The following is a 56,688-nucleotide window of genomic DNA, read 5'->3' as shown; positions in this document are numbered from 1 at the left end:
TGTCAGGTGCGGAGGCTATACAATCCGTCACCTGCCGGCCGATGGCCGGCCCAACGGGAAAAGGCAATGTCGAAGATTCTGCTGGCCGAAGACGACAACGACATGCGGCGTTTCCTCGCCAAGGCGCTGGAGAAGGCCGGGTACGAGGTAACGTCTTACGACAACGGCGCCAGCGCCTACGAGCGTCTGCGGGAAGAGCCGTTCTCCCTGCTACTGACCGACATCGTCATGCCGGAGATGGACGGGATCGAGCTGGCCCGCCGGGCCACGGAGCTGGATCCGGACCTGAAGGTGATGTTCATCACAGGCTTTGCAGCGGTGGCGTTGAACCCCGATTCCAAGGCTCCCAAGGACGCCAAGATCCTGTCCAAGCCGTTCCATCTTCGCGAGCTGGTTGAAGAGGTCGGCAAGCTGCTGCAGGACGCCGCATGATTTTTTATCCGGGGCCGAAAAGTGGCCTCGGAATCACTTGACCGGACGGCGGCCCTATGGTCTATGCCGCTCCATCGAATGGGCGTGTAGCTCAGCGGGAGAGCACTACGTTGACATCGTAGGGGTCACAGGTTCAATCCCTGTCACGCCCACCATTCGATCTCCTTCTTTATAAGCGCTTCCTTGTCATAGAATCATGTGATCGCCAGGTTCATCGAACCTGAAGCCTCTCAGGCGTTGCCTCAGGGGCTGTTTCTGCGTTGCTGCGCGTGGCAGCGCATTGCGTTTCGCATCGTCGGCAACAGCGGACGCACCTTTTCCTGCCGTGCGATCGTGGAAGACATCCTCGCCGCGATTGCGACAGCGCGCTGCAAGGGTGGCCTCCGATCGCCGTGCGCCTCTCCGCTAAAGTGTAACCGCTTGTAACGGGTGCCCGAAGTTTCACGGCGTTGCAGGACTGCCGGGTGCATTTGCGTACAATTCAAGACATGCGCGGCACAGAGGCGCGACAGTGGCCGTTTAGTTCATTCCCTCGAAACAAAGGCAAGTGTCCTTCCCGCCTGCAAAAGGAGGCCGGACACCTCTTCTTCGAGGCGACCCATGACATCGGCAGCCAGACGCCTGCGCGTCTTTCGATCCATCTTCAATGTTCGCCGCAGCGAGATTGGGCCGGTGCTCGTGGCAGCGCTGTTCTTCTTCTGCGTTCTGACGGCGCTGATGGTGCTGCGTCCGGCGCGCGACGCGCTGGGCATGGAACGCGGAATCGAAAGCATCCGCTGGCTTTTCCTCGGCACGGCACTCGTTACGCTTGCGGTCAACCCGATGTTCGGCTGGCTGGTTAGCCGTTTCAAACCCTTGCAGTTCATCGGGGCGACCTATGGCTTCTTCGTAGCGAGCCTGGTCGGCTTCTGGGCCCTGCTTACCTTTGCGCCCAGCGCCATTGGCCAGGGCAGCGGCCAGGTCTTCTATGTCTGGTTCAGCGTCTTCAACCTGTTCGCCACGATGGTGTTCTGGGCTCTGTTGGCCGACCGTTTCACGACCGATCAGGGCAAGCGCTTTTTCTCGGTGATTTCAGTCGGCGGTACCTTCGGCGCCATCTTCGGACCCTGGCTCACCTCGCAACTGGCCGCGCCGCTGGGCACGCCGAACCTGCTTCTGGTTGCCGGCGGCTTTCTGTTGATTGCCCTCGTGGCGGCCCGACAGCTTCTGCGCATGGCGCCGGACAGGAAAGACGTGCTCGCCAGCGGTGCCGCCCCGCGCATCGAGCGGAACGAGCATGTGGGCGGCAGTGCCTTCGCCGGCCTGTCGGCGGTGTTTCGGTCGCCGTATCTCAGCGGCATCGCCGTCTACATCATGCTGATGACGGTGATCACCAGCATCATCTACTTCACCCGCCTGCAAATGGTTGCCGCGGTTGCAGACGGTACCGATGCGCGCGCCGCCCTCTTCGGCAGTATCGACATGTGGACGCAGGTGGCGGTTCTGGGTCTGCAACTGACGCTGACCGGAAAGATCATCCAGCGCTTCGGACTGGGCGTGGCGCTGGCCATACTGCCCGTGGCAACCGCGCTCGGCTTCGTCGGACTGGCGATCTACGGCTCGTTCTCGGTGCTCATCCTGCTCGAGGCGACAAGCCGCGCAATCCAGCGGGGCATCACCCGCCCGGCGCGTGAAGCCCTGTTCACGGCGGTCAGCCGCGAAGACAAGTACAAGGCCAAGGCTTTCGTGGACACGTTCGTCTACCGCGCCGGCGACGTCGTCGGTGCGCAGACCGAAGGCGCCCTCGGCCGGATGGGGCTGGCCCTCGGCAGCCTTGTCGGCGTGGTCGTGCCCATGGCGATTGCCTGGGCGGCCCTTGGCCTGTGGCTGGGCCGCGCCCAGACGCGGCAGCCCGATGCCGAACCTTCCGCACTCCCCTTGCCGGTGCGCTGACCGCGCTGCGGCACCTTCCCCAACCCAGATCCAGAACCCAAGAGAAGGATGCATGAATGACACTGTTGAATCACAGGCATGACGCCGGCACCCCGACCCCCGGAAGCAAATGGCGCGTCGGCCTTGCGGCGCTCGGCATTCTGCTCGGCTCCGTATTGACCACCGGCAGCTCGCTTGCCGAGAACCGGCCCGATCCCGAGTGGAGCGCCGCCGACATCCCGTCGCAGGAAGGGCGCATCTTCGTCGTGACCGGCGGAACGAGCGGCATGGGGTACGAGGGCGCAAAGGCGCTGGCTGCCGCTGGCGCGCAAGTTATCATCGCGGCGCGCAACCCCCAGCGTGGGCAGGAGACGATCCAGCGCATCCAGGAAGAGGTTCCGGGTGCTCAGGTCCGGTTCGAGGCATTCGACCTTGCCGATCTCGCCTCGGTGCGGGCCCTTGGAGAGCGGCTCAATGCGACGCTGCCCCGCCTCGACGGATTGATCAACAACGCCGCGATCATGGCGCCGGCCGAACGCGGCACCTCGGCGGACGGCATGGAGATGCAGTTCGCCATCAATTACGCCGGCCACTTCGTGTTGACGGCCGAATTGCTGCCGCTGCTGCGCAATAGCGACGCCCCACGGGTCGTGACCATGTCCAGCGTGGCGGTGCACCGCGGCAGCATCAATTTCGACGATCTTCAATCGACGGCGTCCTACGACCCATATGCGGCCTATGCCCAATCCAAGATCGCCTGCCTGAAATTCGCGTTCGAATTACAGAGGCGCAGCAACGACGCCGGGTGGGGCATCCAGAGCATCGCCGCCCATCCCGGCATTGCGGTGACAGAACTGGTTGCGCGCGGTCCCGGCCTGGAAAGCCCGCAGGGACGCCAATGGGCCAGCAACCGCGCAAACTACCAGACAGCCGCACAGGGCGCCCTGCCTGCGCTGTACGCAGCCACCGCGCCCGAAGCGGAAGGCGGAGCCTATTACGGCCCGACCGGCGAAAATGAAATCAGCGGCCCGGTCGGTCTGGCGACCGTCCCCGCTGTGGCCAACGATGCCGAGGCCGCTGCTCGCCTCTGGACCATCACGGAAGCGCTCACCGGTACGCAGTTTCCCCTGTAACGCGAGAGCGTTCAGGCAAGCAGGGTCGGCCCTGCGCGTAACGCCTTAAGCTGAGCGTCGGCCCGGTGATCCCCTCACCGCGGCCGATGCTTCGCGTTCACAAGACGCAGCAAGCTGCGAATGGAAGCCGGACGGCCTTCCCCTCGAAATTCGAGTTCGACACACCATCTGCGGTGTCGAGGCCGCCGATGCCGATCGGCGACGCCAGGAAAGCGGTGCGAAACCCATGACCCGACATTTCTCGTTCGATAACAGCTATGCCCGGCTGGGCCCCAGCTTCCATCGCCGGACCCATCCGACCGTCGTCGAACAGCCGCAGCTTCTGTTGCTCAACCGCCCGCTTGCCGAAGAGCTGGGCCTCGACCCCGAAGCCCTTGCGACAGATGAAGGCGCACGCATCCTTGCCGGCAACGAGCTTCCCGAAGGCGCGGAACCACTTGCTGCAGCCTATGCGGGGCACCAGTTCGGCAATTTCGTTCCGCAACTCGGCGATGGGCGGGCCATCCTTCTTGGAGAGGTGGTCGACATCAATGGACACCGCCGCGACATCCAGTTGAAGGGCTCCGGCCCGACCCCCTTTTCGCGCAGCGGCGACGGACGCGCGGCCCTTGGCCCTGTCCTGCGCGAGTATCTCGTCAGCGAGGCAATGGCCGCCCTTCGCGTGCCGACGACCCGCGCCCTCGCGGCCGTCACCACCGGAGAGGCCGTGTACCGGGAGCAGGTCTTGCCGGGCGCGGTGCTGACGCGCGTTGCATCCAGCCATGTGCGCATCGGCACGTTCCAGTTCTTCGCGGCGCGTGGCGACCACGAGTCCGTTCGCCGCCTGGCCGACTACGTCATTGCCCGACACGACCCGGAGGCGGCAGACGCGGGGAACCCCTATCAGGCCCTTCTGCAAGGCGTCTGCAAGCGTCAGGCCCGGCTGGTGGCGCAGTGGATGCAGGTCGGTTTCGTGCATGGCGTCATGAACACCGACAACATGTCGATCTCCGGCGAGACGATCGACTACGGGCCCTGCGCATTCCTGGATGCCTACGACCCGGCCGCCGTCTTTTCATCCATCGATCGCAACGGGCGCTATGCCTTTGCCAACCAGCCGATGATCGCGAAATGGAACCTGGCGCGTCTTGCGGAATGCCTGCTGCCGCTCTTCGACACTGGCGGGGATGCGACCGTGGAAGAAGCCTACCGCATTCTGGATGGCTTCGCGGAGACGTTCAAAGCGGCCTATCTTGCAGGTTTCGGCGCAAAGCTGGGCCTGCACACGCAGCGCGAGGGCGACGCGGCCCTGATCGAGACGCTTCTGGAGCGGATGGCGCAGCAGAGGGCGGACTTCACCCTGACGTTCAGGCGGCTTGGCCGCGCCGCCGAAGACACCGACGCGATCGACGCTGTCGCCGCCCTGTTCGACGATCCCGGCGTCTTCGTCGACTGGGCGAATGGCTGGCGTGCGCGCCTTGATCAGGAGCCGACGGAGCCGGGAGCACGCCGGCGTGCGATGGACCGCGTCAATCCGGCGATCATACCGCGCAATCACCTCGTCGAAACCGTACTGGCCGCGGCCAGCGAAGGCGATCTCAAGCCGTTCGAGAAGCTGTTCAGCGTGTTGTCCGCGCCTTACGAGGCGAGCCCGGACTATGATGCTGCCCCGCCAACGCCCACACAGCCCTACCGGACTTTCTGTGGCACATAACGGCATTGGCCGCCTTGTCGAAGGCGGCCGCCGGGATAGACATTGCAGGTCAACGGTGGGCATGCCCGTGCGGGATCGGAGGGGCCAGACCGTTCATGCCGATCCGGCGCCGTGAGTTTCCTGCCGGCGGCGGCGGATACGGTAGACGGCAGCGGGTGGAATGTTGGCAAGGGTGCCGCCGATCCGTTCGGCCTCCAGGCCAAGGCGGTCCAACATGCTTTTGGGAACGGGGCAGCGCGGCCCGTAGGTGAACTGGTAAAGCGCGCCTTCGGGCTCCAGCCTCTCGAAGCATCCCTTCAGGATTGCCACCACCTGCCGCCTCGGCATGGACAGTAGCGGAAGCCCGCTGACGACCGCACCGAAGAGTCGGCCAGCGAACAGGTCGACGGTGCCAAGGTTTGCGGCGTCCATGCAACGAATCTGCGCGTGCGGAAAACGTTCGGCCAGCAACGCGCTGAACTCCGGGCCATACTCGATTAGGGCTATATCCGCCTGGCGCACGCCATTGGCGATCATCGCCCGGGTGAAAGAGCCCGTCCCGGGGCCAAGTTCGACAACCGGGCCGGTACTGCCGGAAAGCTCGGCGGTCATCAGACGCGACAAAGCGCGTCCGGATGGGGCAACTGCCGCAACCCGAAGGGGCGCCCGCAGCCAGGCGGCCAGAAAGCGCCCGGCGTCGCGCACCGGCCTCATGTCCGGCAACATGGCCAAAGCGCGACCTGCGGCATCCGTAAACAGGCCGGACGCCCTGCGAAGGGTTAGCCTCGTCGCCACCAGGCCGAAGGCGTTGAGAGCGGCTATGCCCGCGAACAGCGAGTTGATCGGCTCCATGGCTCAGGCAACCATCAGGGCGTTGTCGGCGTAGTGCGGCGCTTCGGCATAGCGCAGATCGGCAAGATCCTCCGAGATGTCCCAGAGCCTGCGCGCGACATTGGTGTCGAGCGCCTGGGGCGGGATCTTCGCCTCGGTCGGCAGGCCCCGCAGCTCGCCCATGCCGTTCGGCCCGTAATAGGCCCCCGGACGGGTATAGGCGGAGGTGGCCGCGTACAGCGTGGGAAGCGCGCCCTGCGCAACCGGCTGGAACAGGAACCACAGGTAAGAACGCGCAAGACCCTGCCAACTGGACCTGCCCGGAGCGTTCAACAGGAGATCGGTGCGCGAGACGCCGGGATGCGCGGCAACGCTGCGTATGCCCCAGCCGGCCTCGTCGCTGCGGCGCTGCAATTCGAGGGCGAACATCAGGCAGGCCAGCTTGGATTGCCCGTAGGCCTTCATCGGGCGGTAGAGCCGCTCCGACTGGAGATCCTCGAGGTCGATTTGCCCGGCGCGCGCAGCGACACTGGACAGGGTTACCACGCGCGGCGCATCGGACCTTCTGAGCAGCGGCAGGAGGCGGCAGGTCAGGGCGAAGTGGCCAAGATAATTGACGCCGAACTGCAGTTCCAGGCCATCGCCGGTCATCTGGCGCGTCGGGGGCGTCATCACACCGGCATTGTTGATCAGCACGTCGACGCGGTCGTACCGGTAGGCCATCCGCTTGCCGAAGGCTGCGATCGAGGCAAGGTCGGCAAGGTCGACCGCCTCGAAATGTACGGCTGCGCCCGGCGACACCTGGCCGATACGGGCGACGGCTGCCCTGCCCTTCGACGGATTGCGACCGGCCATGACAACCGTCGCTCCCGCCTTTGCGAAGGCAAGCGCATCTTCGAAGGCAAGCCCGCCGGTGCCTGTCACGACAATGGTGCGGCCGTGCTGCGAAGGCATGTTGCGTGTGTTCCAGTTCGCCATTTTCCTGTCCTTTCGGGTTGTTCGGCGGGACGGTCCCGCCGGTGAAGACGTTGGATAAGCACTCAGGCCGGGAGCATGCTGCGGGTGCGCTCGTCAGCGACTGCCCGCAACGCGGGCTCCCTCGGCGGGCTCAGCACCGCTGCCTCATGCGCCAGCTCGCCGTAGGAAAGGCGCTTGCCGCTGGCTTCATGGTGGACGAAGCCGTTGCGCGTCATCAGTTGCGAGGCCGGAAGGCCGAGCCGCTTCGCAGCCGCAGCCACCAGCATTTCACGTGCGGAGGCGCCGGCGACGCGCATGGGATGCCAAAGCGCCATCGCGGAGTAGGACGCCGCCGTCGATAGGAAGCCGAGCAGGCGAAGGGCGCGCCGTTCTACCCAGGCGGCCGGGCCGCCAGCTTCTGCGGGTCGGACCTGGAGGACGTTGATCCAGTTGACATAGGCGCCATGCCGCCTGGTCGGGACGACGACACTGATCCTGTCGTCGAAGGGGATGTCGAGTTCTTCGGCGACAAGCATGGCAAGGCCCGTATGGATGCCTTGCCCCGTCTCCGCCTGCGGCACCTGGATCACCACCCGGCCGTCCCGGTGAAGGGTCAGGAACGCGTTCAGCCTGGCGTTCTCGCCATCGACGAAACCGTCCAGCCCGTCGACGCCCACCGTGGCGAGGCGGCCGATGCCGCCCACGCCGGCCACCAAGGCAGCTCCGCCGATGGTCGTGCCCGTAACCAGAAAGCCGGGATGCGAAACCATGGCTATGCCTCCCCGTCGGTTCGCCGGGCTGCCGGCGCCCGGTCGATGGCACGTCGGATACGCTTGTATGTCCCCGATCGACAGATGTTGGTGGTGGCCAGGCCATTGACGGTAAGAGAAACCATGATGTCTCCGAAGCTGTCTCGAAGATCACCGTAGCGGGCCAAGGTCGCGTCGCTGTGCCGGGACTGTCCCCGCCTGTACCCGATTGTATCAGATCGGGCCGCGATGCTCTGGAGCGCCGCCCTGTCGATACAATCGGATACAGTTTAGTCCGCGCATTCGCGGCAGTGCGGTTATATAGAAGGAGCAGTTTGAAGCGCTCGAGGCCCCATATGGAGCGGGTACCCCACATCGCCGTAGTCGACGATCATCGCGACATCCGCGATCTCGTCAGCCGATACCTGCAGCAGCAGGGTTACCGGGTGTCGACGGCCGAGAACGGCGTCGCGCTGCGCCGCCTGTTCGAACGCGGAGCGCCGGACCTCGTCGTACTCGATATCATGATGCCGGGCGAGGACGGGTTGACGCTCTGCCGCGAGCTGAGGACAGGTTCGGGCTCGGGCATACCGATCATCTTCCTGACCGCCCGCGCGGACGAGACCGACCGTGTGATCGGCCTGGAGCTCGGCGCCGACGATTACCTCGTCAAGCCGTTCTCGTCTCGTGAGTTGCTTGCGCGGATCAAGGCCGTGCTGCGCCGGGCCAACAGTCTGCCGACGCAGCGCGCGGACCGCCGCTCCGGCGTCATGCGCTTCGACCGCTGGTTGCTCGACTTCCGCCGCCGCGAATTGCAGGGCGACGATGGGGTCGGCGTTCCACTGTCGACGGCAGAGTTCCGGCTGCTCAAGGTTTTCGTCGAGCATCCGGGCATGGTGCTCACGCGCGACCAGCTCATGGACATGACGGTTGGGCGCGAGGCCGAGCCTTTCGACCGCTCCATCGACAACCAGGTCAGCCGCTTGCGCCGCAAGGTAGAGACCGACCCGAAGAACCCGATCATCATCCAGACCCATAGAGGGGGCGGATACAGTTTCACGCCGGAGGTCGTCAACGCGTGAACAGGATTCGCATCTTCTGGCAGAAGAGCATGTCGGCGCAGCTTCTGGCCTCGATGCTGGTAGCGTTGTTCGTCTCCCAGTTCATCGGCCTTTGCATTTCCTGGGAAAAGTTCCGGTCCGACCTGCGCGGCTCCGCGCGCGTGGAACTTGCCAGCCGCTCGGAGGCGGTCGCGCGCCTTATCCAGACTGCCCCTGCCGGGTTGGAGGACGAGATCGCGCGCGTCAACAGCACCGATTACACCCGCTTCTGGGTCACCCCGGGCGGAACTCCGGCTCTCGGACCCTGGGTGGAAGATGCGTTCCATCTGTTCCAGACGCCCCTCCGCGACCTTCTGAACGGCTCGGTCGCCGGAAACGTGGCTGCCGACCTTCCGCAGACGACGATGATTCCGGAAGGGGCCGATCCGTCCATGTTCGCCGATGGCGCGCGCCTGACCACATTGGACAGGAACGCAACCAGCCTGCCGCCGGGCGCAGCCTCCCTGGATTTCGCCGGGGGCAGCGGCGCCGGCATCAGCGTTCCGCTGGAAAATGGCGGCGCCCTCAATGTCGCCTACTACAAGGCCATGCCGACGATCTGGGCGACGCATCTTCCTTTCTCGCTCGGGCTTACGGCGATCCTCGTGTCGATCGTCGCGCTCATGATGGCGCGCAGTATCGCCAGCCCGTTGCGGCATCTTACGAGGGCCGCGGAAACCCTTGGCCGCGGCGAGGCCGTGACGCCGCTGAGGCCATGCGGCACGGATGATATCCGCCGGACGGCGGAAGCGTTCAACCTGATGCAGGAACGCCTTCACCGCTTCGTCACGGACCGGACGAACATGCTTGGCGCCATCGGCCACGACCTGCGCACTCCCCTGACGACGCTTCGCCTGCGCGCCGAGTTGGTGGACGATCCGGACCTGCAGGAGCGCATGCTCGACACGATTGGCGAGATGGAAGCCATGACCGAGGCGGCGCTGTCACTGGCACGGCAGGAAAACACGGTGGAGGAAACCCGCACCATCGACCTGTCCGCGCTTGTCGAAAGCGTCTGTGAGGATCTGGCCGATCTCGGGCAGGACGTTCGCTTCATATCGTCCGGGCGGATCAATTACCGTTGCCGGCCGGATGGCCTGCGGCGGACGATCCGCAACCTCGTGCAGAACGCCGTTCGCTACGCCGGCCATGCGGAAGTAAGACTGACAAGCACCGGCTCGGCGGTCGAGATCGTGGTGGACGACCACGGTCCGGGCATTCCGCTCGACAAGGCTGAAGAGGTGTTTGCGCCCTTCTATCGGCTGGAGGAATCGCGCTCGCGCGAAACCGGCGGCATCGGCCTCGGCCTGTCGATCGCCAGGGCCATCGCCCGCCAGCATGGCGGCGATATTGTCTTGTCCTCGTCCAACCCCGGCTTGCGCGCCACGGTCGTCCTTCCCGTCTGACCCCTCGGTCGCGGCACGCGCACAGGATCGGACGATTTACTTGCAGGTTGCCAGCCACCTATAGTCCGGCGCGAACCTGCAGGGGCACCGTGATGCTGACAGTGGATGCGTTGGATCACCTGGTATTGAACGATCGGGACGTAGAGGCCTCGGCTGCCTGGTATCAACGCGTGCTGGGCATGCGGCGGGTCGATGCAAAGGCTGCCGACGGAAACACGCGAACCAGCATGATGTTCGGCCTCAACAAGATCAATCTACGCCCAATCGCCACCAGCCAGGAACTCTGGTTCACCGGTTTGGAGCCTTGTGCCGGAAGCGACGATCTCTGCTTCCTGACGCAGCTTCGCCCTGACGATGTCGCCTCGCATTTCAGGGACTGTGGTGTGGAGATTATCGTGGGCCCGACGACCAGAAGCGGAGCTTTCGGAGAAATCTGCTCGGTCTATGTGCGCGATCCTGACGGCAACCTCATCGAGGTGTCGTCCTACAGTTCGGAGCCTTCTGCGTAGAGGGCGCCGTCACAGCGATCACGACAAGGAAAACCCGGAGCGGCATGCATGCCGAACTCCGGGTCATAGTCCTGGTGCAGTAAGGAACAGCTCGATTGGAAGAGCACCCTGCCCTGCGCCTGCAAGATCGATCCGCAGTCTATGCGGATCATGCACCCTGCCTTAGAAGACGAAGATCATCAGAAGAATGATGATCGGAATCGGGATACCGATGAGCCAAAGAAGGCCGCCTTTTAGCATGATGCAACTCCAAGTTTGTGCGTTGCAGCTATAACCGTCACCCAGGCTGATAGTTCCAAAAATCCTTTTCTGAGCCACCCACCAATGGTTATGACGATACTGGCGGCGTCATTGGTAAGCGACTGCAGGGCCGCCAGATCGCTGACCAAGTTGTCGATCCGACCGGTCGGCGTCCGCCGTGTTCAAACCTTGTCGAAACGGGAAGTGGCATTAGCATACTTCCGGTGCGCCGGGTGCGGGATCAGTTGACGCGCGGCATCGTCCACATCCTGGCACTGCCCCAGGTGACGCAGATGATCCGGAAGGTCAGCAGCGACGTTGCGTTCTGCGGATGACGGGGCGGCTCGCAGGGTTCACCGCAAGCCACAGTAAAGAGGAAACCAAGCATGCCCAAGGGATCCGACCTGTTCGTCGCTGCACTGGAGAACGAAGGCGTCGACCGCATCTTCGGCGTACCGGGAGAGGAAAACCTCGACGTCCTGGAATCGCTGCGGAACTCGCGCATCCAACTGGTGCTGACGCGCCATGAGCAGGCCGCCGCCTTCATGGCGGCGACGCATGGGCGGCTCACGGGCAGGCCCGGCGTCTGTCTTGCAACGCTCGGCCCCGGCGCACTGAATTTCTCGACCGGCGCCGCATACGCCCATCTGGGTGCAATGCCGATGATCCTGATCACCGGCCAGAAGCCCGTGATGAGCGCCAAGCAGGCGCGGTTCCAGATCGTCGATATCGTCGGCTCGATGAAGCCGCTCACCAAGATGACCCGTCAGATCGTCAGCGCGGCGAGCATTCCCGCCATCGTGCGGGACGCGTTCCGCGTGGCCACCGAAGAGCGACCCGGCCCCGTGCATCTGGAGCTTCCGGAAGATGTGGCCGTCACGGATGTCGACAGCGTTCCGCTGATCCCGCCGCACGAGCTGGTCCTGCCTGTCGCGCGGGCCAGCGTGCTGGATGCGGCGGCCGCGACCATCCTTGCGGCGCGGCGTCCGCTGGTGATGATCGGCGCCGCAGGCAACCGGCCCTCGCTCGTCGATGCGTTGTCCGATTTCGTCGCACGCACCCGCCTGCCCTTCTTCAACACCCAGATGGGCAAGGGCGCGGTGACGGGCGGCTCGAACCTCTATATGGGCACGGCCGCGCTGTCCGAAGGCGATTATGTACACGAGGCGATCGAGCGCGCCGACCTGATCGTCGCCATCGGCCACGATACGGTGGAGAAGCCGCCCTTCCTGATGAAGAGCGCCGGCGGGCCGAAGGTCGTCCATATCGGCTATCAGTCCGCGACAGTGGAGCAGGTCTATCACCCCGATATCGAGGTGATCGGCGATATCGCGGCCACCGTGACGGCGCTCGGCGAACGCCTCGAAGGCCGGCTGCCGCCGGACGACGGCATGCTCGATCTGCGCAAGACCATTCTTGCCCGCATCAACGACCGCGCCGAGGAAGATCGTTTTCCGATCACGCCGCAGCGCATCGTCCATGACGTGCGCGCGGTGATGCCGGAAGATGGCATCGTCTGCCTCGACAACGGCATGTACAAGATCTGGTTCGCGCGGAACTACCGCACCCATGTCGCCAACACGCTGCTGCTCGACAACGCCCTCGCCACCATGGGGGCCGGCCTGCCATCCGCGATGATGGCGGCCATGCTTCATCCTGGTCGCCGCGTGATGGCGGTCTGCGGCGACGGCGGCTTCATGATGAACTCGCAGGAACTCGAGACGGCGGTGCGGCTTCGGCTCAACCTTGTGGTCGTCATTCTCAACGACAGCGCCTACGGCATGATCCGCTGGAAACAGGCGATCGACGGCTTCCCCGATTTCGGAATGAGCTTCGGCAATCCGGACTTCGTACGCTATGCCGAAGCGTACGGCGCCAAGGGGTCGCGCGTTGGTGCGGCGCAGGAACTTGTGCCGACCCTCGAAGCGGCATTTGCCGGGGGCGGCGTGCATCTTGTCGACGTGCCGATCGACTATTCCGAAAATACCCGCGTGCTGGTGGACGAATTGCGCAACCGCGTTCCGGACATCGAACTGACCTGAGGCGCGCGCGACGCCTTCAGCGCCTGGACGAATGGATGCGTCCGTTCGCCAGCGCGATCTGGAGTTCGCTGCCGCCATCCGTCACCAGATGGTCGATGTCTTCGAGCCGGCAGACCGAGACGCGGCTTTCCACGCCGACCTTGCCCGACTGGCACAGCAGCATCACCTTGCGAGCCTGTCGGATCATGCTGCGCGCCACATCGGCCTCGTGCATTTCGTAATAGGTCACGCCGCGCCCCGAATGCAGGCCCACGGGTGAAATGACGGCGAAATCCACGAGATAGCGCCCGATCTCCAGAACCGTCGTTTCGCCGTATGTCGCGGGCACCGCGATATGCGGACGGCCGCCGAGAAGCAGGATGTCGCAACCCGGCCCCCTTTCGGCAAGCCGCGCAATATCGAGCGAATTGGTGATGATGTTGACGTCGCCGCGTCGGATGATCTGCGTGGCGAAGGCCAGGGTCGTGGTACCGGCATCGACGTACAGCGTAGCACCGCGCGGGATGATCTCGCACGCGACCTCCCCGATGGCGCGCTTCTCTTCGGCGTGCGCATGCAGGCGTTCGGCAAAGACGCGCTCCGGCTCCACGGTGCGTTCCGGCGCCACGGCCCCTCCATGCACCCGCCTCAAAACCCCTTCCTGCTCCAGCTCGGCAAGGTCGCGCCGGACCGTCTCTCGCGAAACGTCCAGAACGCCGGCCAAACGCTGGGTAGAGACGCGCTTTTCTTCGCTCAGGAGTTCCAGAATCTTCGAATGGCGCTCATGCGGCCACATCAACCCGCCCTCACTCACGCAGACGCTCCCTTGCTGACGCACAAATAGACGCACGTCGCATGTGCAATTTCCACCCCCGACACCGGCACTTCTGCACATGCGTTGTTCACTGCGCTTTTTTTATCCGTATCTTATGTTTTCGTGTGGATTCACTACCGAAGGTGTGCATACTTATCCCAACCGAGAGCAGAAAACCACACATTGCCACTCGGCGACATTCTTAGGACATGCCCCGTGCCGGCACCGGGACGGGATGGACCGAGCGGCCGCGCATGCGTGCGCCGCATCGCTCGCGATCGTCGTTCGTCTTGTTGTCAGGGGACTATCAATGACCAGTTTCGTCACTCGCAGACGCATTCTTCAGGGTGGGGCCGCGCTTGCAGGAATGGCCGGCTTTGCGCAGATCGATCCCGGCTTCTTCTTTTCGTCGGCTTTCGCCCAGGAGGCGCAGCCGATGGTGTTCCTTTCGGCGGAAAACATCACCGGCAACTGGGACCCGACGGCGCACACGACGCTGTCCCAGAAGAACATCGAGGGCTTCGTCATGGGCTTCCTGACGCGCACCCCGATGACTCTGGAAGACCCGGGCGCGGTCGTCTACGAACTTGCCACCTCCATCGAGCTGCTCGATCCGCATCGCCTGCAGATCAAGCTGCGCGATGACGTGCAGTTTCATGACGGCAAGCCCTTCCTGGCAGAGGATGTAAAGGCGACGTTCGAGTACGGATCGCAGCCGGACCGCCCGGCCCAGTGGTATCCGGGCCCAACCGAAACGCTGACCATCGAAACCCCGGACGAGCACACGGTGATCGTCGATACGAGCAAGGGTGGCTATCCGGCCCACCTCTTCATGTTCCTGGCGTCCTTCCTACCGATGATGTCGGCCAAGGACATTGCCGGAGGGCCCGGCGGCCCGCTGTCGCAGCGGCTCAACGGTACCGGCCCGTTCCGCTTCGTGGAGCAGCGCGGCAACGATACCGTGCTCGAGGCCTTCGACGGCTACTTCAAGGGCAAGCCGTCCGTCCCGTCGATCAACTTCACCTTCGTCGGCGATTCAACAACGCGCATGCTGTCGCTGATGAACGGCCAGGCCAACATCGTCGAGCGGCTGGAGCCGGAGCAGGTCGACACCGTGTCCGGCAATGCGGACATCGCGATCAACGAGGTCGTATCCGTCGAGAACAAGTATCTCTGGTTCCGCTGCTCGAAGCCGCCTTTCGACGACCTGCGCATCCGCATGGCGGCATGCCACTCCATCGACCGCGAGTTGATCCTGGAGCTTCTGGGTTCGGCCGGACATGCGTCGAGCAACTTCATCTCGCCGGTCAAGTTCGGCTACATAGAGCTCGAAAACTATCCCGCCTATGACCCCGAGCGCGCCCAGGCATTGCTGGCGGAAGCCGGCTTCCCCGGTGGCGAAGGCCTGCCGCCGCTGGAATACATCACCTCTGTCGGCTTCTATCCGAAGACGGTGGAATACGGCGAGGTCATCACGGCCATGCTGAACGAGCAGGGCTTCAACGTCAGCCTGACCGTCCTGGAACCCGCCGCCTGGAACGAGCGCCTGTACCACCGCCCCGGCGGCGGCCCGGGCCACATGGTGGATTGCGGCTGGTCGACAGGTTCGCCCGAGCCGGACCTGGTGCTGCGGACACACTTCCACTCTTCTTCGCACCGCATCACCGGTATCGAGGACGCGGAGATCGACGCCAGCCTCGACAAGGAGCGCAGCGCCTCGACGCTGGAAGAGCGGCAGGCCATCCTGCAGACCGAGACGATGCCGCTGCTGGCGCAGAAGATGCCGGCGCTCTCGCTGTTCACCTCGGTCATGATCCACGCGATGCGCAAGGAGCTCACCGGCCTCTACATCTACCCGGACGGCTCCATCGACGCCACGGGCAAGGCCGCCTGACCGACGCCCCGGCAGGCCCGCCGCCAGGATCGCGGCGGGCCTCGCACCGTTCCCGAACGCAAGACCGGAGCCTGTCACCCGATGTTCGTCCTCAGCTTCCTCGCACGTCGACTGACGCAAGGCGCGCTGATCATCTTCCTGGTGTCGCTGCTGATCTTCACGCTGCTGCGCGTCGTGCCCGGCGATCCGGTGCGCCTGATGGCGGGTGGCATGGCGCCGGAAGCCCTGATCGAGCAGATCGCGACCGAAATGGGCCTCCGCGACCCGATCATCGTACAGTTCGGCCGCTACATGGGCGGCGTCGTCCAGGGTGATCTCGGGCAATCCTTCGTGCGGCCGGCCAGTGGCGCGGCAACCGGCGGCGCCAGCTTCGGCGATACGACGCGCGGCGAGCGGGCCGACGTGATGACCCTCATCCTCGACGCCCTGCCGATGACGCTGCAACTGGCGGCCCTGGCGCTGGTGTTCGCGCTGATCTTCTCGTCCATCGTCGGGATCGCGGCGGGGTTGCGGCCCGGCGGCATCGCCGACAAGCTGGCCTTCGCCATCTCGTCGGTCTTCATCTCCATTCCCAACTTCTGGCTGGGCATCGTCCTGGCGCTCTTGTTCTCGGCGCATCTCGGCTGGTTGCCCGCCATCGGCTACCGCGGCTTCGCCTACACGATCCTGCCGGCCATCGTACTGGCGGTCGAACTGTCGCCGGTGCTGATCCGCACTCTGTCCAGCGCCGTCGCGGCGCAGATGAGCGCGTCCTATGTCAGCGTCGGCCATGTCCGGGGCCTGTCGCAACCCCGGATCGTCGCCCACCATGCCTTGCGCAATGCGGCCGTGCCGCTGCTCAACCTGCTGGGGGTCCAGTTTTCCTCCCTGCTCGGCGGCGTCATCATCGTCGAATATATCTTCGACTATCCGGGCCTCGGCCTTTTGACGATCAACGCCGTCCTGCAACGCGATTTCCCGCTGATCCAGGGAATAGCCATCGTCACCGCCGCGATCTTCGTGATCATCAACATTCTCGTCGATCTCGCCGCCACCACCATCGACCCGAGGCTCGAATACTGATGAGCGCCATCGACCCCACATTGACGGCTGGCATGGTACGCGCCGCCCCCGCCGGCCGTTCGGTAGCACGGCGCATCCTCGGCCGGGCCGCGCGCTCCACCGAGTTCCGCATCGGTTTCGCCGTCTTTCTGCTGCTCGTCCTTGCCGCAGCCTTGTATCCGGCCATCAGCGGGATCGACCCTACGGCAATGAACGTGCGGGCCCGCCTTCTGCCGCCGATCTTCCTGGGTGAAAAATGGAGCTGGGCCCACCCGCTCGGCACCGACCAGATCGGCCGCGACATGCTGGTCCGCAGCCTGGTCGGCCTGCGCTACTCGCTCCTGATCGGCGTGGCGTCCGTGGCCGTCACGCTTGCCATCGGCTGCACTCTCGGCACGCTGGCCGGATATTTCGGCGGGCGCTCCGACACCGTCATCATGCGGATCACGGATGCGCAGTTGGCCATCCCCATGATCATCCTGGCCATCGCCGTGCTCGGCGTTTCGCGTCCGACCATTCCGGCGATCGTTCTGGTCCTGGGTCTATCCAACTGGCCGGTCTATGCCCGCATCATGCGCTCCGTCGTCATGGCCGAGCGCGGGCAGGAATATGTCCGTGCGGCGCAGGTTTCGGGCGCCACGCATGCGCGCATCCTGCTGACGCTGCTCGTTCCGCTGCTGATCCCGCCGATCCTGTTCACCTCCGTACTGGACGTGGCGCGCATGATGATCTTCGAATCCATCCTGGGGTTCCTGGGTCTCGGCGTGCAGCCGCCGACGCCCACCTTCGGCAACATCATCGCCGATGGTCGCAAGTATCTGCTGAACGCATGGTGGATCGCCACGATGCCCGGCATCTTCCTGTGCCTCACCCTGACCAGCATCATCCTGATGGGATCCGCCTTCGAGCGCGCCCGCAACTCCATCCATGGAGGCGCCTGATGAAAGCGACAGTCCAACCCGTCCTGTCCGTGGAGGGTTTGTGCGTGGATGTGGCCATGCCCGGCCGCGAACATGCGATCCTTGAGAATGTCACCTTCACCGTCGCCCCGCGTGAGATCGTCGGCGTCGTCGGGGCCTCGGGCTCGGGCAAGACCGTCTTGTCCAAGGCCATCGTCAACTGGATCGACAGTCCGCTGCGTATCTCGTCCGGCAAGGTCGTTTTCAAGGGCCGCGATATACTGGCGCTATCCGGGGGCGACATGCGGCGACTGCGCCGCGACATCGCCTATGTCGGCGCCAACCCGATGGGCGCGCTGGACCCGACCCTGCCCGTCGGCGCCCAGATCGTCGAAAAGCTGCGCGCGGTTGCGCCTGAAATCTCGAAGAAGGATGCGCAGGACCGGGTGATCGAGCTTTTGGAAGCGGTGCGTATCCCCTCGGCGCGCTCGCGCTTCCACGATTATCCCTCGCAGTATTCGGGCGGCATGATGCAGCGCGCGCTGATCGTGGATGCCATGGTGGCAAACCCGACCTTGCTGGTTGCCGACAACGTCACCCAGCCGCTCGACGTCACCGTAGCGGCACAGGTGATCCGCCTGATGCGCGAATTGTCGGACACGTTCGATACCGCCGTGCTGTTCGTCTCGTCCTCCCTGCCCGTCGCGCGGGAAGCCGCCAGCCGCATCCTTGTCATGGACGAGGGTCGGCTCGTGGAAGAGCAGCCGAGCGAGGCTTTGGTGGCCGCGCCGCGCCATGCCTACACCCGCGAGCTTGTCGCGCAGATACCGGTGATCTGGGGCGCCGGCGCGCCGCGCCCTCCGGCCAGCGAGGCGAACACCCGACAGCCGGTCATCCGTCTCAACGACGTGTCGCAGACCTACGACGTGCGGCGGCGCGGCTCTTTCGGCAAGACGGATGCCCTGCGGGCCGTGCGCAACGTGACGTTCGACGTGCATCGCGGAGACAGCTTTGCCGTCGTGGGTGAATCGGGCTGCGGCAAGTCGACGCTGATGCGGCTCCTGAGCCGGCTGGAAAAGCCGTCCGGAGGCGAAATCCTGTGCGAAGGCGAGGATATCGCGCGGTTGTCCGGCAGTGCGCTTCTGGGCTTCCGCCGCAAGCTGCAGTTGGTGCTGCAGGACCCGTTCGGCTCTCTTCCGCCACGCACCTCGATCGGCGCGATGATCGAGGCGCCGTTGCGCGTGCATGGCTGGCGCGAGGCCGCCCGCATCCGCGACAAGGTGCGGCAGGTCATGGACGATGTCGGCCTGCCCGTATCCCTGTACGACGAGTTGCCCACCGGGCTGTCGGCCGGGCAACGGCAGCGCGTCAACGTGGCGCGCGCCATGGTACTGGACCCGGAAATCCTGCTGATGGACGAGACCTTGTCCTCGCTGGACCAGACGGAGCAGTTTCGCCTTCTTGCCCTGTTCGACAAGCTGCAGCGCGAACATTCGCTTACCTACATCTTCATTTCCCACGATCTCGGCATGGTCCGGAAGGCCTGCAACCGGATCGCGGTGATGTATCTTGGAGAGGTGGTCGAGCTGGCCGACAACGAGCGGCTCTTCTTCGATCCCGGGCACCCCTACACAAGAGCGCTTCTGTCGGCGATGCCGACCCTGGAGACGCGGCGCTACCGACCGGAAGACTGCCTGATGGAGGGCGAGCCGCCAAGCCCGATCGATCTTCCGCAAGGGTGCTCGTTCCGGTCCCGCTGCCCGCAGGCCTTCGCCCCATGCGCAAGCCAGAGCCCCCATCTGACCACCCGCAGCGACAGCGACTTCGCGGCGTGCCACCTGATCTCCGACCTTTTCCCGCAGGAACAGCCTCGCCGCCTTTCCGCCACCGCCTGACCTGCATTCCATATCGAGAACGGATCGTCCGATGCCAGACAGCCAGACCACACATTCCGCCCCCATCGACGCAGACCGGCTGCAGGCCATGATGGACGCCGTGGAGCCCTTCGGCGGCGGCGAAGGCGGAGCGATGACCCGCCTGACCCTGTCGCGCGAGGATGGCCTGGCCCGCGACTGGCTGGCGGCATGGTTTTCCGCCAACGGATTTGCGCCGAAGGTGGATGCGATCGGCAATCAGTTCGGCCTCCTCGACCTGGCAGGTCCGGATGCGCCGCTGGTCATGGTGGGTTCGCACATCGACAGCCAACCCAATGGCGGCCGTTTCGACGGAACGCTCGGCGTCCTGTCGGCCTGCGAGGCCATCCTTGCCGTCCGCGATGCGCTGGCGCAAAGCGGAAGCACCGCCGCCTGCAATTTCGCCGTGGCCAACTGGACCAACGAGGAGGGTGCGCGCTTCCAGCCCAGCCTTCTCGGCAGCAGCGTCTTTACCGGGGCCGCCGAGCTGGACTGGGCGCTCGACCGCCGCGACGGCAGCGGCATCACCGTGCGCGACGCCCTTGCCGACATCGGCTATGCGGGCACCGACACGGTCCGCGTGCCCGACGCGCTGGTAGAGCTTCATATCGAAGGCGGCCCCTTTCTGGACCGCGCGGGAGAGCGCTTCGGCGCCTTCACGCGGTTCTGGGGCGCCACCAAGTACCGGCTGGCCTTCATCGGCCGACAGGCCCATACCGGGCCGACGCCCATGGCCGAGCGCAAGGACGCGCTGCTGGCCGCAGCGCATGTCATCACCGGCCTCAAGACGCTGGCGGGCGAGCATGGGCTGGAACTGCATACATCGGTGGGCCGGCTGGAGGTCTATCCCAACTCACCCAACACCGTACCCGGCGAGGCGGTCCTGTTCATCGAGCTGCGCTCCGGCTCGCCCGAGGTGCTGGAAGCGGCCGAAGACAGCCTGAAATCCATGATCGACGATGCGGCAGAAGCGGTCGGCATTTCCTACGAGGTCCGCTCCATCGACAGGCGCGCCGCCGGCCGCATGGATGCCGGCCTGATCAGGCTGGCCGAGCGCGCGGCGCAGGCGCGCGGGACCGGCACGCGCCACCTCGACACGATCGGCGGCCATGATGCCGTCAGCCTTTCGGCCGTCTGCCCGGCCATCGTGCTGGCCGTGCCCAGCGTCGGCGGCGTGATCCACCATCCGACGGAATATACGCGGCCCGAAGACCAGGCTTTCGGCACGCAAATCCTGGCCGACATGCTGATGATCCTGGCCACCGAAGGCATGGCTGCCATCGCCTTGGAGGAAACCCCTGCATGAAGCCGCTCGGCGCACCGAAGGACGACCAGGAACGGTTGGCCGAGGAGGCCCTGTCGTCCGTACCGTTTCTGGATACGCGCGCGCTGCGCTACGAGCCGGCCGTGTCCGGTGCCGCGTCCCCCTCTTATCAGGGGGTCGAGTCGACGCTGTATCGCGTCACGCAGGCAGAGGGCGAACAGCCATCCCTGTTCCTGAAGGTGCATCAGGCCGAGTGCGCGGACCTGTTCGACCCGGCCATCGCCTTCCAGGCCGGGAAGGCGCTTGCGCAAATGGGCCTGACGCCCGAGCCGCTGCATCTGGCGGCGGATCAGGGGGCGATCCTGTTTCGCCTGCTGGGGCCGGAATGGCGGCCGCCTACGCTGGACAGGCTCGGGACACAGGCATGCCTGTCCGCCGTGGTCGAGGCGCTCCGCACCATCGCGGATGGCGCCCCCATGGGAAAACGCTGGACGGTGTTCGATGGCATAGAGGACATGCGAGCGCGTCTCGGTCCGGAAGCGGATACGCTTCCGGACGATGCCTGGTGGCTCTTCGACGGCGTTGCCGCCATCGCCGACGCGCTGGAGGCGGCGGGCACCGATATAAAGCCCGCGCATGGCGACCCGCATGCAACGAACATCATGCTGAGCCCGGACGGCGCGGTGCGCCTCGTGGATCTCGACATGGCGTGCGACACCGACCCGCATTATCAGCTGGCCGCGCTCCTCAACGAAGCGTGCCAGTTCGACAGCGAAATGCGGGTGGGCATCGAGATGTGGAACGGAGCGTGGAGCGAGGCTCTGTACAACCGCTGCCTCGCCTACGCGGCGGCCGACGACCTCTACTGGGGTCTGAGAGCTCTTCTGCTCGATCGCTTGTCGCCGCGCACATCGCTCGAGTTCCGCAAATATGCCGCCTGGCGTCTTTTGCGCTGCCGGATGCGCATCAACCGCCCCGGTTTCGAGGAAACGCTGAGGAGGCTTGGATGATCCCTGTGGGCCATGCCGCCACGGAGGCGGAACGCATGCTGGAAAGCGCGGTGGCCGAAGTTGCCCCGTGGCGCAACCGGACGATGCGCTACGCCCCGGTTACGGGCGGCATCAGCAACGTCAACTGGCGGGTCGCGGTGGATGGCGAGCCGCACGACTACTTCGTGAAGATTCCGGGCCGCGGCACGGAAATGTTCATCGACCGGGCAGCCGCCCGCGCGGCAAGCCGCCAGGCGGAGGCGATCGGCCTCGGCCCGCGCACCTATGACTATCTCGACCGACTTGGTGTCGAGATCGCGCAATTCGTGGAAGGGCGTCGTCCCTCCACCCACCGCGACTTCGCTGCGCCGGCGATGCGCGCCGAAGCGATGCGCGTCTACAGGCAGTTCCACGCGGCGCCGCTGCTGCCGCTTACCAAGACCGTCTTCGACATGATCGACGAACACGAGCGGCAGGCCGCCGACCTCGGCGCCCGCCTGCCGTCCGATCACGCATGGCTGAGCCGGCAGTACCGCATCGCGCGGCAGGCGCTGGAAGCCTCGGGCCTCGACCTCGTGCCCTGCTTCAACGACCCCATGCCCGGCAATTTCCTGATCGGCGATGACGGATCGATCCTTTTGATCGACTTCGAATATGCCTCCAACAACGACCGGATCTACGATCTCGCCATCTGGAGCAGCGAGATGTTCTTTCCCGAAAGCATCGAGCGGTCGCTGATCGAACTGTATTTCGGGCAGTGCACCGAGGCGCTCCATGCGCGGCTGGTGGTGCACAAGGCTCTGGCCGACATCAAGTGGTCGACCTGGGCGATGGTGCAGAACCGACTGTCGACGCTGGAATTCGACTTCTACAAATACGGCATCTGGAAGCACATGCGCGCGCGCTCCATCATGAGCGACCCGCGCTGGCCCCATTACCTGAAAGCACTATGATCCGATGAGCCTGCGACCGGCCCCCGCCCTCATGCCCCAGGGCACCCTCCTCTCCTTTGCGGAAAGCCTCGCCGATGCGGCGCGGCCCATCGCAATGACGCATTTCCGCACCCGTCTCGACGTAGAGTCCAAGGCCGACGACAGCCCCGTCACCATCGCCGACCGGGCAATCGAGGCGCGCCTGCGCGCCATGATCGAGCAACGTCACCCCAGCCACGGCATCTTTGGCGAGGAGACCGGAGCGACGCCGGGCGACGGTTCGCTGTGGGTGATCGACCCGATCGACGGCACCAAGAGCTTCGTGACGGGGCTTCCGCTGTTCGGGACCCTACTTGCGCATCTGCAGCACGGCGTGCCGGTTCTGGGCGTCGTGGATATCCCCGTCCTCGGCGAACGGTGGACGGCCGAGGCCGAGGGACCGGCATTGTTGAACGGCGTTCCGGTCCGCGTCAGCGACTGCCGCGCGCTGGCGTCGGCCCGCTTCATGACGACATCCCCGGAGGGGTTCCACGGCAAGGACGAGGCCGCATATCGCCGGTTGTCGGAGGCCGTCGGGCTGCGCCGTTTCGGCGGCGACTGCTATGCCTACGCGCTCCTGGCTTCGGGCCATTGCGACCTGATAGCCGAATGCGGATTGCAGCCCTATGATTACCTTGCGCTCGTGCCCGTCATCGAAGGCGCCGGCGGCGTGGTGACCGATTGGAACGGCGCCCCGCTGGGGCTGGATTCGGACGGACGCGTCCTTGCGGCGGCAACGCCCGAACTGCACGACGCGGCGATGGCCCTCCTGCGGGGCTGACGGTCGCGGAAAAGGAGAAGCATGGGTTACGCCACGACGATCGAGGGAACGCGTTTCGCCTTCGCCGATTTGCGCGACCTGTTGGCCAAGGCCACGCCGGAACGCTCCGGTGACCAGCTCGCGGGGCTCGCCGCGCAAGGCCCCGTGGAGCGCCTCGCCGCCCAGATGTGCCTTGCCGACCTGCCGCTCGACGCGTTCCTGCGGGAGGCCCTGATCGATGATGACGAGGTTTCCGACCTCATAGCCCGGCAGCACGATCCGGCGGCCTTCGCCCCCGTCGCCAGCCTCACGGTGGGCGAGTTTCGCGAATGGCTGCTCTCGCCCGCCGCCGATGCCGACGCGCTGGAAAGACTGACATGGGGCCTGACACCGGAAATGGTCGCGGCCGTGTCGAAGCTCTGCCGCCTGCAGGACCTTGTCGCCATCGCCGCCAAGCGCCGCGTCGTCACGCGGTTCCGCAGCACGATCGGCCTGCCGGGACGGCTGTCCACCCGCAACCAGCCGAACCATCCGCGCGACGCATCCGACGGCATCCTGGTTTCGGCGCTCGACGGCCTCCTGATGGGGTCGGGCGATGCGGTGATCGGCGTTAACCCGGCCACCGACACGCTGGAAGACTACATCCGCATCGTCGAGCTTCTGGAAACGCTGCGCCTGCGGCTGGCCATTCCGACGCAGAGCTGCTGCCTGGGCCACGTAACCGTCGCCATCGAGGCCATGGCGCGCGGCGCCCCCGTCGATCTCGTCTTCCAATCCATCGCGGGTTCGCAGAAGGCCAATTCCGGATTCGGCATCGATCTCGCCATCCTGCGGGAGGCCTTCGATGCCGGGCGGTCGCTTGGACGCTGCCCTGCCGACGGACAGTTCATGTACTTCGAAACCGGCCAGGGCGCCGCCCTGTCGGCCGACGCCAATTTCGGCATCGACCAGCAGACGATGGAAGCGCGCGCCTACGCGGTCGCGCGTGAATTCTCTCCGCTGCTCGTCAATACGGTCGTCGGGTTCATCGGCCCGGAATATCTTTACAATGGCAAGCAGATCGTGCGCGCCGGGCTCGAAGACCATTTCTGCGGCAAGCTGCTCGGCCTGCCGATGGGCGTCGACGTCTGCTACACCAACCATGCCGATGCCGACGGCGAGGATATGGACGTTCTCCTGACCATGCTGTGCGCCGCCAACGTGCATTTCGTGATCACCGTGCCCGGTGCGGACGACATCATGCTCAACTACCAGTCGCTGTCGCACCATGACGCCGTCTTTGCGCGGGAATGCCTGCACCGCCGCCCCGCCCCCGAATTCGAGGCGTGGTTGCTTGAGACCGGCATCGTCGATGGGCACGGCCGGCTGGCCGCCGACCCTGCGCTGATACCGCCGGCGCTGCGCGACGCCACCCGCATGATCGGCCTTGCCGCATGACCAGCGACCCTGAAGACGCACGCGCCGTTTCGCCGACCCGGCTGGACGAACTGCGCGACCGCACCGAGGCGCGCATCTCGCTTGGCGCCGTCGGCTCCGGCATCCCCACCCGAGCGGCCCTGCGCTTCAACCTCGATCATGCCCGCGCGCGCGAAGCCGTGTGGACCGGCATGGATGCAGCGGCCCTCCGCACGGCGCTGGGTCCGGCGGGCGAAAGCGCCATCGAGGTGTATTCGGAGGCATCCGACCGGGCGGAGTATCTGCGAAGACCCGACCTTGGACGCACCTTGTCGCAAGGTAGCCGCAACGCGCTCGGCGCGGCGGTCGGCACGGGCGGCTTCGACATTGCTTTCGTTGTCGCCGACGGGCTTTCGGCCACCGCCGTCGCGCTCAACGCCGCCCCGCTCGCCAAGGTGCTGGGCGACAAGGCGTCCGCCGCCGGCTGGACGGTTGCGCCCGTGGTGATCGCCCATCAGGCGCGCGTCGCGCTGGGTGACTGGATCTGCGCCGAACTCAAGGCGCGCTGCGTCGTCGTTCTGGTGGGAGAGCGGCCCGGTCTTTCGGCGGCCGACAGCCTCGGCGCCTACGTCACCTTCGATGCCCGGCCCGGTACGCCGGACTCCGCCCGCAACTGCGTCTCCAACATACGCAGCGGCGGCTTGCCCGTAGATGCCGCCGCAGCCCAGATCACCGGGCTTATCACCCTCATGATGGCGCAGAAAATCAGCGGTGTCCGGCTCAAGCGCCAGGACCTTCTGTCCGAGGCCGGACCGGGGTAACGCTTTCCCATTTAATACATAAAATCGATAGATTTTTCTTTTCCTTGGGTTCTCCAGCCGCCTAGCCTGTCTTCATGAACGAGGACGAAGAGGGCGACATGACGAAACCAAGGCTCGTGGCATTTGCCGGCTCCTACAACCGGCCATCCCGGACGGTTTCGCTGCTGCAGGAGATCGCGGACCGGGCGTCGGCAGCCTACGGCTTTTCCAGCACTGTCCGTGACCTCGGCGATGTCGGCCCCTCGCTCGGTGCGGCGCAGTGGCCCTCGCAACTCGACAGGCAGGCCGCAGATATCGTGGCAGAGGTGACGCAGGCCGATCTGCTGCTGATCGGATCGCCGACCTTCAAGGGCTCCTACCCTGGTCTCTTCAAGCACTTCATAGACCTGATCCAGCCCGAGGCATTGCGCGGCAAGCCGGTGCTGATCGCCGCAACCGGCGGCGGCGACCGGCATGCCCTGATGGTCGAGCACCAGTTGCGGCCGCTGTTCGGCTTCTTCATGGCGCATACGCTGCCCACCTCCGTTTACGCCTCCACTGCCGATTTTCTGGAATACCGCGTATCGGCCCCGGCCCTGTCGGCTCGCATCGACGAGGCGGTCGCCGATATCGGAGCCTTCTTTCCCCGTCTGGCGACCGCAATCGCCGCCGAATGACCGGCCGACCGCCGAGCCCCACCACCAAGCAGGCCCCACCAACAAGCAGGAAAGCTAACGCGATGAACTACCGCTCCCTCTGGGCACTCCTTGCAGTCGGGATGTCCGTTCTGCCGCTCCATCCTGCGCTGGCGCAGGATCTGAAGATCGGCGTCGTGCCCGGCGCCTATGGCGACAGCGTCGCCAAGGCGGCCGAAATCGCACGGGGCGAGAACATCGAGGTGGAGGTGATCGAGTTCACCGACTGGACGACGCCCAACGTCGCGCTGCAATCGGGCGATATCGATGTCAACTATTTCCAGCACAAGCCCTTTCTGGACAATGCCATCAAGGAGCGCGGCTACGATTTCGCCATTGCCGGCGTCGGGGCGCTGTCCAATATCGGCCTTTATTCCCTGCGCCACAAAAGCTTCGACGAAATTCCGGACGGCGGAACGGTCGCCATTCCCAACGACCCGGTCAACCAGGGTCGCGGCCTGCTGCTTCTGGAGCGCGCCGGGCTGATTACCCTGAAGGAAGGGGTCGGTTTCCTCGGCAGCCTCGACGACATCGTCGATAATCCGCGCAACCTCACCTTCAGCGAAGTGGAAGGGCCGCAGCTCGTGCGGGTGACGCCCGATGTCGACCTGTCGGTCGGCTACCCGCATTTCATCGTGGCATCGGGCACGTTCGACCCGTCGGCCGGGCTGATCTATTCCGGCATCGAGGATCGCCAGTTCGCCATCCGCTTCGTGACGCGCAGCGAGGATGTGGACCGCGCCGACATCAAGCGCTTCATCGAAATCTACCAGTCCTCGCCCGAGGTAGCGGACGTGATCGACACGGCCTTTGCCAAAGACCCGCAGCTCTACGTCCTGGCCTGGAAGAATTGAGGGAGCGGCGCTTGTCCATCCTGTTCGAGCCGCTGCAGCGGCACACGCTCGAAACGCTGCCCGGCCGAAAGGCGCCGGCCCGCCCGGCGGCGGTGGCGGCAAGCCTGCCGGCCGGCCAGGCGTCGCGTGCAGCCGGCTCGGTGCAACTGGCGGGCATCAGCAAAACCTATGCGTCCAGGACAGGCGATGTCGCCGCACTCGCCAATATCGATCTGACGGTGCGTCCCGGCTCGATCTGCGGGATCATCGGCCGCAGCGGGGCCGGCAAATCCAGCCTGATCCGCCTGATCAACCGGCTGGAGATGCCCAGCAGCGGACGCGTTCTCGTCAACGGCGCGGATATTTCCGGGCTCGACACCGAGGGGCTGGTCGGGCTGCGTCGGCGCATCGGCATGATCTTCCAGCATTTCAACCTTCTGTCCGCCAAGACGGTATGGGACAATGTCGCCCTGCCCCTTTCCGTCGCCGGCGTGCCGAAAGCGGACATCGGCCCGCGCGTCACGCAGGCGCTCGACCTCGTCGGCCTGTCCGAAAAGCACCGCGTCTATCCATCGCGCCTCTCCGGCGGGCAGAAGCAGCGCGTCGGCATTGCCCGCGCCATCGTCTCCAATCCGGAAATCCTGCTGTGCGACGAGGCCACCTCGGCGCTCGATCCGGAAACGACCCTGTCGATCCTGTCGCTGCTGAAGGACATCAACCGCCGCCTTGGCCTGACGATCATCCTGATCACGCACGAGATGAGCGTCATCCGCGAAATCTGCGACGACGTCGTGGTGCTGGAAAAGGGGCGTATCGTCGAAAACGGTCCGGTCTGGCAGGTCTTTGGCGACCCGCAGGCCGATGCCACGCGCGCCTTGTTGCAGCCGCTGACGCGCGACCTGCCCGAAGACATCGCCGCCCGGCTGCATGCGACACGCGCAGGCCCGGCCGACAGCGCACTTATCGCGCTGCATTACACCGGCGCGGACGGTACGCCGGACATCTCGGCCATCGCCGCCGCCCTGTCGGCGCCGGTTGCGCTTCTGCATGCGGCACTGGAGCGGACGCAGGGTCATACCCATGGCCGGCTGCTGCTGGCTGTATCCGGCGACGACCCGGCACCGCAAACCCTTGCCCGCCTGTCTCCAACCGCAAAGGTGATCGGCTATGTCCGCAACGATGCTTGAACGCCTGTGGAACGCCTTTCTGGACACCAGCCTGATGGTGGGCGTGTCGGCCGGGCTGGCCGTCCTGTTCGGCATTCCGCTGGCCGTGCTGCTGGTGGCGACGGCGCCGGGCGGCATCCGCCCCGCGCCGCGCCTCAACGCGGTCCTCGGCGCCATCGTCAACGGGTTCCGGGCAACGCCCTTCATCGTGTTGCTGGTCGCCCTCATTCCGTTGACCCGGCTTCTTGCCGGCACCACCATCGGTGTCTGGGCCGCCATCGTACCATTGTCGATCAGCGCCACGCCGTTTTTCGCGCGCATCGCGGAAGTCAGCATCCGTGGCATCGACCGCGGCCTGATCGAGGCAGCCGAGGCCATGGGCTGCCGGCGCCGGCATATCGTGCGCCATGTCCTACTGCCGGAGGCGCTGCCCGGCATCGTGGGCGGCTTTACCATCACCGTCGTGACGATGATCGGCGCGTCGGCCATGGCGGGCGCGGTGGGCGCCGGCGGCCTCGGCGACATGGCGATCCGCTACGGATACCAGCGCTTCGATACCACGGTGATGCTGGCCGTCATCGCCGTGCTGATCGCCATGGTGATGAGCGTGCAGTTTATCGGCGACCGCGCCGTACGCGCCTTGTCCGACCGTTGAGGCGAAGGAGATCCTCATGACGCAACCTCGCCCGGAGGCTCCGGTGCGCCCGCAGCGCATCGAAAGCCATTTGGAAGCCATCGAGGCGGCCCGCCGGCTTGCGGCGGGCTTTGCCGAAGGTGCGATCGAGCGGGATCGCGACCGGCGGCTCCCCTTCGAAGAGATCGCCGCCTATACGGCCAGCGGGCTTGGCACCCTGACGGTGCCGCGTGCGCATGGCGGGCCGGAACTTGGCCTCAGGACGCTGGTGGAAGTGTTCGAGATCATCTCCGCAGCGGATGCCTCGCTGGGGCAGATTCCGCAAAACCAGTTCGGTGTCGTCGCGCTGCTGCGCGATATCGGCACCCCGCAGCAGCAAAGCCGCTTCTTTGCCGACATCCTGGCCGGGCACCGGATCGGCAATGCCGGCCCGGAAAAAGGCCGCCGCGCCCTGACATACAACCAGACGAAGCTGCAACGCCTGGATGGACGGCTGGTGCTGACCGGCGAACGCTTCTACTCCACCGGCGCTATCTTCGCCCATTGGATACCCACCCGCGCCGCCGACGAAGAGGGCCGCCCCGTGCAGGTCTGGGTGCGCCACGACGCGCCCGGCGTGCGGGTGGAAGACGACTGGCGTTCCTTCGGCCAGCGCACCACCGCAAGCGGCACGGTGGTTTTCGACCGGGTCGCGGTCGAGCCGGCCGACATCATCCCCGTCTGGCAATTCGCCGAGCGTCCCGGGCTTGCCGGCCCGATCTCGCAACTGATCCAAGCCGCCATCGACAGCGGCATCGCCAAGGCCGCGCTGGACGATGCGGCCGACTTCGTCCGTACGCGGGCAAGGCCGTGGATGGATTCCGGACTGGAAAGCGCGCAGGACGATCCCACCATCATCCACAGCTTCGGCGCCCTCATTGCCGATTATCATGCCGCCCAGGCCGTGCTGTACGAGGCAGCCGCGACGCTCGACGCCATCGCCGCCCGCCCCGTAACGGCGGACAGCAGCGCCGCGGCATCGGTGGCGGTGGCGGAAGCCAAGATACTTACCACGGAAAGCGCGCTGGCCGCCGCCGAAACGCTGTTCGACCTTGCCGGTGCTGCCTCGACGCGGGCCGGCCATGCGCTGGACAGGCATTGGCGCAACGCCCGGGTGCACACGCTGCACGACCCTGTCCGCTGGAAATACCATCTGATCGGCAATCATCAATTGAACGGGGCGTTGCCGGCACGCCACCAATGGAATTGAACCATGTCGCTGGCGCATGAACAGACAGAGGCGACGCAGGCCATCGCCATCATCGCAAGCGACGCGGAAGCCATCGATGTGGCGACGCGGCTTTCCGAAGAATTCGCCGTCGGCGCCGTAGAGCGCGACAGGGACAGGCGCCTGCCCTGGCCAGAGCTGGACCGGATGAGCGAGGCCGGCCTCTTCGGCATCACGGTGCCGCGCGAATACGGCGGGGCGGCGGTTTCACCGGCGACGCTGGCCCGCGTGATCGCCATCCTGTCGCGCGGCGACGGCTCCATCGGCCAGATACCGCAAAACCACTTCTACGCGCTGGAGGTACTGCGTGTCGGCGGCACCCCGCAGCAGCAGGAAAGCCTCTACGCCAAGGCACTGGCCGGGCACCGCTTCGGCAACGCGCTGGCCGAGATCGGCAGGCGCGATTTCAAGCGCACCACGCGCCTGCGGCGCGAGGGCAGACGCGTGATCGTTTCCGGCCGCAAATTCTACTGCACCGGGGCGCTATACGCCCAGACCATCCCCACGCTTGCCGTCGCGCAGGAAAACGGACGCGACGTATCCTACCTGGTCTTTATTCCGCGCGTGGCACAGGGTGTCGATATCGTCGACGACTGGGATGGGTTCGGCCAGCGGGTCACCGGCAGCGGCACGGTCACCTTCGACGAGGTCACGGTGGACGAAGCGGCGGTTGTGCCCTTCCAGGCGTCGTTCGAGCGGGCGACGACCATCGGCCCCTTCGCGCAGTTGATGCACGCCGCGATAGACCTTGGCATCGGCGAAGCCGCCTATCGCGACATGCTGGACTTCATACGCAACCGGGCCCGCCCATGGTTGGACGCAAAGGTGGAGACGGCGGCCGACGACCCGCTGACGATCCACCGGGTGGGCGCGGTTCGCGTGGGGCTGAGGGCGGCAGAGGCGATGCTGGCGCGTGCCGGGCGCATCGTGGCCGAGGCACAGTCCGCCCCCGACGATGATTCCGTCGCCCGCGCGTCCATTGCGGTAGCCGAAGCGCGCATCCACTCGACGCGCGCCGGGCTGGACGCGGCAAACCGCCTGCTGGAGCTGGGTGGAACCTCGGCCAGCATGGAGGCCGACGACTTCGACCGCCACTGGCGAAACGTCCGCACCCATACGCTGCACGACCCGGTCCGCTGGAAATACCAGGCCGTCGGCCAATTCCACCTCAACAATCGGCGTCCACCCCGCCACGGCGCGCTCTGAAAGGCCATCATGCCCGGCACCAAGGAAATAAGGCTGAACGCCTTCGCGATGAACTGCGTCGGCCATATCAACCATGGGCTCTGGACGCATCCGCGCGACCGCTCCACGGATTATACCTCGCTGCAATACTGGACGGATCTGGCACAGACGCTGGAGCGGGGCCTGTTCGACGGCATTTTCCTGGCCGACATCGTCGGCGTCTATGACGTGTATGGCGGCAATGTCGACGTGACGTTGCGGGAATCGATCCAGCTCCCCGTCAACGACCCTCTCCTGCTGGTTCCGGCCATGGCGGCCGTAACCCGAAACCTCGGTTTCGGCGTCACGGTCAACGTCAATGTCGAGCATCCCTATACGTTCGCCCGCCGCCTTTCCACGCTGGACCATTTGACCGACGGCCGCATCGGCTGGAACATCGTGACCGGCTATCTCGACAGTGCGGCGCGCGCCGTCGGGCAGGATGCGCTGGCCGAGCACGACAGCCGCTACGACCGGGCCGAAGACTATCTGGCGCTGGCCCGCAAGCTATGGGAAACGAGCTGGGAAGACGGCGCCGTACGCCGCGATCGCGCCGGCCGCATCTATGCCGACCCGGCAAAGCTGCATCGCGTGCATCATGACGGGCCGTTCTATCGCTCGGAGGGATATCACCTGTCCGAGCCCTCGCCGCAGCGCACCCCGGTCATCTACCAGGCGGGTTCCTCGGGCCGCGGCCTTCGCTTTGCTGCGGCGGAGGCGGAGTGCGTCTTCATCGCCGCGTCCGACAAGGCGCGGGCGCGATCCCTGTCGCGGCAGCTCCGCGCCGCAGTAGCGGACGCCGGCCGGCATCCGGACGACGTCAAGATATTCGTCGGGATCAGCGTCGTTGCCGACGAAACGGAGGCGCTCGCGCGTGAGCGGCACGCGGACTACCTCGCCTATGCCAGCCCCGAGGCGGGACTGGCGCATTTTTCGGCCAGCACCGGGATCGACTTTTCCGGATACGAGCTCGACGAGCCCATCGCCTATGGCGGCTCGAACGCCATCCAATCGGCCACCAGCCTTGCCCGCGACAGGCAACTGACCAAGCGACAGCTTTTGTCCGAGCTTGCACTCGGCGGTCGCTACGCGACCATCGTAGGCGATGGCGGACAGGTGGCGGACGAGCTGGCCTCGTGGATCGACGAGGGCGAGATCGACGGCTTCAACCTGACCAGAACGGTGGTGCCCGAGAGTTTCGAAACCTTCGTGCAGCATGTGGTGCCGCAATTGCAGGAGCGTGGCCGCTACAAGACCGCCTATACGCCCGGCACGCTGCGCAACAAGCTGTTCGGCAAGGGTGACAGGCGGTCGGCCGCACTGTCCGCCACGGCCTTCGCATAGCGCGACACTTCGGGAAGCCCCATCAGCTCGCCGAAGGTTCCGCGCGCCAGCGGACCGCCGATCAGAAGATCCGGCTGGACGCGTCCGTCCGCCGCAATGGCCCGGCCCGACCGGTCGGTTTCGATACCGAGGCGCGTCGGATCCGGCCGCAGCAATCCGGCTGCCGCCAGGCGTGCGGGCAGCCCTTCGCCGGACAGGATGTCGCCATGCGACGGGCCGGTCGTATTGATGACGGCATCGAAGAGACCTGTCCGCATTTGGCTTTCGCCGCGCTGGCGGTAGCGCACCTCGAGCCCGTCGTCTGTCGCGGCGCTGGCAACCAGCCGCGCGGCGACATGGCGAAACGTCCCTGCCCGTTCGCGTTTGTCCAGCACGGCCTCCACCTGCGGCGCGATGCGAAAGCGATGCACATCCCAGAAGGCGCGCAGCCGCCGCACAAGCCGGATCCGCTCGGCGGGGGCCAGCGCTGTCCATAAATCCGGCCCGCTGTCGCGCACATGATCCATCACCCATTGCCAGGGCGCGCCGGCCTTGGCCGCACGGGAAATCTCCTGCCGGATGGCCGCAACCAGCGGCCCCGCACCCTGTGCCGCCGCCGCGCGGAAATCGGCCGTCCACGTGCCGGTTTGCACGCAATGCCCCCGGGAGCGCAGCCCGTTGCGCGACAGGCACAGGATCTCTCCGCGATGACCGCGCCCGTCCAGGGTTGCCACCATGTCGGCGGCCGTCAGACCCGATCCGACGATCAGGATGCGCGCATCGTCTGCAATGGAATCGAGCGCGCCCTCCGCATAGGGGTCTGCGACATAGGCCGGCGCGCCGGCAATGGCCGCCAGCGGCGTGGGCGTGCCGGGGCGCGGATGCGTTGCGGCAAGGATCAGCAGCTCCGCCCTGGCCGACGATCCGTCCGACAGCTTCACATCCCAGCCGTCGCGATCGCGGCTTGCCTGCACCGCCCATTGCCGCAGGTGCCGCACACGCCCGTCCGCCACGAAGGGGGCGAGCTGTTCCGCCACGTAGCGGCCGAAAATCCCGCGCTGCGGAAAGAGCGCGCCGGTTGCCGGCCAGCATGCGGCCGGGTCGTCCCGGCAGGCGGCGCCGGCATCCAGCCAATCCTGGAAATGGCCGGGCTCGTCGGGAAGCAGGCTCATCCGCGCGGCCGGCACGTTGATGCGGTGGGCGGGATCGGTGGCCGAGTAGGCCAACCCGCAACCCAGCCAAGCCCTCGGCTCCACGATCCGGATCGGCAGTCCTGCCAGATGGGGCATGCGGCACAGATGATAGGCGATGGCGGCTCCGCTGAAACCGCCGCCGACGATGATGACGCCGCGATGGCCGCCGCCCACGGTCAGGAGGCGCTCGCGCTGCGGGCGGCCGGCCGTTCGGAGCCGGCGATGGTCTCGCCGAAGGGCCCGGTGTTCACCGACTGGTCGCGCCCCGGTATGGCGTGGTCGAGCGGCAGCCTGGGCAAGACCAGTTCTCCGAATGTGTAGGCTTCTTCCAGATGAGGATAGCCGGACATGATGAACGTGTCGATGCCAAGCCGCCGGTAGGCGTCCATCCGCTCGGCTACCGTATCCGGGTCGCCCACCAGCGCCGTGCCCGCACCACCGCGCACCAGGCCCACCCCCGCCCAGAGATTCGGGCTCACTTCCAGCCGCGAGCGGTCACCCTTGTGCAGGGCGCTCATGCGGCTCTGACCGACCGAGTCCATCCGCGCAAAGATCTGCTGCGCCGAGGCGATGGTCGCATCGTCCAGCCGACTGATCAGCTCATCGGCGGCGGCCCAGGCCTTTTGCGTCGTATCGCGCACGATGACATGCAAGCGGATGCCGAAGGTCACCTCACGGCCGGCCTTCGCCGCCGCCTCGCGGACGGTGTCCACCTTGCGCTCCACCGCCTCCGGCGGCTCGCCCCAGGTCAGGTATTTATCGATCGTGCGGGAGGCCACGTCGATACCCGCGTCGGACGAGCCGCCGAAGTAGAGCGGAGGATGCGGTGTCTGGTGCGGCGGAAACAGAAGCCGCCCATCGGAAATGCGGAAATGCTTGCCCTCGTGCTCGACGGTCTCGCCGGACAGGACCGCCTTGTAGATATGCAGGAACTCTTCGGTGATCTCGTAGCGCTCGGCATGCGACTGGAAGATGCCGTCGCCGCCATTCTCGACCGGATCGCCACCGGTGACGACGTTGATCAGCAATCGCCCGCCGGAGAACCGGTCCAGCGTGGCCGTCATGCGGGCGGCCAAAGTGGGCGACTGCAGGCCCGGCCGCACGGCAACCAGAAAGCGCAGGCGCTCAGTCAGGGGCACCAGGGCCGACGCCGTCACCCAGCTATCCTCGCAGGAGCGGCCGGTGGGCAGGAGCACGCCGTAATAGCCCAGTTGGTCCGCCGCACGCGCAACCTGCGAAAGATAAGGAAGGTCGACCGCACGCCCGCCTTCCGACGTGCCGAGGTAGCGGCTGTCACCATGCGTCGGCAGGAACCATAGAACCTTGATGCGCTGGGGCTCGGCAGTCGACATGAACTCTCTTCCGAAAAATGGACGGTGCCGCCAGCCTAGCGGCTGGAACCCGGAGAGGACGAGGCAAGAATTACCGTTATTGTACATGAAAATAATAGACTATTTCTCGCCTTCACGTCGATGCGTGCCCCTTTCGACGCGCCTTTCCCCCATCGCCGTTCAAGGTAGCCTTGGCTTTTGACAAGCGCCGGCAATTGCGCCATGCCCTGCCACGCCGGCAGATATCAAAGGTGCGATGCCATGCGGCCCCAGAGTTCTGCGACGGAGGTCGCCAACCGCAGCAACCTCTTGCTGCTGATCCAGCTTCGCTGGATCGCCGTCGTCGGCCAGGTGTTCACCATCCTGTTCGTCCACTTCCGGCTCGGCATCGGCCTGCCCATGCAGGAGATGGGCTCGGTGCTGGCGCTCCTGGCGGCGGTCAACATCGCCAGCTTCCTGCGCTACCAGCGCAGCCCCGCCGTATCCAACCGCGAGTTGTTCTCGCAACTGTTGCTGGACGTGACGGCGCTCAGCGCCCAGCTCTATCTCAGCGGCGGGGCCCTCAACCCGTTCATCTCGCTGTTCCTGCTGCAGGTCATCATCGGCGCGGTGCTGCTGGCCGGCTCATACGCGTGGGCGCTCGTGGTGGTCGCCACCGGGTGCTTCGTCGCGCTGTCGGTCTTCTACCGGCCGATCGACATTCCCCATGACGGCGAGCTTGCCATCGCGAGCCTGCACGTGCAGGGGCTGTTCATCTGCTTCCTGCTGGTTGCGGTTTTGCTGACCTACCTGATCATCCGGATCAACGGCAACCTTGCGGCCCGCGATGCCCGCGTTGCAGAGCTGCGTCGGCAGGCTGTGGAGGAAGACCATATCGTGCGCATCGGCCTTCTGGCGTCCGGCGCCGCCCACGAGCTCGGCACACCGCTGGCGACGCTGTCGGTCATCATGAACGACTGGCGCCGGGCCGACGGCTTTGCCTCCGACCCAGGGTTGCTGGAAGAGCTGGAAGAGGCGGAAGCCCAGCTCGACCGGTGCAAGACCATCGTATCCAGCATCCTTACCTCGGCCGGGCAGACGCGCGGCGAAGGCACGGTGCGAACCACCGTCCGCACCTTCTTCGACGATCTGATCGCCGACTGGAGCCGCGTCGGGGCGGCAAGACGGCTGACCTATTTCAACGACTTCGCCCCCGACCAGCCGATGGTTTCCGACCTTGCGCTGCGCCAGGTGGTTTTCAACCTGCTCGACAATGCGCTCGAAGCGTCGCGCCGCACCATCACGGTTACCCTGCTGCGCGATGGAGACGACGTGCTGGCCACCGTTTCGGACGATGGGCCCGGTTTTTCGCCCGAGGTTCTGGAATCGCTCGGTCGACCCTATGTTTCCACCAAGGGGCGTCCGGGCGCCGGGCTTGGACTGTTCCTTGTCAGCAATGTCGTGCGCAAGCTGGGCGGAACGCTCGAAGCGCAGAATGCAGGCGATGGCGGCGGCACAACCGTCGTCCTCCGCCTGCCTTTGGCTTCCATCGCGAAAGGGCAGTAGACGTGTCCAAGGGTTCATTACTGATCGTCGAGGACGACATGGCGCTTGCAAAAGCGCTGAAGCGCTCCTTCGAGCGGCGCGAATACCAGGTCACGCATGTCGCGGACTACGATGCCATGGAGCATTTCCTGGCCGGCGCATCGCCGGATTTCGCGGTCGTCGATTTGAAGCTCGTCGGCCGATCGGGCCTCGATTGCGTCAAGCGCCTGCATGCGCACGACCCCGAAATGCGCATCGTGGTGCTGACGGGTTTTGCCAGCATCGCCACCGCCGTCGAGGCGGTAAAGCTCGGTGCAAGCCATTATCTGCCGAAGCCGGCCAACACCGACGACATCGAGCACGCCTTCGACCGCGACGAAGGCGATGCCAGCGTTGCCGTGGACGGACGTCCGACATCGCTGAAGAACCTGGAATGGGAACGCATCCACCAGACCCTGGTGGATGCCGATTTCAATATCTCGGAAACGGCGCGGCGCCTTGGCATGCATCGCCGCACGCTGGCACGCAAACTGGAAAAGCGGCAGGTTCGCTGACCTGCCGCAAGCCTGGCGGTCAGACGCCGTCCGGAGACGGCCCGGACATTTCGTTGGCGCGGCGGTTGCGGTTGAACCATAGGGCCACGAGCGTGCAGATCGCACCGGACATCAGATACAGTCCGATGGCGCCGACGCCGAACCGCGACGTCAGAAGCAGCGCGACGAGCGGCGCAAAGCCGGCGCCGATCAGCCATGACAGGTCGGATGTGATGGCCGAACCCGTATAGCGGTCGTAGTTGGTGAAGTTGGATGCGACCGCGCCGGCCGCCTGCCCGTGCGACAGGCCCAGCAAGGCGAATCCGATCAGGATGAAGGCCGTCTGGCCGGGATAGCCGGCGGCAAACAGGAATGGCGTCGCGACGCTGAAGACAGCGATGGCCGCGGCGCAGTAGCCAAGATGCTTGCGCCGGCCGATGCGGTCGGCGATCGAGCCGGACGCCATCACGCAGATGAGCGCGATGCCCGCGCCGGCGAGCTGCGTCAGCAAGAATTCGCCGATGGAACGGTTGGAATAGAGCTCGATGTAGGAGATCGGGAAAATCGTGACGAGGTGGAACAGCGCGAAGCTGGCCAGCGGCACGAAGGCGCCGACGATGACTTCCGTGCCCCGGCTTTCCACCAGCTTGGATACGCGTGTCGGCGCCAGATGCGTGCTCTCGTAGAGTTCCGCATATTCCGGCGTGGCGATCAGGCGCAGCTTGGCGAACAGCGCCACCACATTGATGGTGAAGGCGACGAAGAACGGATAGCGCCATCCCCAGCCCTGGAAGTCGCCCTCCGACAGGTTGAGATAGAAGAAGGCGAACAGGCCGCTGGCGATGATGAAGCCGATGGGCGCGCCAAGCTGCGGCATCATCGCATACCAGGCGCGATGGCGCTCCGGTGCGTTCAGCGCGAGAAGGGACGCAAGCCCGTCATAGGCGCCGCCGAGCGCAAAGCCCTGCCCCAGCCGGAACAGGATGAGCGCGGCGATCGCATATGCGCCGATCGTATTGTAACCCGGCAGGAAGGCGATGGCGGCGGTGGAGCCGCCCAGAAGGAACAGCGCGATGGTCAGCTTCGTGCTGCGCCCATGCTCTCGGTCGATCGCCATGAACACGATGGAGCCGATCGGACGGGCGATGAAGGCAAGGCTGAACACGGCGAAGGAATAGATCGTGCCCACCACCGGATCGGCAAAGGGAAACACGATGGCCGGAAACACGAGCACGCAGGCTATGCCGAAGACGAAGAAGTCAAACGCCTCGGACGAACGGCCGATGATGACGGCGAGCGCCATTTCGCCGGGCGACACGTGCGACCGGTGGTCATTACCCCCGGAAGCCTGCCGCGCATGACGTTCCGTCTGCGTCGATGAACCCGTCTGCGCGGTAGTCGAGCTCATGCACGAGCCTCCTTCAGATATTCCGGAATAGACGCTGGGCTGTATCGGTTCCGCAGACAGCCTATAATGCTTTCCATCACTGCCCAATAGTCGCACGCGCGCATCGAGGTCAAAGGGGTGTGGGGTGGACAAAACGTCCAATCCCTCACCAGCCGCCAAAGACTTACAGGCAGGCTACCAGACGCTCAGGCCGGGGACTCAAGATTTGCCTTCGAAACCGTTCCGCCTTCTTCTCCTGTTGCCGCTGCTGTTCCTCGGCGGCTGCAACATGATCGTCATGAACCCGGCCGGTGACGTCGCCTCGCGCCAGGCAAACCTGATCCTCTGGTCGACGGGCCTGATGCTGCTGATCATCATACCGGTGATCGTCTTCACGCTGTTCTTCGCATGGCGCTATCGCGCCAGCGCGAAGCGGCACGATTACGATCCGGACTGGAACCACTCCACCAAGCTCGAAGTCATCATCTGGACGGCGCCGCTTCTTATCATCATCGCGCTCGGCGCGATGACGTGGCTGTTCACCCATCTGCTCGATCCCTACCGTCCGCTCAGCCGCATCGGGCCGGATCGCCCGGTGACGGAAGAGACCCCGACGATCACCGTTCAGGTGGTCGCGCTCGACTGGAAATGGATGTTCATCTACCCCGAGCTCGGCATCGCGACCGTCAACCAGCTGGCGGCGCCGGTGGATACGCCGATCAACTTCCGGCTCACCTCCTCGTCCATCATGAACTCGTTCTACATCCCGGCGATGTCGGGCATGATCTACGCCATGCCGGGCATGCAGACGCAGCTTCACGCCGTCATCAACCAGGAGGGGACCTACCAGGGCATCGCCTCCAACTATTCCGGCTCCGGCTTCTCCAACATGCACTTTCAGTTCCTCGGCCTGTCGGACGGCGATTTCGACGCATGGGTGGAGCGGGTGCGCGCCGAGGGCCAGCCGCTGACGCGCGAGCGCTACATGGAAGTCGAGCAACCCAGCGAGCTCGAGCCGGTCCATTACTTCTCGGAGGTGGATCCCGGCCTGTTCCAGGCCGTCCTGAACATGTGCGTCGAACCCGGCCGCATGTGCGCCGACGAGATGATGCACATCGACATGCAGGGCGGCGGCGGCATCGACAGCCTCAGCAACATGGACCGGCTGATGTACGATGCCAACCGCATCCACGGCACGCAGCACGGCCATGGCTCGTCCGGCTATGCCGGTGCGGGGGCGGGCGCGGGCGATGGTGCGGAGGCGCCCGGCGCCACCTTCCCTGCCACCGACCGCCTGCCGCGCTCCGACGAAACGGAAAGCGGCGATACCGCACCTCATGAAGGCCCGCGCGGCGACAACCCGGACACGGGTACCGCCGCACCGGACCAGCTCAACTAAAAAGACCGCCGGGCCGGCGGCCCGTACCCGAACGCGCAAGGAACGAACCGAGCCATGGAATCCAATACGGGCCTTATGGAACTGATCTTCGGGCGTCTCAGCCTCGGAGCGATCCCCTATTACGACCCAATCCTGGTGACGACCTTCGCCGGCGTCGCCGTCCTTGGGCTGGCGCTGATATATGCCCTGACCAAATATCGTCTCTGGGGCTATCTGTGGAAAGAGTGGTTCACGTCGGTCGATCACAAGAAGATCGGCATCATGTACGTGATCCTGGCCATCGTGATGCTCTTGCGCGGCTTTTCGGATGCGCTGCTGATGCGCGCGCAGCAGGCCATGGCCTTCGGCGCCAATGAAGGCTTCCTGCCGCCGCACCATTACGACCAGATCTTCACCGCGCACGGCGTCATCATGATCTTCTTCGTCGCCATGCCGCTGGTGACGGGCCTGATGAACTACGTCATGCCGCTGCAGATCGGCGCGCGCGACGTCGCCTTTCCCTTCCTCAACAATCTGTCCTTCTGGCTGACGGCCGCCGGCGCCGCCCTGGTGATGGTGTCGCTGTTCGTCGGCGAGTTCGCCCGCACCGGCTGGCTGGCCTACCCGCCCTTGTCGGGGGCTGCCTACAGTCCCGGCGTCGGTGTGGATTACTACCTCTGGGCACTACAGATCGCGGGCATCGGCACGACCCTGTCCGGCATCAACCTCATCGTGACCATCGTCAAGATGCGCGCCAAGGGCATGGGCATGATGCAGATGCCCATCTTCACCTGGACGTCGCTGTGCACCAACGTGCTCATCGTCGCGTCCTTCCCGGTGCTGACCGTCGTCATCACGCTTCTGACGCTCGACCGCTATGTCGGCACGAACTTCTTCACGAACGATCTCGGCGGCAATCCGATGATGTACGTGAACCTCGTGTGGATCTGGGGCCACCCGGAAGTCTACATCCTTATCCTGCCGGTGTTCGGCATCTTCTCGGAAGTCGTGTCGACCTATTCCGGCAAGCGCCTCTTCGGCTACGTGTCGATGGTCTACGCCACGGTCGTCATCACCATTCTTTCCTACCTGGTGTGGCTGCACCACTTCTTCACCATGGGCGCCGGGGCGACGGTCAACTCGTTCTTCGGCATCACCACCATGATCATCTCGATCCCGACAGGGGCCAAGATATTCAACTGGCTGTTCACCATGTATCGGGGCCGCATCCGCTTCGACGTGCCGATGCTGTGGACAGTGGGCTTCATGGTCACCTTTACCGTGGGCGGCATGACGGGCGTGCTGCTGGCCGTTCCGCCGGCCGACTTCGTGCTGCACAACTCGCTGTTCCTGGTGGCGCACTTCCATAACGTCATCATCGGCGGCGTCGTCTTCGGCCTCTTTGCCGGTATCAACTACTGGTTCCCCAAGGCATTCGGTTTCCGGCTGGATCCGTTCTGGGGCAAGATGAGCTTCTGGTTCTGGCTGGCCGGCTACTGGTTTGCCTTCACCCCGCTCTACGTGCTGGGGCTGATGGGCGTTACCCGCCGCGTCAACCATTTCGACGATCCTTCGCTGCAGATATGGTTCGTCATCGCCGCCTTCGGCGCGGTGCTGATCGCCATCGGCATCGCCTCGTTCCTGGTGCAGATATATGTCAGCATCCGCAACCGCGAACAGCTCAAGGATGTGACGGGCGACCCGTGGGGCGGCCGCACGCTGGAGTGGGCGACGTCGTCGCCGCCGCCGGCCTACAACTTCGCCTTCGCCCCCGTCGTCTACGATCAGGATGCGTGGTGGGACATGAAGCGGCGCGGCCACCAGCGCCCGGCCAAGGGCTTCATGCCCATCCACATGCCGCGCAACACCGGCACGGGCATCATCCTGTCGGGTCTGGCCCTGGCCTTCGGCTTCGCGATGGTCTGGTACATCTGGTGGCTTGCAGCCGTCAGCTTCGCGGCGATCCTCGTCGTCGCCATCGCGCACACCTTCAACTACGACTGGGATTATTACATCCCCGTCGACACGGTGGCCGAGGAAGAAAACCGCCGCACCAAAGCCCTCGCAGCCGGAGCCTGACACGATGGTGAACGCACACACCGCCACCACCGCCAACGAGCCCGTCGATTTCTACGTCCTCGAGGACGAGCATCACGGCGAGTCCGACGGCGGCACGATGCTGGGCTTCTGGATCTACCTGATGAGCGACTGCCTCATCTTCGCGGTCCTGTTCGCCTGCTTCGGCGTCTACGGCCGGTCCTACGCGGCCGGCCCGTCCGGGGCCGACCTGTTCGACCTCAACCTCGTGGCCATTGCCACGACGATGCTGCTTCTGTCGTCCCTCACCTTCGGCATGGCCATGATCGCCATGCAGAATGCACGGCAGAAAGCGATGACGGCATGGCTTGCCGTCACGCTGGTTCTGGGTCTCGTCTTCCTGGGGCTGGAAATCTACGAGTTCCACCACCTGATCGAGATCGGCGCCGGCCCGCAGCGCAGCGCCTTCCTGTCGGCCTTCTTCACGCTGGTCGGCACGCACGGCCTGCACGTCCTGTTCGGCTGCATCTGGCTCACCGTCCTTCTGGTGCAGATCGGCCAGCGCGGCATCATCGCCGACAACCGCCGCCGCCTGATGTGCCTGTCCATGTTCTGGCACTTCCTCGACGTCGTCTGGATCGGCGTCTTCTCCTTCGTCTACCTGATAGGCTCCCTGTCATGAGCGACCGCAACCACTCCGCCCACGCCGCCGACGGCCATCACCACGATACCGCGGCACACGGCACGATCCGCGGCTACATGATCGGCTTCGGGCTCTCGGTCGTCCTGACCGCGATCCCGTTCCTGCTGGCCATGCGCGATTTCGGCATTACGCCGCAGATGACGGCTTTCCTCATCATGGGGTTCGCCGTCGTGCAGATCGTGGTCCACATGGTCTACTTCCTGCACATGAACTCGCATTCCGAAGGCGGCTGGAACATGCTGGCCCTCATATTCACCGTGGTCATCACGGTGATCATGCTGGCTGGCTCGCTGTGGGTCATGTACCACCTCAACACCAACATGATGCCGATGGGCGAGGTCAGCAACACGCCGTGACCCACCGTGCGCCACAGGCCGCAACGCCGTCCGCGCCCGTTGCCTCAAGGCGTCGAAGCGCCGTGGTGGCAGCCTGCGGCGCACTTCTGACGCTGGGCTTCGTTTCGCTCGGGGTCTGGCAGGTCGAACGGCTGTACTGGAAGCTCGACCTCATCGAGCGGGTCGACGCACGCATCCACGCCGCCCCCGCTGCCGCCCCCGGCACCGAGGGGCAAGCGCCCTTCGACGAGACCCGCGACGAGTATCGCCATGTCACGCTGCGCGGCGCTTTCCGGCACGGGCAGGAGACACTGGTGCAGGCCGTGACCGAACAGGGGCCGGGCTTCTGGGTGGTGACGCCCCTGTCTCTGGCATCGGGCGGAACGGTTCTCGTCAATCGCGGCTTCGTGCCCGGCGATCGACGTTCCCCGGACAGCCGCACCGAGGGCCAGCTCGACGGCACCGTCGACGTCACCGGCCTTGTCCGCCTGAGCGAGCCAGGTGGCGGCTTCCTGCGCAACAACGATCCGGCGGCCGAACGATGGTTTTCGCGCGATGTCGCGGCCATCGCCGCGGCGCGCGCCCTGCCGGATGCCCAACCCTATTTCGTCGATGCCGATGCGACGCCCAACCCTGGCGGGCTGCCGGTCGGCGGGCTGACCGTCGTTGCCTTCCGCAACTCGCATCTCGTCTATGCGCTCACCTGGTTCGGCCTTGCCGCGATCGTCGCCGGCGCAACGGCCTATGTCCTGCAGGACGACGCGCGCCGCCGTCGATCCGCCACCGGCCGGCAGACGGCGTCGACACCCCTTCCCTCATCGAACGGGAGCCACCCATGACCACGCGATCCAACCGCCTGCTGGCAATCGGCGGACTGGCGACCCTCATGGCTTTCCTGGTCGGCGTCCTCGCCTATACCGCCATCGCCCGGCCCAGCGGCAGGCCCGACGCGCCGTTCCAGCTTATGAGCACGCGCGGCGAAAGCGTAGACCAGACGATTTTCAAGGGACGTCCCTCGCTGGTCTATTTCGGCTATACGCACTGCCCGGAAGTGTGCCCGACGACGCTTTACGAGATGTCGGGATGGCTGCAGCAACTGGGTGCTGAAGGCGACCCGCTCCAGGCACTGTTCTTCACCATCGATCCGGAGCGCGACACATTGGAGGTCCTTGGGCCCTATGTCGGGGCGTTCTCGGACCGGATCACCGGCATCACCGGTGACAAGGCGGAAATCCGGAAGGTTCTGGACGCCTGGCTCGTCACGGCGAACGAAAACAGGGCGGGCGACGACTTCAGCATGAGCCATTCGATGTCGGTGTTCCTGGTGGGCGCGGACGGACGGCTTAAGGGAATGCTTCCCTATCAGGTCACGATGGACGACGCCGTCGCCCGCATTCGCGACCTGCTCCTGAAGGATGGTGCATCCGGCCGGGTGGCGGCAAGCGGCTGAAACTCCTTTCCTTCCGGTCCTGCCACTGTCGAAGGAAGGGCAAGACGACTGCGGCATCGCCTTCGCATTCATTTAGTTGATTTTGCAATCAATTAGAGGTATTGGTTTTGTCTTTCCGTCCGTCAGGCGGCTCGCGTGGTATTGGAGATTGATTCTGCATGACACCCGCTGACTTCAAGACATGGCGAGAGCGGTGCGGCCTTTCGCGGCGACGGGCCGCGCAGGCACTCGGGCTTTCGCTGCCATCCATCTACAATTACGAACTCGGGGTCCGACGGGAAAGCGGCAAGCCCGTGCGCATCCCGCACACCGTGGCGCTGGCCTGCACGGCCCTCGCACATGGGCTGCCCGCCTGGGACGAGACGCAGGGCAACGGCGTTCGCCGCGTTGCAGCACAAGCTTTCGTGGACGTGGAGGCGCGCAGGGTCTAACGTTCCCGGCGGTGTATAGGCCGGGCGGCGACAATAAGCGATGGGAGCCGCGAGCCGCCCGGTCCCATACCCACCGTCGTGGGAGGAATGCTTGCAAGCCAGTCGCAGCCAGCATGTTGCCTTGGTCGAAACGGCATTGGCCAGTGGCGGCGCCGCGCGTTCTGCGCTTGTCGCCTCCTGGCAGCGCTCCGTGACGCTTCATCGCCTGCATCCGGAACAGCATACGCCGCCGAAACAACTGTCCGAACCCGAGCTTGTCCGCATCCGCGAGCCGCTGCAACGGCTTATGTCCGTTGCCGGCGATACGCTGGACAGGCTCTATGCCGCCGTTGGCGGAATCGGCTGCTGCGTCCTTCTGGCCGATGCCAGCGGCATCCCCATCGAGCGGCGCGGCGCCGCGGCCGACGATGCCACCTTCCGCGATTGGGGATTGTGGACGGGAACCGTCTGGAGCGAGGAATCCGAAGGCACCAACGGCATCGGCACCTGCCTCGTGGAAGAGCGCGGCGTCACCATCCATCGCGACCAGCATTTCTTTTCGCGCAACACGCTGCTGAGCTGCACCACCGCCCCCGTCTTCGACCATGAGGGGCGGCTGGTGGCGGCGCTCGACGTTTCGTCCTGCCGCAAGGACCTGACGCTCGAGTTCGCGCAACTGATCGCGCTGTCGGTCAACGAGGCGGCCCGCCGAATCGAAAACGATAATTTCCGCAGCGTCTTTGCCGGAGAGCGCATCCTGTTGTCGCCGGCCACCGAACGCGGCCCCGGCGGCCTCGTTGCGGTGGACAGGCACGACCTGATCGTCGGGGCAACGCGCGGCGCGCGGCTGTCGCAGGACATGTCGGCGCTCGTGGACGGTCGGCCATTGCCGGCCGACAACATCTTCGGCGAAGCGGAAGACGATCTGGAATCCGCCGAGCGGGCGACCGTGCTGCGCGCCCTCGCCCGGAACGGCAACCAGGTTTCCGCCGCCGCGCGCAGCCTTGGCATCAGCCGCGCGACACTGCACCGGAAATTGAACAGGCTGAATATCGGCCGTCATCACTGACGGTTTGACGCCGGGCCTGTCGCAAAGCTGCGACAGGTGCCGGACGCGGTGCCCGCCCACCCGCCTGACAGGCGGCGGCGGGTCGGTTCAGATGGGCGTCTCGCCGCCGCAGGCGCGGCATCGCCTTTTTCGGGAGGAAAAAGATGAACAAGGTGGAATTCTACCGCACGCAGAAATCGCCCTACGCGGAGTCTTACGGCAACTTCATCGGCGGCAAGTTCGTCGAGCCCCGTTCAGGCCAGTATTTCGACGACACTTCGCCGGTCAACGGCCAGGTGCTGTGCCGCGTGGCACGCTCCAATGCCGACGATGTGGAAGCGGCGCTGGATGCCGCCCATGCCGCCAAGGAAGCATGGGGCCGCACCAGCCCGGCCGAGCGCGCATTGCTGCTCAACCGCATCGCCGACCGCATGGAAGAGAATCTGGATCTTCTGGCGCTGGCCGAGACCTGGGACAACGGCAAGCCCATCCGCGAAACGACGGCGGCCGACATTCCGCTGGCGATCGACCATTTCCGCTACTTTGCCAGCGCGGTGCGCGCGCAGGAGGGTGCACTCTCCGAAATCGACCACGACACCGTCGCCTACCATTTCCACGAGCCTCTCGGCGTCGTCGGGCAGATCATTCCGTGGAACTTCCCCATCCTGATGGCCTGCTGGAAGCTTGCTCCCGCGCTTGCCGCAGGCAATTGCGTGGTGCTGAAGCCGGCCGAGCAGACGCCGGCCTCCATCCTGCTGTGGGCGGACCTGATCGCCGACATCCTGCCGGAAGGCGTTCTCAATATCGTCAACGGTTTCGGGCTGGAAGCCGGCAAGCCGCTGGCCTCTTCGCCCCGGATCGCCAAGATCGCCTTCACCGGTGAAACCACCACCGGCCGCCTCATCATGCAATATGCCAGCCAGAACCTCATTCCGGTCACGTTGGAGCTGGGTGGCAAATCACCCAACATCTTCTTCCAGGATGTAACGGCAGAGGATGACGACTTCTTCGACAAGGCTATCGAAGGCTTCGTCATGTTCGCGCTCAATCAGGGCGAGGTGTGCACCTGCCCAAGCCGCGCGCTGATCCACGAATCCATCTACGACCGCTTCATGGAGCGCGCGCTGAAGCGCGTGGAAGCGATCACGCAGGGCGATCCGCTCGATCCGTCCACGATGATCGGGGCGCAGGCCTCCAGCGAGCAGCTCGAAAAGATCCTCTCCTACCTCGACATCGGCCGTCAGGAAGGCGCCGAGGTGCTGACGGGCGGCGCGCGCAACGAACTGCCGGGCGACCTGGCCGGCGGCTACTATGTCAAGCCGACCGTCTTCAAGGGTCACAACAAGATGCGCGTCTTCCAGGAGGAGATCTTCGGGCCGGTCGTGTCCGTCACAACCTTCAAGGACGATGAAGAGGCGCTGTCCATCGCCAACGACACGCTCTATGGCCTCGGCGCCGGTGTCTGGACCCGCGATGGAAACCGGGCCTACCGCTTCGGACGCGCCATCCAGGCCGGCCGCGTCTGGACCAATTGCTACCATGCCTACCCGGCCCATGCGGCCTTCGGCGGCTACAAGCAGTCCGGCATCGGGCGCGAGACCCACAAGATGATGCTCGATCACTACCAGCAGACGAAGAACCTTCTGGTATCCTACAGCCCGAAGAAGCTCGGCTTCTTTTGAGACATCATCGAGCGCCCGTCCCAGCGACGGGCGCTCGATCCCCCTCCGGAGGAAGAGCGATGGACAAGGTCACTGCAACGCCGGAAGCCCTTCAGCTTCTGGAAGAGATCGTCGCGGATCATGGCCCCGTCCTGTTCCACCAATCCGGCGGATGCTGCGACGGCTCGTCGCCCATGTGCTATCCGCAAGGCGACTTCATCATCGGCGACCGGGACGTGAAGCTGGGCGAGATCGGCGGCGCGCCCTTCTATATCAGCGCCTCGCAATACGAGGCGTGGAAGCATACCGACCTGTTGATCGACGTCGTGCCCGGTCGCGGTGGCATGTTCTCGCTCGACAATGGCCGGGAACGGCGTTTCCTGACCCGCTCTACGCTTTGTGCCGTCGACGGCTGATGCCGCTCAGGCGCTTTCCGCGATGCCGCGCCGCCAATAGGACATCGCCAGGTGCTGGTTGCGCTTGAGCGCGCGCCGCTTGCGGAACTCATGCCGGAGCGCCTTGTAGGCAACGAACTCGGTGCCGGAAAAGGCATAGAGGGAGCCCTGCCCACCGGGCCAATCCAACTCGGCGACGGCGCGCTGCAGGGCATCGCAAAGGCCTGCGGGGTTCATTCGATGCACCCATCGCACATCCACCCCCGCCGGTTTTTGCAGCGACATCTCGTCGTCACGCCCGCCAACCTCGATAAAGGCGTGGCCGCGCGCGCCGGCCGGCAGCCGCTCCAGCGCGCGGGCGATAGCCGGAAGGGCCGTCTCGTCGCCGGCAAGGCAGACATGATCCACCTCGGGCACTTCGCCGCCGCCCGGACCCATCATGCCGATCGGGTCGCCCAGCGCCGCACGCGACACCCAGTCGGTCATGCGGCCGGCCGGCTGGTGCATGACCACGTCGATATCGACTTCGCCGCGATCCGGCCGGACATGGCGCAGCGTATAGGTGCGCAGGGCCAGCCTGTCGGCACCCTGCGGCCAGATGGGCAGCGCGCCCGGGCCGGCATATGGCCAGACCGGGTTGCTGCTATCGGCGGGCAGCAGCAGCCGGACATGCCAGCCGCCGCGCGCAAAGCGGTGCAGATCCGGCCCTTCCAGCGTCAGCCGGCACAGGCGCGGCGTCAACCACAGGCGCGCGGTCAGGCGCATGGCCCGAAAGTGCGGCAAAACGGTCGACCCGGCGCCATCGCCCGTCCAGACAACGGAAGACCCGTCGGAACCCGGCCAGTTCTGGATATGGTAGGCGACGATCCCCTTGATGACGCCCAGATCGCCAGCATCGTCGGACATGGCCTCGACGGTCAGCGTCTCGGCTTCCTGGCGCAGCACGGCTACCGCCAGCCCCATCGCGAAGCGGCCGGCGCGCGCATCGAAGGCGTCCGGATACTGGCGCGCCATGTGACGGAAGAACCCTGCCCCGTCGGCAAGGCGCGTGACGGCCTTGGAGCGCAGGCTCACCGCTTCGTTGAACTTGTCCATGGCTCTCCACTATTTTGCCGCCGCAAGAGCGTCAAGCACGCGCCGTGCGCGGGCTCGACAACGCGCCGTGCATGTGATGGATGAAGGCCATGCGGTTCTTGATGCGGGTGCGGTAGCCTCATGCGATTTTCCGGATTGATGCTGGCGGCAGGCCTGGCCCTGGCCCTTGGCGGCAGCGCCTTATCGGCGCCGCGAACCGATGTCGTGATCGGAATGTCGATAGAGCCGGCGGGCCTCGACCCGACCATTTCCGCGCCCGTTTCCATCGGCCAGATCGTCTGGCAGAACGTGTTCCAGGGCCTGACGCGCATCGCCGAGGACGGCTCGGTGCAGCCGCAGCTCGCGCGCCGGTGGACGCTGTCGGACGATGGCCTGACCTACGAGTTCGAGTTGCAGAAGGGTGTGCGCTTCCATAACGGGGCCCCCTTCGATGCCGGCGTGGCCAAGTTTGCACTGGACCGCGCGCGCGGGCCAAACTCGGCCAATCCGCAGAAGCGGTTTTTCGCGGCCATCGACAGCGTGGAGGCGCCTGCTCCGGCCAAGCTCATCGTCCACCTGTCGCGTCCCTCGGGCAATCTCCCCTATTGGCTGGGGTGGCCGGCCAGCGTCATGGTGGAGCCGTCCAGCGCCGATACGAACCGGACCGCACCGGTGGGCACCGGCCCGTTCACCGTCGCCGAATGGAAGCCGGGCGACAGCGTGCGGCTGGCGCGGAGCGACGATTACTGGAACACGGCCCATACGCCGCAACTTTCGGCTGCCACCTTCCGCTTCATCAACGATCCGCAGGCGCAGGCAGCCGCGCTCAACTCCGGGCAGGTCGATGCCTTTCCGGAGTTCGCAGCACCAGAACTCTATGCGGCGCTGGAGGCGGACCCGGCCTTCGAAACGGTCGTCGGCAATACGGAGTTGAAGGTGGTGGCGGGCATGAACCTTCGCCGTCCGCCGCTGGATGACGTGCGCGTGCGCCGCGCCTTGATGATGGCCGTCGACAGGCAGGCCCTGGTGGACGGGGCATGGTCCGGCTACGGCACACCGATCGGAAGCCACTACACGCCGAACGATCCGGGCTTCAAGGATTTGACGGGCCATCTCGCTTACGACCCCGATGCGGCAAAAAATCTTTTGGTTGAGGCAGGTTACGGCAACGGGCTCAGCATCCGCATCAAGGTTCCGCAGATGCCCTATGCCGTGCGCTCGGCCGAAATTCTGCAGGCCTTTCTGGCCGAGATCGGCGTCAGCCTGGAGATCGTGCCGACCGAATTTCCGGCGGCCTGGGTATCGGATGTCCTGCAGAACCACGACTTCGACATGACCATCGTGGCGCATGCCGAACCGATGGATATCGATATCTTCGCGCGGCCCGACTATTATTTCGGCTATGCCAACCCGGCCTTCAACGACATCATTTCGCGCGCGGAGGCGGCCGGCGACAGCGCCGTCAGGGACAGTCTCTATGGCGAAGCGCAGGAGATGCTGGCCGACGATGTCCCGGCGCTCTTCCTGTTCGTGATGCCGAAGCTCGGTGTCTGGCGAAGCGGCCTCACCGGCTTCTGGCACGACGAGCCCATTCCCTCCAACGATTTGACGGATGTTCGCTGGAGCAGCGAGTGAGGCGCATGGGCCGCCCGGCCAGCGCCCTGGCGCGACGTGGCGCGACGCTGCTTCTGTCGCTGGTGGCGGTTGCCAGCCTGATCTTTCTGATGACGTCGGTCCTGCCGGGCGACCAGGCGGCCATCATGCTCGGCACATCGGCCTCGCCGGAAACCCTGGCCGCGCTGCGCGCCGAGCTGGGCCTCGATCAGCCGCTCTGGCTTCGCTACCTGCATTGGATAGGGGACGCGGCGCGGGGCGATTTCGGGCTTTCGGCAACCTACGGCGTTCCGGTCTCTCGCCTTCTGCTCGAGCGGCTGTCCGTCACGCTGCCGCTTGCCGGCCTGGCGATGCTGGCGGCAACCCTGCTGGCTCTGCCGCTTGCCATGGCGGCGGCGCGCCGTCGGCCGGCCGCCGAGGCTGCCGTCGCCCTTCTGGCGCAGGGCGGCATCGCCCTGCCCGGCTTCTTCATCGGCATCCTGCTCATTCTGGTCTTTCAAAGCGGGCCCTTGCCGACGGGCAGCTTTCCCGGATGGCAGGATGGGTTTGGGGCGTTGCCATATCTGATACTGCCGGCCATCGCCCTTGCCGTACCGCAGGCCGCGGTGCTGGCGCGCGTCGCGCGCGGCGCGTTGCAGGAGGCGCTGTCGCAGGATCATGTCCGCACGGCGCGTGCGAAAGGTTTGTCGGATGGGGCCATCATGCGCCGCCATGTGTTCGGCACGGCGCTGCCCGCCATCCTGACGCTTGCGGGCCTGCAGGTATCGTACCTCGTGGCCGGCGCCGTGCTGGTGGAAAACGTCTTCGTGCTGCCGGGGCTTGGACGCCTTGCCATACAGGCGCTGGCGCAACGGGATATCCCGGTGCTGCAGGGCTGTATCCTTCTGTTCGTCGGCATCGTCGTGCTGGTCAACTTCGCCGTCGAGACCGTCATCGCGGCCACCGACCCGAGGTCGCCTGCATGAGGCGCATCGCCGTCGGAACAGCGCTTCTGACCGTGACTGCGGCCATGGCTCTTCTGTCGTTCGTCTGGACGCCGGACCCGACGCCCCTGCGCCTGGACATTCCCGCCCGGCTGACGCCACCCGGCGCAACGGCGCTTCTCGGCACCGATCAACTCGGGCGCGACACGGCCTCCATGGTCATGATGGGGGCGGCGGGCTCCCTGTCCATCGCGCTGGCGGCCGTGGCGCTCGGCGGCCTCGCCGGCAGCGTCACGGGCCTTTTCGCAGCGCTTCGCGGCGGCGCCCTCGCCGGCCTGACCATGCGGATCATGGATATCCTGTTTGCCTTTCCGCCCGTTTTGTCGGCTCTGCTGCTGGCTTTCACGCTCGGGGCCGGGCCGCTCGGCGCGGTTGCCGCCATCGCGCTTTTCGTCACGCCGGTCTTTGCAAGGGTTTCCTATGCCGGGGCCGGACAGGTGCTGCGCAGCGATTTCGTACGGGCGGCGCGGGCGCTTGGCGCCAGCGACCGGCGGATTGCGGCAAGCCATGTGCTGCCCAATATCGGCGGTCTTCTGGCGGTTCAGCTATCGCTTCAATTCGGGCTCGCCATCCTGACGGAAGCCGGCCTCGGTTATCTCGGTCTTGGAACGCAGCCGCCCTCGCCATCGTGGGGCCGCATGCTGGCGGATTCGCAAAGCTACCTCGGCATTGCCCCATGGATGGCGCTGGCGCCGGGTGCGGCCATCGCCATGACGGTGCTGGGTGCGAATATTCTGGGCGATGGCCTTGCGGAAAGGCTGGACCCGCGCAGCAAGGCGCCAAGATAAGGACCGTTCGCAAAGGGCCGAAGAGAAAAGAATGTCGCGCTGGCGGTTTATCGTAAGGCAATTGACCAGCGGGCTCTGGTTCCGATCCCTGATCTTTTCCGCCATCGGCGTCATCGCTGCCCTCATGGCGGCGTGGCTCAGCCCCCTCATTCCATCGGAACTCGGCGGCCGCATCGGCGCCGACGCGGTGGACAATATCCTCGGCATCCTGGCGTCCAGCATGCTGGCGGTCACGACATTCTCGCTCAACATCATGGTGGGCGCCTATTCCTCGGCCACCACCAACGCCACGCCGCGCGCGACGCGCCTGCTGATGGCCGACCCGACCAGCCAGAACGTGCTGTCCACCTTTGTCGGCGTGTTCCTGTACTCCATCGTCGGCATCATCGCCCTGTCCACCGGCACCTATGGCGAGCAGGGCCGCGTCATCCTGTTCGGCGCAACCATCGCCGTCATCGTGGTCACCGTGTTTACCCTGCTGCGCTGGATCGACTACCTGTCGCGCATCGGCCGCGTGGGCGATACCGCGCAGCGCGTGGAGAAGGTGGCCCTCGATGTCGTCGAAGCCTATGCCAAGGATCCGTTCAGGGGCTGCCGAAACAGGCTGGACTTCCCTGCGGACGGCAACCGCCGCAAGCTCCGTTGCCGAACCATAGGATATATCCAGCACGTCGATTTTGCAGGCCTTCAGGCCCTTGCAGAGCGGCACGAATGCCGGATCGCACTTCTGTCCAACGTCGGCACCTTTTGCGATCCCTCGCGCCCCGTACTGGAAATCGCAGGTGACGGCGATTTGCCGGAGGATGCAGCAATCCTGCAGGCGCTGACGATCGGCGATCAACGCTCCTTCGACCAGGACCCGCGTTTTGCCGTCGCGGTGCTTGCCGAGATCGGCGCGCGGGCGCTATCGGCGGCGATCAACGATATCGGCACGGCCATCGATATTATCGGGCGGTCGCTGCGCGTCATGGCCGCCGCCGCGCAGCCGTCCGAGGCGTCGGAAATCCGCCATGACCGGGTCTATGTGGCGCGGATAGAGGCCGACGATCTGTTCGACGACATGTTCACCTCGTTCGGGCGTGATGGCGCGGCCGAGATCGAGGTGTCGGTGCGGCTGATGAAGGCGTTCGCCAGCCTGCACGATCTGGGTGGGCCGGACTTCCGCGCCGCATCGCGCCGCCATGCGCTGGAGCTGTTGGAGCGGTGCGAAAAGACATTGCAGATGGACAGCGAAAAGCGCGCGCTACGGCAGGTTTACGACAGCCGCTTCACCTGATGCATCACCTTAGGTACTGCGTGTCGGCCTCGTCGATCTCCTTGCGGATACGCGTCACGTTGAGGCTTTCGTCCGCCGCGCAATTTTCGTGCGTCAGAAGCTCGCCGGCCTTGACGGCCCGCGTCACGCGGGAGCCCTCGGCAAGCCCGAGCGGCAATGCCTTCGCGGCACGGCCGTCTACCCATGTCATGGCGTAGCCGCGATAATCTTCCATGCCGATGCGCTGCAGCGTCTGGCCGGGGGCCAGGTCGCGCTTGGCGATGGCGCCGCATTCGGCAACGGGGCGCGCCAGCGGAACCATGTCGGGCTTGCGATACATCACGGCCCGGGCAGCCGACAGCGGCGTTTCCAGGCTGGTCAGGTGAAAGGGCCGCGTCAGCGTGAAGCAGGGCCCGGGCCCGACCTTCAGGTCGGCCATGCGCTCGATGGCGCGCTCGTGCCTGGGCTTCACCACGCAGAAGACGCCCGGCGCGACGCCCTTGCCGATGGTGTAGTCGACGCAGCCGGGGCGGGACAGGATGCCACCATCCGCTTCGGTGCACAGGATTTGCGCCAGATTATCCAGCGTGGCGGCAGGGCCGTGCATTCCCGGCACGTCGGGCAGCAGCCCGGTGCAATTGGCGATGGCCGTCATCTCGACCATGGTCTTCGAGCCGTCGACGAATTCCACCAGAATACGGGGATTCATGTTGCGGGCGCGTGCCTCTTCCTCGAAGTCGGACGGCACGGCGTTGAAATCCAGCGCGTTGTTCTTGCCCTTGCCGGCAGCGATGACGTCCATCCCCAGCGCCTGCGCAAATGCGATCAGGTCCAGCGTCGCGGCGGGCTCGTCCCCGGCGGACCCCGTATAGACCACGCCGGCCTTGCGGGCTTCTTCCGCCAGATAGCGGCCGACCGTTATGTCGGCTTCCACGTTCAGCATCACGATATGCTTGCCGTTGCGGATGGATTCCAGCGCCAGCAGCGTGCCGATCTCGGGGCTGCCCGTGGCATCCACCACGACGTCGATGCGCCCGGCGCGGGTGAGTGCCGTAAGGTCGTCCGTCACCGCGATCCGCCCGGCCTCGATGGCGGCGTCTATGGCGGCGTCCGTATCGACGATGATTCCGTGGCCCTCGCTGTGGCCGGCCATGGCGATGGCCTCCATCGGCCGGGTCGGGCGGCTGGCGGCAATGGCGCCGATGCGGATGCCCCGCATCAAGGCCGCCTGAACGACGATGTCGGTGCCCATCTGGCCGGCTCCGGCAAGGCCGATCGTTATGGGGCCATGCCGCTCGGCGTGGGCCGCAAGCTCCGCAGCAAAGCCGATTGGGTCGATCAGGTTCATGGAAGGCCTTTCGATCTGGTCCCGGCGGCCGGGAGTTCGGGGTCTATAAGGCAATTGGCGGCGCTTGTGAAATCACCGCACCCTGTCGCCCCGGCCCTTGCCCGTGACCGTCTGGAGGATCAGGAGAAGATCGCTCCAGAAGCCGGACGCGCGCGCATAGGCGCCGTCGATGCGCGCCAGCCGCTCCGGCTCCGACATGTCGATGCCGCGCACCTGCGCCGGCCCGGTAATGCCGGGCCGCACGCGGAAGGCGCCTTCCCGCCGGCGCGCCTCTATCAGCACGGTCTGGACAGGCAGGCAGGGGCGCGGGCCAACGAAGCTCATGTCGCCCTTCAACACGTTCCATAGCTGCGGCAGCTCGTCGAGTTTCCAGGCGCGCAGGCGCACGCCAAGCCCCGTCACTGCCGCGCGCGGCGTTTCGTGCGAGGCCGCCGATACGGTGCCGGACGCCATGGTGCGCAGCTTGTAGCAGGTGAAGGGCTGCTCGTTCCGCCCAACGCGAACCTGCCGGAAAATGCCCGGTCCCGGCGTATCGCGGCGGATCATCGCCGCAAGCAGCAGGATCAGCCAGCCGAAGCATATGAGACCGAAAAAGCTCGCTGCTATGTCAAAAACACGTTTCATGGGACAAGCGAATTGCCGCAAAGCCACGAATTGGGCAAGGAAGAAACGACCGATCACGAATTGGAGTCGTTTCAAGCAGTCTCATGCGCATCCTCGTCACAGGCTCAACTGGGTTCATCGGTCGCCGCCTCGTTTCGCGCCTGCTCGACGAAGGGCACGCGGTGACGGTGCTCGTGCGCGAGGACGCGACAAGCCCGGACGAGCGGGCCGAGACGCTGGATTCCCCGCGCGACTTGTCGCGCATACGCCGGCACGAGAGATGGCCCCTCGGCCTCGACGCCATCGTGCATCTTGCCGCCCTCAACCCCGAGCGTGGCGACACCGCCATGGACGACGCGGTGGCGCTGGGGCAGGCCAATGCCGGTGGCACCGCCGCGCTGGCGCGGGTGGCAGCGGAAACCGGCGTGCGCCGATTCGTCTTCGCCAGCACGGCCAATATTCATTCCATGCAGGGCGACAAGCCCATCATCGAGGATGACAGGCCGCGCCCGGTCGACAATTACGCGGCCTCCAAGCTCGAGGCCGAGCGCCGCCTGCGCGCCGAGCTGGAAGACAGCGCCACCGAATATACGATCATGCGCCTGCCCGCCGTTTACGGACCCGGCGGAAAGGGCGCCATCGCCAAGCTGGAAAGGCTGGCCGCGACCCGGTTGCCCCTGCCCTTTCGCTCTGCCCGCAACCGGCGCAGCATCCTGGCCGTCGACAATGCGGTCGAGGCCATCATGGCGATGATCGTGCATCCGGCCGCTGCCGGCCGCACCTTCCTGGTTGCCG

At 65.6% G+C, this 56,688-nt stretch carries 52 protein-coding genes and 1 tRNA gene (1 of these 53 cut by a window edge); 43 read left to right on the top strand and 10 right to left on the bottom strand.

The features are described from left to right. The first annotated feature begins 66 nt into the window (after window positions 1-66). From cpdR to AUL31_RS11870, 5 genes are all read left to right on the top strand, one after another. A complete protein-coding gene (cpdR, locus tag AUL31_RS11890; protein ID WP_039189534.1) occupies window positions 67-432 on the top strand; it encodes a cell cycle two-component system response regulator CpdR in 366 nt (121 codons plus the stop codon). Between the two features lie 80 nt (window positions 433-512). Then, window positions 513-587, top strand: a tRNA-Val gene (locus AUL31_RS11885). Between the two features lie 445 nt (window positions 588-1,032). Then, on the top strand, window positions 1,033-2,364 hold the full coding sequence (locus AUL31_RS11880) for an NTP/NDP exchange transporter (protein WP_060606512.1): 1,332 nt from the start codon (window positions 1,033-1,035) through the stop codon (window positions 2,362-2,364). 56 nt (window positions 2,365-2,420) lie between these two features. After that, window positions 2,421-3,476 carry an SDR family oxidoreductase gene (locus AUL31_RS11875; protein WP_060606509.1) on the top strand — a complete coding sequence of 352 codons (1,056 nt, stop codon included), beginning with the start codon at window positions 2,421-2,423 and terminating at the stop codon, window positions 3,474-3,476. Between the two features lie 226 nt (window positions 3,477-3,702). Continuing rightward, a complete protein-coding gene (locus AUL31_RS11870; RefSeq protein ID WP_060606506.1) occupies window positions 3,703-5,169 on the top strand; it encodes a protein adenylyltransferase SelO in 1,467 nt (488 codons plus the stop codon). 93 nt (window positions 5,170-5,262) lie between these two features. Here the strand turns inward: AUL31_RS11870 and AUL31_RS11865 are convergent, their stop codons facing one another. The 3 genes from AUL31_RS11865 to AUL31_RS11855 form a co-directional block, all read right to left on the bottom strand. Then, window positions 5,263-5,862, bottom strand: coding sequence for a class I SAM-dependent methyltransferase (locus tag AUL31_RS11865; RefSeq protein WP_060606874.1), 600 nt, complete (start codon window positions 5,860-5,862; stop codon window positions 5,263-5,265). A 141-nt stretch (window positions 5,863-6,003) separates the two neighbouring features. Next, window positions 6,004-6,957 (bottom strand): SDR family oxidoreductase, encoded by a 954-nt coding sequence (locus tag AUL31_RS11860; RefSeq protein ID WP_060606503.1) that lies wholly within the window; start codon window positions 6,955-6,957, stop codon window positions 6,004-6,006. Between the two features lie 62 nt (window positions 6,958-7,019). Beyond that, entirely contained in the window at window positions 7,020-7,706 is a 687-nt protein-coding gene (locus AUL31_RS11855) for a molybdopterin cofactor-binding domain-containing protein (protein WP_060606500.1), read from the bottom strand. Window positions 7,707-8,041: 335 nt separating this feature from the next. Here AUL31_RS11855 and AUL31_RS11850 point away from each other — a divergent pair, with 335 nt between their 5' ends. The 4 genes from AUL31_RS11850 to AUL31_RS11835 all read left to right on the top strand — a co-directional run bounded on the left by AUL31_RS11850 (window position 8,042) and on the right by AUL31_RS11835 (window position 12,982). Then, window positions 8,042-8,767 (top strand): response regulator, encoded by a 726-nt coding sequence (locus AUL31_RS11850; protein ID WP_060606496.1) that lies wholly within the window; start codon window positions 8,042-8,044, stop codon window positions 8,765-8,767. After that, window positions 8,764-10,191 (top strand): sensor histidine kinase, encoded by a 1,428-nt coding sequence (locus AUL31_RS11845; RefSeq protein WP_244489391.1) that lies wholly within the window; start codon window positions 8,764-8,766, stop codon window positions 10,189-10,191. Before AUL31_RS11850 ends, AUL31_RS11845 begins: the two co-directional genes overlap by 4 nt. Before the next feature lie 89 nt (window positions 10,192-10,280). Further along, window positions 10,281-10,700 (top strand): VOC family protein, encoded by a 420-nt coding sequence (locus AUL31_RS11840; RefSeq protein WP_060606493.1) that lies wholly within the window; start codon window positions 10,281-10,283, stop codon window positions 10,698-10,700. A 626-nt stretch (window positions 10,701-11,326) separates the two neighbouring features. After that, a complete protein-coding gene (locus tag AUL31_RS11835; protein WP_060606490.1) occupies window positions 11,327-12,982 on the top strand; it encodes an acetolactate synthase large subunit in 1,656 nt (551 codons plus the stop codon). A 16-nt stretch (window positions 12,983-12,998) separates the two neighbouring features. Here AUL31_RS11835 and AUL31_RS11830 read toward each other — a convergent pair whose 3' ends face one another. Next, on the bottom strand, window positions 12,999-13,775 hold the full coding sequence (locus tag AUL31_RS11830) for a DeoR/GlpR family DNA-binding transcription regulator (RefSeq protein WP_200801679.1): 777 nt from the start codon (window positions 13,773-13,775) through the stop codon (window positions 12,999-13,001). A gap of 310 nt (window positions 13,776-14,085) precedes the next feature. Between AUL31_RS11830 and AUL31_RS11825 the strand changes: the two genes are divergently transcribed. The 17 genes from AUL31_RS11825 (at window position 14,086) to AUL31_RS11745 (ending at window position 32,864) form a co-directional block, all read left to right on the top strand. Further along, entirely contained in the window at window positions 14,086-15,669 is a 1,584-nt protein-coding gene (locus tag AUL31_RS11825) for an ABC transporter substrate-binding protein (RefSeq protein WP_060606487.1), read from the top strand. An 81-nt stretch (window positions 15,670-15,750) separates the two neighbouring features. After that, entirely contained in the window at window positions 15,751-16,731 is a 981-nt protein-coding gene (locus tag AUL31_RS11820; RefSeq protein WP_060606484.1) for an ABC transporter permease, read from the top strand. Then, the gene (locus AUL31_RS11815; protein WP_060606480.1) at window positions 16,731-17,651 is read left to right on the top strand and encodes an ABC transporter permease; all 921 of its coding nucleotides are present in this window, start codon (window positions 16,731-16,733) and stop codon (window positions 17,649-17,651) included. The genes AUL31_RS11820 and AUL31_RS11815 overlap by 1 nt, the downstream gene beginning before the upstream one ends. After that, window positions 17,651-19,504: a dipeptide ABC transporter ATP-binding protein gene (locus AUL31_RS11810; protein WP_060606476.1), complete on the top strand. Its 1,854-nt coding sequence runs from the start codon at window positions 17,651-17,653 to the stop codon at window positions 19,502-19,504. Before AUL31_RS11815 ends, AUL31_RS11810 begins: the two co-directional genes overlap by 1 nt. Before the next feature lie 31 nt (window positions 19,505-19,535). After that, on the top strand, window positions 19,536-20,828 hold the full coding sequence (locus tag AUL31_RS11805; protein ID WP_060606473.1) for a Zn-dependent hydrolase: 1,293 nt from the start codon (window positions 19,536-19,538) through the stop codon (window positions 20,826-20,828). After that, window positions 20,825-21,796: a phosphotransferase gene (locus AUL31_RS11800; RefSeq protein WP_060606469.1), complete on the top strand. Its 972-nt coding sequence runs from the start codon at window positions 20,825-20,827 to the stop codon at window positions 21,794-21,796. Before AUL31_RS11805 ends, AUL31_RS11800 begins: the two co-directional genes overlap by 4 nt. Then, window positions 21,793-22,728, top strand: coding sequence for a phosphotransferase (locus tag AUL31_RS11795; RefSeq protein WP_060606466.1), 936 nt, complete (start codon window positions 21,793-21,795; stop codon window positions 22,726-22,728). The genes AUL31_RS11800 and AUL31_RS11795 overlap by 4 nt, the downstream gene beginning before the upstream one ends. 4 nt (window positions 22,729-22,732) lie before the next feature. Further along, on the top strand, window positions 22,733-23,527 hold the full coding sequence (gene hisN, locus AUL31_RS11790; protein ID WP_060606463.1) for a histidinol-phosphatase: 795 nt from the start codon (window positions 22,733-22,735) through the stop codon (window positions 23,525-23,527). A gap of 21 nt (window positions 23,528-23,548) precedes the next feature. Further along, entirely contained in the window at window positions 23,549-24,943 is a 1,395-nt protein-coding gene (locus tag AUL31_RS11785) for an ethanolamine ammonia-lyase subunit EutB (RefSeq protein WP_060606460.1), read from the top strand. Then, window positions 24,940-25,722 (top strand): ethanolamine ammonia-lyase subunit EutC, encoded by a 783-nt coding sequence (gene eutC, locus AUL31_RS11780; protein WP_060606457.1) that lies wholly within the window; start codon window positions 24,940-24,942, stop codon window positions 25,720-25,722. Before AUL31_RS11785 ends, eutC begins: the two co-directional genes overlap by 4 nt. A 98-nt stretch (window positions 25,723-25,820) precedes the next feature. Beyond that, window positions 25,821-26,378 carry an FMN reductase gene (gene msuE / locus AUL31_RS11775; RefSeq protein WP_060606868.1) on the top strand — a complete coding sequence of 186 codons (558 nt, stop codon included), beginning with the start codon at window positions 25,821-25,823 and terminating at the stop codon, window positions 26,376-26,378. Between the two features lie 62 nt (window positions 26,379-26,440). After that, window positions 26,441-27,250 carry a MetQ/NlpA family ABC transporter substrate-binding protein gene (locus AUL31_RS11770; protein WP_073469319.1) on the top strand — a complete coding sequence of 270 codons (810 nt, stop codon included), beginning with the start codon at window positions 26,441-26,443 and terminating at the stop codon, window positions 27,248-27,250. 17 nt (window positions 27,251-27,267) lie between these two features. Continuing rightward, on the top strand, window positions 27,268-28,416 hold the full coding sequence (locus AUL31_RS11765; RefSeq protein ID WP_409359965.1) for a methionine ABC transporter ATP-binding protein: 1,149 nt from the start codon (window positions 27,268-27,270) through the stop codon (window positions 28,414-28,416). Next, window positions 28,397-29,050 carry a methionine ABC transporter permease gene (locus AUL31_RS11760; RefSeq protein WP_060606453.1) on the top strand — a complete coding sequence of 218 codons (654 nt, stop codon included), beginning with the start codon at window positions 28,397-28,399 and terminating at the stop codon, window positions 29,048-29,050. Before AUL31_RS11765 ends, AUL31_RS11760 begins: the two co-directional genes overlap by 20 nt. A 16-nt stretch (window positions 29,051-29,066) precedes the next feature. Then, a complete protein-coding gene (locus tag AUL31_RS11755; RefSeq protein WP_060606447.1) occupies window positions 29,067-30,278 on the top strand; it encodes an SfnB family sulfur acquisition oxidoreductase in 1,212 nt (403 codons plus the stop codon). A gap of 3 nt (window positions 30,279-30,281) precedes the next feature. Further along, window positions 30,282-31,502, top strand: coding sequence for an SfnB family sulfur acquisition oxidoreductase (locus AUL31_RS11750; RefSeq protein ID WP_060606444.1), 1,221 nt, complete (start codon window positions 30,282-30,284; stop codon window positions 31,500-31,502). A 9-nt stretch (window positions 31,503-31,511) separates the two neighbouring features. Next, window positions 31,512-32,864 carry an LLM class flavin-dependent oxidoreductase gene (locus AUL31_RS11745; protein WP_060606442.1) on the top strand — a complete coding sequence of 451 codons (1,353 nt, stop codon included), beginning with the start codon at window positions 31,512-31,514 and terminating at the stop codon, window positions 32,862-32,864. Here the strand turns inward: AUL31_RS11745 and AUL31_RS11740 are convergent. Both AUL31_RS11740 and ssuD read right to left on the bottom strand, forming a co-directional pair. Beyond that, window positions 32,780-34,210, bottom strand: coding sequence for an FAD/NAD(P)-binding protein (locus tag AUL31_RS11740; protein WP_159439809.1), 1,431 nt, complete (start codon window positions 34,208-34,210; stop codon window positions 32,780-32,782). The genes AUL31_RS11745 and AUL31_RS11740 overlap by 85 nt on opposite strands. Before the next feature lie 2 nt (window positions 34,211-34,212). Further along, window positions 34,213-35,388, bottom strand: coding sequence for an FMNH2-dependent alkanesulfonate monooxygenase (gene ssuD / locus AUL31_RS11735; protein WP_060606435.1), 1,176 nt, complete (start codon window positions 35,386-35,388; stop codon window positions 34,213-34,215). Between the two features lie 240 nt (window positions 35,389-35,628). On the opposite strand from ssuD, the gene AUL31_RS11730 reads away from it, so the two are divergent. Together AUL31_RS11730 and AUL31_RS11725 are read left to right on the top strand one after the other, a co-directional pair. Next, on the top strand, window positions 35,629-36,912 hold the full coding sequence (locus AUL31_RS11730; protein ID WP_060606432.1) for an ATP-binding protein: 1,284 nt from the start codon (window positions 35,629-35,631) through the stop codon (window positions 36,910-36,912). A gap of 2 nt (window positions 36,913-36,914) precedes the next feature. Continuing rightward, a complete protein-coding gene (locus AUL31_RS11725; protein ID WP_060606429.1) occupies window positions 36,915-37,445 on the top strand; it encodes a response regulator transcription factor in 531 nt (176 codons plus the stop codon). A 19-nt stretch (window positions 37,446-37,464) separates the two neighbouring features. Here AUL31_RS11725 and AUL31_RS11720 read toward each other — a convergent pair whose 3' ends face one another. Continuing rightward, entirely contained in the window at window positions 37,465-38,832 is a 1,368-nt protein-coding gene (locus AUL31_RS11720; protein ID WP_060606425.1) for an MFS transporter, read from the bottom strand. A 268-nt stretch (window positions 38,833-39,100) separates the two neighbouring features. Here AUL31_RS11720 and cyoA point away from each other — a divergent pair, with 268 nt between their 5' ends. The 10 genes from cyoA (at window position 39,101) to AUL31_RS11670 (ending at window position 48,249) form a co-directional block, all read left to right on the top strand. After that, the gene (gene cyoA / locus AUL31_RS11715; protein ID WP_060606859.1) at window positions 39,101-40,210 is read left to right on the top strand and encodes a ubiquinol oxidase subunit II; all 1,110 of its coding nucleotides are present in this window, start codon (window positions 39,101-39,103) and stop codon (window positions 40,208-40,210) included. Between the two features lie 54 nt (window positions 40,211-40,264). Continuing rightward, a complete protein-coding gene (gene cyoB, locus AUL31_RS11710; protein WP_060606421.1) occupies window positions 40,265-42,268 on the top strand; it encodes a cytochrome o ubiquinol oxidase subunit I in 2,004 nt (667 codons plus the stop codon). Between the two features lie 4 nt (window positions 42,269-42,272). Continuing rightward, a complete protein-coding gene (gene cyoC, locus AUL31_RS11705; protein ID WP_060606417.1) occupies window positions 42,273-42,908 on the top strand; it encodes a cytochrome o ubiquinol oxidase subunit III in 636 nt (211 codons plus the stop codon). Further along, entirely contained in the window at window positions 42,905-43,285 is a 381-nt protein-coding gene (gene cyoD / locus AUL31_RS11700; protein WP_060606414.1) for a cytochrome o ubiquinol oxidase subunit IV, read from the top strand. Before cyoC ends, cyoD begins: the two co-directional genes overlap by 4 nt. Next, window positions 43,282-44,103 (top strand): SURF1 family protein, encoded by an 822-nt coding sequence (locus AUL31_RS11695; RefSeq protein ID WP_060606411.1) that lies wholly within the window; start codon window positions 43,282-43,284, stop codon window positions 44,101-44,103. Before cyoD ends, AUL31_RS11695 begins: the two co-directional genes overlap by 4 nt. After that, window positions 44,100-44,714 (top strand): SCO family protein, encoded by a 615-nt coding sequence (locus tag AUL31_RS11690; RefSeq protein WP_060606408.1) that lies wholly within the window; start codon window positions 44,100-44,102, stop codon window positions 44,712-44,714. The genes AUL31_RS11695 and AUL31_RS11690 overlap by 4 nt, the downstream gene beginning before the upstream one ends. A gap of 158 nt (window positions 44,715-44,872) precedes the next feature. Beyond that, entirely contained in the window at window positions 44,873-45,145 is a 273-nt protein-coding gene (locus AUL31_RS11685) for a helix-turn-helix domain-containing protein (RefSeq protein ID WP_073469320.1), read from the top strand. Window positions 45,146-45,236: 91 nt separating this feature from the next. Continuing rightward, window positions 45,237-46,193 carry a GAF domain-containing protein gene (locus AUL31_RS11680; RefSeq protein ID WP_060606405.1) on the top strand — a complete coding sequence of 319 codons (957 nt, stop codon included), beginning with the start codon at window positions 45,237-45,239 and terminating at the stop codon, window positions 46,191-46,193. Window positions 46,194-46,336: 143 nt separating this feature from the next. Then, window positions 46,337-47,854 carry an aldehyde dehydrogenase gene (adh, locus tag AUL31_RS11675; protein ID WP_060606402.1) on the top strand — a complete coding sequence of 506 codons (1,518 nt, stop codon included), beginning with the start codon at window positions 46,337-46,339 and terminating at the stop codon, window positions 47,852-47,854. Window positions 47,855-47,913: 59 nt separating this feature from the next. Continuing rightward, window positions 47,914-48,249 (top strand): DUF779 domain-containing protein, encoded by a 336-nt coding sequence (locus tag AUL31_RS11670; RefSeq protein ID WP_060606400.1) that lies wholly within the window; start codon window positions 47,914-47,916, stop codon window positions 48,247-48,249. A 6-nt stretch (window positions 48,250-48,255) separates the two neighbouring features. On the opposite strand, the gene AUL31_RS11665 is transcribed toward AUL31_RS11670, so the two are convergent. Further along, window positions 48,256-49,323 carry a siderophore-interacting protein gene (locus AUL31_RS11665; protein ID WP_060606396.1) on the bottom strand — a complete coding sequence of 356 codons (1,068 nt, stop codon included), beginning with the start codon at window positions 49,321-49,323 and terminating at the stop codon, window positions 48,256-48,258. A 120-nt stretch (window positions 49,324-49,443) separates the two neighbouring features. Here AUL31_RS11665 and AUL31_RS11660 point away from each other — a divergent pair, with 120 nt between their 5' ends. From AUL31_RS11660 to AUL31_RS11645, 4 genes are read left to right on the top strand one after another with little or no spacing between them, the layout of a single operon-like run. Then, on the top strand, window positions 49,444-50,937 hold the full coding sequence (locus AUL31_RS11660; RefSeq protein ID WP_060606393.1) for an ABC transporter substrate-binding protein: 1,494 nt from the start codon (window positions 49,444-49,446) through the stop codon (window positions 50,935-50,937). A gap of 5 nt (window positions 50,938-50,942) precedes the next feature. Next, window positions 50,943-51,881, top strand: a complete 939-nt coding sequence (locus tag AUL31_RS11655) for an ABC transporter permease (RefSeq protein ID WP_060606391.1) — start codon at window positions 50,943-50,945, stop codon at window positions 51,879-51,881. Beyond that, on the top strand, window positions 51,878-52,687 hold the full coding sequence (locus tag AUL31_RS11650; protein WP_060606388.1) for an ABC transporter permease: 810 nt from the start codon (window positions 51,878-51,880) through the stop codon (window positions 52,685-52,687). The genes AUL31_RS11655 and AUL31_RS11650 overlap by 4 nt, the downstream gene beginning before the upstream one ends. Before the next feature lie 31 nt (window positions 52,688-52,718). After that, window positions 52,719-53,963 carry a DUF2254 domain-containing protein gene (locus AUL31_RS11645; RefSeq protein WP_060606383.1) on the top strand — a complete coding sequence of 415 codons (1,245 nt, stop codon included), beginning with the start codon at window positions 52,719-52,721 and terminating at the stop codon, window positions 53,961-53,963. A 4-nt stretch (window positions 53,964-53,967) separates the two neighbouring features. On the opposite strand, the gene AUL31_RS11640 is transcribed toward AUL31_RS11645, so the two are convergent. Both AUL31_RS11640 and AUL31_RS11635 read right to left on the bottom strand, forming a co-directional pair. Next, window positions 53,968-55,290 (bottom strand): NAD(P)H-dependent oxidoreductase, encoded by a 1,323-nt coding sequence (locus tag AUL31_RS11640; RefSeq protein WP_060606381.1) that lies wholly within the window; start codon window positions 55,288-55,290, stop codon window positions 53,968-53,970. Window positions 55,291-55,362: 72 nt separating this feature from the next. Next, on the bottom strand, window positions 55,363-55,914 hold the full coding sequence (locus AUL31_RS11635) for a sugar transferase (protein ID WP_060606378.1): 552 nt from the start codon (window positions 55,912-55,914) through the stop codon (window positions 55,363-55,365). An 83-nt stretch (window positions 55,915-55,997) separates the two neighbouring features. Here AUL31_RS11635 and AUL31_RS11630 point away from each other — a divergent pair, with 83 nt between their 5' ends. Further along, window positions 55,998-56,688 carry the 5' portion of an NAD-dependent epimerase/dehydratase family protein gene (locus AUL31_RS11630; protein ID WP_060606375.1) on the top strand. It continues 266 nt past the right edge of the window, so 691 of the gene's 957 nt are visible here — the first part of the coding sequence; it begins with the start codon at window positions 55,998-56,000; its stop codon lies beyond the right edge, outside the window.

This window comes from Aureimonas altamirensis, assembly GCF_001463885.1.
Classification (GTDB): domain Bacteria; phylum Pseudomonadota; class Alphaproteobacteria; order Rhizobiales; family Rhizobiaceae; genus Aureimonas; species Aureimonas altamirensis.
The sequence above is the reverse complement of the archived record's forward strand: the minus strand, read 5'-3'. Positions and strand labels throughout refer to the sequence as shown.

What these genes read in the sequence shown, in the direction of transcription:
- AUL31_RS11835 (WP_060606490.1), top strand. Translation starts at nt 11,327, where the DNA reads ATGCCCAAGGGATCCGACCTGTTCGTCGCTGCACTGGAGAACGAAGGC.
- AUL31_RS11760 (WP_060606453.1), top strand. Translation starts at nt 28,397, where the DNA reads ATGTCCGCAACGATGCTTGAACGCCTGTGGAACGCCTTTCTGGACACC.
- cyoA (WP_060606859.1), top strand. Translation starts at nt 39,101, where the DNA reads ATGATCGTCATGAACCCGGCCGGTGACGTCGCCTCGCGCCAGGCAAAC.
- AUL31_RS11815 (WP_060606480.1), top strand. Translation starts at nt 16,731, where the DNA reads ATGAGCGCCATCGACCCCACATTGACGGCTGGCATGGTACGCGCCGCC.
- eutC (WP_060606457.1), top strand. Translation starts at nt 24,940, where the DNA reads ATGACCAGCGACCCTGAAGACGCACGCGCCGTTTCGCCGACCCGGCTG.
- cyoC (WP_060606417.1), top strand. Translation starts at nt 42,273, where the DNA reads ATGGTGAACGCACACACCGCCACCACCGCCAACGAGCCCGTCGATTTC.
- AUL31_RS11870 (WP_060606506.1), top strand. Translation starts at nt 3,703, where the DNA reads ATGACCCGACATTTCTCGTTCGATAACAGCTATGCCCGGCTGGGCCCC.
- AUL31_RS11805 (WP_060606473.1), top strand. Translation starts at nt 19,536, where the DNA reads ATGCCAGACAGCCAGACCACACATTCCGCCCCCATCGACGCAGACCGG.
- cpdR (WP_039189534.1), top strand. Translation starts at nt 67, where the DNA reads ATGTCGAAGATTCTGCTGGCCGAAGACGACAACGACATGCGGCGTTTC.
- AUL31_RS11730 (WP_060606432.1), top strand. Translation starts at nt 35,629, where the DNA reads ATGCGGCCCCAGAGTTCTGCGACGGAGGTCGCCAACCGCAGCAACCTC.
- AUL31_RS11795 (WP_060606466.1), top strand. Translation starts at nt 21,793, where the DNA reads ATGATCCCTGTGGGCCATGCCGCCACGGAGGCGGAACGCATGCTGGAA.
- AUL31_RS11670 (WP_060606400.1), top strand. Translation starts at nt 47,914, where the DNA reads ATGGACAAGGTCACTGCAACGCCGGAAGCCCTTCAGCTTCTGGAAGAG.
- AUL31_RS11645 (WP_060606383.1), top strand. Translation starts at nt 52,719, where the DNA reads ATGTCGCGCTGGCGGTTTATCGTAAGGCAATTGACCAGCGGGCTCTGG.
- AUL31_RS11855 (WP_060606500.1), bottom strand. Translation starts at nt 7,706, where the DNA reads ATGGTTTCGCATCCCGGCTTTCTGGTTACGGGCACGACCATCGGCGGA.
- AUL31_RS11660 (WP_060606393.1), top strand. Translation starts at nt 49,444, where the DNA reads ATGCGATTTTCCGGATTGATGCTGGCGGCAGGCCTGGCCCTGGCCCTT.
- AUL31_RS11880 (WP_060606512.1), top strand. Translation starts at nt 1,033, where the DNA reads ATGACATCGGCAGCCAGACGCCTGCGCGTCTTTCGATCCATCTTCAAT.
- AUL31_RS11640 (WP_060606381.1), bottom strand. Translation starts at nt 55,290, where the DNA reads ATGAACCTGATCGACCCAATCGGCTTTGCTGCGGAGCTTGCGGCCCAC.
- AUL31_RS11685 (WP_073469320.1), top strand. Translation starts at nt 44,873, where the DNA reads ATGACACCCGCTGACTTCAAGACATGGCGAGAGCGGTGCGGCCTTTCG.
- AUL31_RS11810 (WP_060606476.1), top strand. Translation starts at nt 17,651, where the DNA reads ATGAAAGCGACAGTCCAACCCGTCCTGTCCGTGGAGGGTTTGTGCGTG.
- AUL31_RS11755 (WP_060606447.1), top strand. Translation starts at nt 29,067, where the DNA reads ATGACGCAACCTCGCCCGGAGGCTCCGGTGCGCCCGCAGCGCATCGAA.
- ssuD (WP_060606435.1), bottom strand. Translation starts at nt 35,388, where the DNA reads ATGTCGACTGCCGAGCCCCAGCGCATCAAGGTTCTATGGTTCCTGCCG.
- AUL31_RS11825 (WP_060606487.1), top strand. Translation starts at nt 14,086, where the DNA reads ATGACCAGTTTCGTCACTCGCAGACGCATTCTTCAGGGTGGGGCCGCG.
- AUL31_RS11850 (WP_060606496.1), top strand. Translation starts at nt 8,042, where the DNA reads ATGGAGCGGGTACCCCACATCGCCGTAGTCGACGATCATCGCGACATC.
- AUL31_RS11745 (WP_060606442.1), top strand. Translation starts at nt 31,512, where the DNA reads ATGCCCGGCACCAAGGAAATAAGGCTGAACGCCTTCGCGATGAACTGC.
- cyoD (WP_060606414.1), top strand. Translation starts at nt 42,905, where the DNA reads ATGAGCGACCGCAACCACTCCGCCCACGCCGCCGACGGCCATCACCAC.
- AUL31_RS11785 (WP_060606460.1), top strand. Translation starts at nt 23,549, where the DNA reads ATGGGTTACGCCACGACGATCGAGGGAACGCGTTTCGCCTTCGCCGAT.
- AUL31_RS11635 (WP_060606378.1), bottom strand. Translation starts at nt 55,914, where the DNA reads ATGAAACGTGTTTTTGACATAGCAGCGAGCTTTTTCGGTCTCATATGC.
- AUL31_RS11690 (WP_060606408.1), top strand. Translation starts at nt 44,100, where the DNA reads ATGACCACGCGATCCAACCGCCTGCTGGCAATCGGCGGACTGGCGACC.
- msuE (WP_060606868.1), top strand. Translation starts at nt 25,821, where the DNA reads ATGACGAAACCAAGGCTCGTGGCATTTGCCGGCTCCTACAACCGGCCA.
- AUL31_RS11750 (WP_060606444.1), top strand. Translation starts at nt 30,282, where the DNA reads ATGTCGCTGGCGCATGAACAGACAGAGGCGACGCAGGCCATCGCCATC.
- AUL31_RS11770 (WP_073469319.1), top strand. Translation starts at nt 26,441, where the DNA reads ATGAACTACCGCTCCCTCTGGGCACTCCTTGCAGTCGGGATGTCCGTT.
- AUL31_RS11655 (WP_060606391.1), top strand. Translation starts at nt 50,943, where the DNA reads ATGGGCCGCCCGGCCAGCGCCCTGGCGCGACGTGGCGCGACGCTGCTT.
- AUL31_RS11650 (WP_060606388.1), top strand. Translation starts at nt 51,878, where the DNA reads ATGAGGCGCATCGCCGTCGGAACAGCGCTTCTGACCGTGACTGCGGCC.
- AUL31_RS11865 (WP_060606874.1), bottom strand. Translation starts at nt 5,862, where the DNA reads ATGAGGCCGGTGCGCGACGCCGGGCGCTTTCTGGCCGCCTGGCTGCGG.
- hisN (WP_060606463.1), top strand. Translation starts at nt 22,733, where the DNA reads ATGAGCCTGCGACCGGCCCCCGCCCTCATGCCCCAGGGCACCCTCCTC.
- AUL31_RS11720 (WP_060606425.1), bottom strand. Translation starts at nt 38,832, where the DNA reads ATGAGCTCGACTACCGCGCAGACGGGTTCATCGACGCAGACGGAACGT.
- AUL31_RS11820 (WP_060606484.1), top strand. Translation starts at nt 15,751, where the DNA reads ATGTTCGTCCTCAGCTTCCTCGCACGTCGACTGACGCAAGGCGCGCTG.
- AUL31_RS11860 (WP_060606503.1), bottom strand. Translation starts at nt 6,957, where the DNA reads ATGGCGAACTGGAACACACGCAACATGCCTTCGCAGCACGGCCGCACC.
- AUL31_RS11665 (WP_060606396.1), bottom strand. Translation starts at nt 49,323, where the DNA reads ATGGACAAGTTCAACGAAGCGGTGAGCCTGCGCTCCAAGGCCGTCACG.
- cyoB (WP_060606421.1), top strand. Translation starts at nt 40,265, where the DNA reads ATGGAATCCAATACGGGCCTTATGGAACTGATCTTCGGGCGTCTCAGC.
- AUL31_RS11875 (WP_060606509.1), top strand. Translation starts at nt 2,421, where the DNA reads ATGACACTGTTGAATCACAGGCATGACGCCGGCACCCCGACCCCCGGA.
- adh (WP_060606402.1), top strand. Translation starts at nt 46,337, where the DNA reads ATGAACAAGGTGGAATTCTACCGCACGCAGAAATCGCCCTACGCGGAG.
- AUL31_RS11800 (WP_060606469.1), top strand. Translation starts at nt 20,825, where the DNA reads ATGAAGCCGCTCGGCGCACCGAAGGACGACCAGGAACGGTTGGCCGAG.